The organism is Paenibacillus sp. FSL W8-1187 (genome assembly GCF_037965485.1).
Taxonomy (GTDB): domain Bacteria; phylum Bacillota; class Bacilli; order Paenibacillales; family Paenibacillaceae; genus Paenibacillus_O; species Paenibacillus_O pasadenensis.
Genome location: NZ_CP150181.1, coordinates 5,332,230 through 5,389,900, shown reverse-complemented (window position 1 = coordinate 5,389,900; position 57,671 = coordinate 5,332,230). Strand labels below are relative to the sequence as shown.

General features: G+C 65.9%; 43 protein-coding genes and 2 pseudogenes (2 of these 45 cut by a window edge). 28 read left to right on the top strand and 17 right to left on the bottom strand.

Annotated elements, in window-relative coordinates; all coding sequences use genetic code 11:
* Positions 1-367: pseudogene (locus NYE40_RS23235) on the bottom strand (general stress protein); its annotated part reaches 119 nt to the left of the window's first position; the annotation flags it as partial.
* Positions 368-777: 410 nt separating this feature from the next.
* Here NYE40_RS23235 and NYE40_RS23230 point away from each other — a divergent pair.
* The 4 genes from NYE40_RS23230 to lepB all read left to right on the top strand — a co-directional run bounded on the left by NYE40_RS23230 (position 778) and on the right by lepB (position 3,241).
* On the top strand, positions 778-1,269 hold the full coding sequence (locus NYE40_RS23230; RefSeq protein ID WP_146000437.1) for a hypothetical protein: 492 nt from the start codon (positions 778-780) through the stop codon (positions 1,267-1,269).
* A gap of 80 nt (positions 1,270-1,349) precedes the next feature.
* A complete protein-coding gene (locus NYE40_RS23225; protein WP_101807553.1) occupies positions 1,350-2,120 on the top strand; it encodes a hypothetical protein in 771 nt (256 codons plus the stop codon).
* A 99-nt stretch (positions 2,121-2,219) separates the two neighbouring features.
* Positions 2,220-2,723 carry a hypothetical protein gene (locus NYE40_RS23220; protein ID WP_043111303.1) on the top strand — a complete coding sequence of 168 codons (504 nt, stop codon included), beginning with the start codon at positions 2,220-2,222 and terminating at the stop codon, positions 2,721-2,723.
* Entirely contained in the window at positions 2,720-3,241 is a 522-nt protein-coding gene (gene lepB, locus NYE40_RS23215; protein ID WP_052333206.1) for a signal peptidase I, read from the top strand. The genes NYE40_RS23220 and lepB overlap by 4 nt, the downstream gene beginning before the upstream one ends.
* 119 nt (positions 3,242-3,360) lie before the next feature.
* Here the strand turns inward: lepB and NYE40_RS23210 are convergent, their stop codons facing one another.
* A complete protein-coding gene (locus tag NYE40_RS23210; RefSeq protein WP_228551761.1) occupies positions 3,361-3,987 on the bottom strand; it encodes a response regulator transcription factor in 627 nt (208 codons plus the stop codon).
* A gap of 202 nt (positions 3,988-4,189) precedes the next feature.
* Entirely contained in the window at positions 4,190-5,209 is a 1,020-nt protein-coding gene (locus NYE40_RS23205; protein WP_028598835.1) for an LLM class flavin-dependent oxidoreductase, read from the bottom strand.
* A 199-nt stretch (positions 5,210-5,408) separates the two neighbouring features.
* Here NYE40_RS23205 and NYE40_RS23200 point away from each other — a divergent pair, with 199 nt between their 5' ends.
* From NYE40_RS23200 to NYE40_RS23185, 4 genes are all read left to right on the top strand, one after another.
* On the top strand, positions 5,409-7,169 hold the full coding sequence (locus NYE40_RS23200) for a methyl-accepting chemotaxis protein (RefSeq protein ID WP_084137200.1): 1,761 nt from the start codon (positions 5,409-5,411) through the stop codon (positions 7,167-7,169).
* An 82-nt stretch (positions 7,170-7,251) separates the two neighbouring features.
* Complete coding sequence (locus NYE40_RS23195) at positions 7,252-9,321, top strand: catalase (protein ID WP_101807554.1); 2,070 nt, start codon at positions 7,252-7,254, stop codon at positions 9,319-9,321.
* Positions 9,322-9,525: 204 nt separating this feature from the next.
* The gene (locus NYE40_RS23190) at positions 9,526-10,434 is read left to right on the top strand and encodes a LysR family transcriptional regulator (RefSeq protein WP_028598837.1); all 909 of its coding nucleotides are present in this window, start codon (positions 9,526-9,528) and stop codon (positions 10,432-10,434) included.
* Positions 10,435-10,706: 272 nt separating this feature from the next.
* Positions 10,707-13,745 carry an efflux RND transporter permease subunit gene (locus NYE40_RS23185; RefSeq protein WP_153784525.1) on the top strand — a complete coding sequence of 1,013 codons (3,039 nt, stop codon included), beginning with the start codon at positions 10,707-10,709 and terminating at the stop codon, positions 13,743-13,745.
* 123 nt (positions 13,746-13,868) lie between these two features.
* Here the strand turns inward: NYE40_RS23185 and NYE40_RS23180 are convergent, their stop codons facing one another.
* Together NYE40_RS23180 and pepT are read right to left on the bottom strand one after the other, a co-directional pair.
* Positions 13,869-15,062: a glycosyltransferase family 1 protein gene (locus NYE40_RS23180; RefSeq protein WP_028598839.1), complete on the bottom strand. Its 1,194-nt coding sequence runs from the start codon at positions 15,060-15,062 to the stop codon at positions 13,869-13,871.
* Between the two features lie 756 nt (positions 15,063-15,818).
* A complete protein-coding gene (gene pepT / locus NYE40_RS23175; protein ID WP_028598840.1) occupies positions 15,819-17,051 on the bottom strand; it encodes a peptidase T in 1,233 nt (410 codons plus the stop codon).
* Positions 17,052-17,411: 360 nt separating this feature from the next.
* Here pepT and NYE40_RS23170 point away from each other — a divergent pair.
* The 3 genes and pseudogenes from NYE40_RS23170 to NYE40_RS23160 form a co-directional block, all read left to right on the top strand.
* Positions 17,412-18,206: pseudogene (locus NYE40_RS23170) on the top strand (DUF6492 family protein); the annotation flags it as partial.
* Positions 18,207-18,415: 209 nt separating this feature from the next.
* Positions 18,416-19,762 carry a glycosyltransferase family 4 protein gene (locus NYE40_RS23165; protein ID WP_101807556.1) on the top strand — a complete coding sequence of 449 codons (1,347 nt, stop codon included), beginning with the start codon at positions 18,416-18,418 and terminating at the stop codon, positions 19,760-19,762.
* Entirely contained in the window at positions 19,759-21,387 is a 1,629-nt protein-coding gene (locus tag NYE40_RS23160; RefSeq protein WP_101807557.1) for a sugar phosphate nucleotidyltransferase, read from the top strand. The genes NYE40_RS23165 and NYE40_RS23160 overlap by 4 nt, the downstream gene beginning before the upstream one ends.
* A 625-nt stretch (positions 21,388-22,012) precedes the next feature.
* On the opposite strand, the gene NYE40_RS23155 is transcribed toward NYE40_RS23160, so the two are convergent.
* Entirely contained in the window at positions 22,013-23,974 is a 1,962-nt protein-coding gene (locus NYE40_RS23155) for a sigma 54-interacting transcriptional regulator (RefSeq protein WP_101807558.1), read from the bottom strand.
* Positions 23,975-24,201: 227 nt separating this feature from the next.
* Positions 24,202-25,125 carry a proline dehydrogenase family protein gene (locus NYE40_RS23150; RefSeq protein WP_028598842.1) on the bottom strand — a complete coding sequence of 308 codons (924 nt, stop codon included), beginning with the start codon at positions 25,123-25,125 and terminating at the stop codon, positions 24,202-24,204.
* Positions 25,126-26,233: 1,108 nt separating this feature from the next.
* Between NYE40_RS23150 and pruA the strand changes: the two genes are divergently transcribed.
* From pruA to NYE40_RS23125, 5 genes are all read left to right on the top strand, one after another.
* Complete coding sequence (gene pruA, locus NYE40_RS23145) at positions 26,234-27,781, top strand: L-glutamate gamma-semialdehyde dehydrogenase (protein WP_028598843.1); 1,548 nt, start codon at positions 26,234-26,236, stop codon at positions 27,779-27,781.
* 59 nt (positions 27,782-27,840) lie between these two features.
* Positions 27,841-29,172, top strand: coding sequence for an RNA polymerase factor sigma-54 (gene rpoN / locus NYE40_RS23140; protein ID WP_339279027.1), 1,332 nt, complete (start codon positions 27,841-27,843; stop codon positions 29,170-29,172).
* Between the two features lie 122 nt (positions 29,173-29,294).
* The gene (locus tag NYE40_RS23135; RefSeq protein WP_052333212.1) at positions 29,295-30,440 is read left to right on the top strand and encodes a helix-turn-helix domain-containing protein; all 1,146 of its coding nucleotides are present in this window, start codon (positions 29,295-29,297) and stop codon (positions 30,438-30,440) included.
* A 131-nt stretch (positions 30,441-30,571) separates the two neighbouring features.
* Complete coding sequence (locus NYE40_RS23130) at positions 30,572-31,735, top strand: BMP family ABC transporter substrate-binding protein (RefSeq protein ID WP_228551759.1); 1,164 nt, start codon at positions 30,572-30,574, stop codon at positions 31,733-31,735.
* 27 nt (positions 31,736-31,762) lie between these two features.
* Positions 31,763-32,740: an aromatic ring-hydroxylating dioxygenase subunit alpha gene (locus NYE40_RS23125; protein ID WP_028598846.1), complete on the top strand. Its 978-nt coding sequence runs from the start codon at positions 31,763-31,765 to the stop codon at positions 32,738-32,740.
* Positions 32,741-32,870: 130 nt separating this feature from the next.
* Here the strand turns inward: NYE40_RS23125 and NYE40_RS23120 are convergent, their stop codons facing one another.
* A complete protein-coding gene (locus tag NYE40_RS23120) occupies positions 32,871-33,485 on the bottom strand; it encodes a DedA family protein (protein ID WP_028598847.1) in 615 nt (204 codons plus the stop codon).
* 454 nt (positions 33,486-33,939) lie between these two features.
* Here NYE40_RS23120 and NYE40_RS23115 point away from each other — a divergent pair, with 454 nt between their 5' ends.
* The 3 genes from NYE40_RS23115 (at position 33,940) to NYE40_RS23105 (ending at position 36,833) form a co-directional block, all read left to right on the top strand.
* Positions 33,940-35,271: a hypothetical protein gene (locus NYE40_RS23115; protein WP_127464548.1), complete on the top strand. Its 1,332-nt coding sequence runs from the start codon at positions 33,940-33,942 to the stop codon at positions 35,269-35,271.
* Positions 35,272-35,312: 41 nt separating this feature from the next.
* A complete protein-coding gene (locus NYE40_RS23110) occupies positions 35,313-36,224 on the top strand; it encodes a M23 family metallopeptidase (RefSeq protein ID WP_084137206.1) in 912 nt (303 codons plus the stop codon).
* 69 nt (positions 36,225-36,293) lie between these two features.
* A complete protein-coding gene (locus NYE40_RS23105; protein WP_028598849.1) occupies positions 36,294-36,833 on the top strand; it encodes a hypothetical protein in 540 nt (179 codons plus the stop codon).
* A 190-nt stretch (positions 36,834-37,023) separates the two neighbouring features.
* Here the strand turns inward: NYE40_RS23105 and NYE40_RS23100 are convergent, their stop codons facing one another.
* Positions 37,024-38,484 (bottom strand): catalase, encoded by a 1,461-nt coding sequence (locus NYE40_RS23100; protein ID WP_028598850.1) that lies wholly within the window; start codon positions 38,482-38,484, stop codon positions 37,024-37,026.
* 343 nt (positions 38,485-38,827) lie between these two features.
* On the opposite strand from NYE40_RS23100, the gene NYE40_RS23095 reads away from it, so the two are divergent.
* The 6 genes from NYE40_RS23095 to NYE40_RS23070 all read left to right on the top strand — a co-directional run bounded on the left by NYE40_RS23095 (position 38,828) and on the right by NYE40_RS23070 (position 45,501).
* On the top strand, positions 38,828-40,111 hold the full coding sequence (locus NYE40_RS23095) for an MFS transporter (protein ID WP_052333261.1): 1,284 nt from the start codon (positions 38,828-38,830) through the stop codon (positions 40,109-40,111).
* On the top strand, positions 40,077-40,994 hold the full coding sequence (locus NYE40_RS23090) for a polysaccharide deacetylase family protein (RefSeq protein WP_028598852.1): 918 nt from the start codon (positions 40,077-40,079) through the stop codon (positions 40,992-40,994). Before NYE40_RS23095 ends, NYE40_RS23090 begins: the two co-directional genes overlap by 35 nt.
* 76 nt (positions 40,995-41,070) lie before the next feature.
* A complete protein-coding gene (locus NYE40_RS23085; protein ID WP_028598853.1) occupies positions 41,071-41,427 on the top strand; it encodes a hypothetical protein in 357 nt (118 codons plus the stop codon).
* Between the two features lie 119 nt (positions 41,428-41,546).
* Positions 41,547-43,130: an HD domain-containing phosphohydrolase gene (locus NYE40_RS23080; protein ID WP_084137209.1), complete on the top strand. Its 1,584-nt coding sequence runs from the start codon at positions 41,547-41,549 to the stop codon at positions 43,128-43,130.
* A 388-nt stretch (positions 43,131-43,518) separates the two neighbouring features.
* Complete coding sequence (locus NYE40_RS23075) at positions 43,519-44,367, top strand: hypothetical protein (RefSeq protein WP_101807564.1); 849 nt, start codon at positions 43,519-43,521, stop codon at positions 44,365-44,367.
* Positions 44,368-44,388: 21 nt separating this feature from the next.
* Positions 44,389-45,501 carry a DNA alkylation repair protein gene (locus tag NYE40_RS23070; protein WP_101807565.1) on the top strand — a complete coding sequence of 371 codons (1,113 nt, stop codon included), beginning with the start codon at positions 44,389-44,391 and terminating at the stop codon, positions 45,499-45,501.
* A 115-nt stretch (positions 45,502-45,616) separates the two neighbouring features.
* On the opposite strand, the gene NYE40_RS23065 is transcribed toward NYE40_RS23070, so the two are convergent.
* The 5 genes from NYE40_RS23065 to NYE40_RS23045 form a co-directional block, all read right to left on the bottom strand.
* On the bottom strand, positions 45,617-46,585 hold the full coding sequence (locus NYE40_RS23065; protein WP_101807566.1) for a methylenetetrahydrofolate reductase: 969 nt from the start codon (positions 46,583-46,585) through the stop codon (positions 45,617-45,619).
* A gap of 398 nt (positions 46,586-46,983) precedes the next feature.
* Positions 46,984-48,345 (bottom strand): lytic polysaccharide monooxygenase, encoded by a 1,362-nt coding sequence (locus tag NYE40_RS23060; RefSeq protein WP_084137211.1) that lies wholly within the window; start codon positions 48,343-48,345, stop codon positions 46,984-46,986.
* Between the two features lie 280 nt (positions 48,346-48,625).
* Entirely contained in the window at positions 48,626-49,135 is a 510-nt protein-coding gene (locus NYE40_RS23055) for a DinB family protein (RefSeq protein ID WP_052333215.1), read from the bottom strand.
* Positions 49,136-49,161: 26 nt separating this feature from the next.
* On the bottom strand, positions 49,162-50,655 hold the full coding sequence (locus tag NYE40_RS23050; RefSeq protein ID WP_028598856.1) for an alpha-amylase: 1,494 nt from the start codon (positions 50,653-50,655) through the stop codon (positions 49,162-49,164).
* A 58-nt stretch (positions 50,656-50,713) separates the two neighbouring features.
* Complete coding sequence (locus NYE40_RS23045; protein WP_043111304.1) at positions 50,714-51,253, bottom strand: cupin domain-containing protein; 540 nt, start codon at positions 51,251-51,253, stop codon at positions 50,714-50,716.
* A 199-nt stretch (positions 51,254-51,452) separates the two neighbouring features.
* On the opposite strand from NYE40_RS23045, the gene NYE40_RS23040 reads away from it, so the two are divergent.
* Both NYE40_RS23040 and NYE40_RS23035 read left to right on the top strand, forming a co-directional pair.
* Entirely contained in the window at positions 51,453-52,745 is a 1,293-nt protein-coding gene (locus tag NYE40_RS23040) for a GTPase (protein WP_084137212.1), read from the top strand.
* A gap of 89 nt (positions 52,746-52,834) precedes the next feature.
* Positions 52,835-52,987: a hypothetical protein gene (locus NYE40_RS23035; protein ID WP_153784515.1), complete on the top strand. Its 153-nt coding sequence runs from the start codon at positions 52,835-52,837 to the stop codon at positions 52,985-52,987.
* 123 nt (positions 52,988-53,110) lie between these two features.
* Here the strand turns inward: NYE40_RS23035 and NYE40_RS23030 are convergent, their stop codons facing one another.
* The 3 genes from NYE40_RS23030 to NYE40_RS23020 form a co-directional block, all read right to left on the bottom strand.
* A complete protein-coding gene (locus NYE40_RS23030) occupies positions 53,111-53,470 on the bottom strand; it encodes a hypothetical protein (RefSeq protein WP_052333216.1) in 360 nt (119 codons plus the stop codon).
* Between the two features lie 192 nt (positions 53,471-53,662).
* Complete coding sequence (locus NYE40_RS23025) at positions 53,663-55,231, bottom strand: histidine kinase N-terminal 7TM domain-containing protein (RefSeq protein WP_153784514.1); 1,569 nt, start codon at positions 55,229-55,231, stop codon at positions 53,663-53,665.
* Between the two features lie 301 nt (positions 55,232-55,532).
* The gene (locus NYE40_RS23020; protein ID WP_028598860.1) at positions 55,533-56,360 is read right to left on the bottom strand and encodes an alpha/beta hydrolase; all 828 of its coding nucleotides are present in this window, start codon (positions 56,358-56,360) and stop codon (positions 55,533-55,535) included.
* 101 nt (positions 56,361-56,461) lie between these two features.
* On the opposite strand from NYE40_RS23020, the gene NYE40_RS23015 reads away from it, so the two are divergent.
* On the top strand, positions 56,462-57,671 hold the 5' end (the start) of the coding sequence (locus NYE40_RS23015; protein ID WP_194843472.1) for a helicase C-terminal domain-containing protein. The gene runs 1,571 nt beyond the window's last position; the window shows 1,210 of its 2,781 coding nt (coding positions 1-1,210); the start codon lies at positions 56,462-56,464; the stop codon falls past the right edge of the window.

The following is a 57,671-nucleotide window of genomic DNA, read 5'->3' as shown; positions in this document are numbered from 1 at the left end:
CGTTCTCCGGAATGCCGAGGCCGATCAGCCCGCCGACCAGCCCGCCGGCTCCCGCTCCGACGGCCGCGCCGGTAAGCGCGGCCGCAATCGGGCCGGCCGCGACGATCGGGCCGATGCCCGGGATGGCCAAGGCGCCGAGGCCGACGAGCAAGCCGGTCATGCCGCCCAGCATGCCGCCGCCCGCCGCTCCGGCGGCGACGCCCTCCGGCGCCATCGTGCCCGTCTCCTCCTGAATCGTCGAGACATCGCCCTTGTCGCGGGCCAGGATCGAGATGTCGTCGCTATCCACGCCCCGCTCCTTCAGCAGCTCGATCGCCTCGATCGCCGCCTGCTCCGTGTCGTATACGCCTACGATTTTTTTACTCATGTCCATTGACCTCGCTTTCGTGGAGTCGTCGAGCTTGCTTCCGTACATGCATTTCCTGTCGTGGAAATTATATAACCGGTCGGCCGATTCGATAAACGGAAGGCATCCCAGCGCGGGGCGATGCAGATCTAGGTCCAAAGAATGTCAAAATCCGACTTCTGTCGACAACATTCGAGTGATGTATGGCTCGAAAGGATACCTTGTACGGCACTTTGGGCTACTACACTGGGGTTGGAATGGACGGAACAAGGAGGAAGAGTAGCATCCTTTCGACGAGGCGGGTCTCGCTGTGGTATTCCATCGGACTGATAAAATTGGGGCGAACTGGAACACCGCAAAGTATCCTCGGGGGGGAGGCCTCGGCGCGCGCCGCTCCTCTATACTGAGTACAGACAGCAGGACGAAAGCTCTTGAGACGGAAGGTCGAGGTGAACGGAATGAAACGGAGAGGCTTGGCTGCCGGCACGGCAGCGCTGGCGCTCGCGGCGGCGATCGGTTCGGGAACAGCCTTTGGCCAAGCGGGCATCAAAGCGGCGGTGCAGGAATGGTATTCGGAAGCTTTCGGCCAGAAAGCGGACGAGCTGCGCTGGGGGGCGGAGCGCCAAGCCGCCGAGTCGTTCCGGGAAGCCGCCGACCTGCTCGCTCAGCAGGCCGAGCCAACCTACGGGAAGCAGGTCGAAGAGGCCGCTGAGCGGGCCCGTCAGAGAGCTTTCGACACCTACAGCGAGCATCTGGAGCGCTATCTCCGCGAGCTCGACGAAGCGGATGCCGCGCTTACCGGTCCGGAAGGCGGCATCGGGCGGCAATTCAACGAAGCATCGGCGGCGGCGCGAGCCCAAGCGGATGACGAGCTGGAGCGCAGCCTGGACGAGCTTTTGACGGAGCTGACGCAAGGGGAATAAGCGCTCGAACCGGCGGCAAGCCGGATGCGGGAAGCCTTACATAACTCAACCAAAACCAATTCAAAGGGGATAAATCAATCATGGCTATCAAAATGCTTAAAACGAAAATCGCAGTCGGCGTCGTCGCAACGGGAATCGTAGCCAGCATGGGAACGGCATTCGCAGGCGTGGACATCGCAGGCCAATTCAACAGCTGGTACAACAAGCAGTTCCGCTCGGCAACGACCGAAGTGGCCGTGAAGGCGCTCATCGAGAACGGCAAGAAGCTGGACGCCTACAACACCGAGTACAAGCAGCTGAAAACGGAATCCGTAAACGGCGTCGTGTCGTACCAGAAGCAGCAGTCCGAAGGCTCCATGAAAACCATCAACAGCCAGAAAAACGACTACATCAACCAAGTCAACGCGGCGGCGGACAGCCTGTCCTCCAAAGCGCCTGCAGACTTCGATAAATTCGTGAGCGACGTGAACGCGACGGTCGACACGGCGAAAAACCTCGCCAAGGGCGTAGGCGAGATCGATCTGAAAAGCTCGGTCGAGAGCCAATCCAAAGCAAGCGTAGAGCAAGTCGGCAAAGACGTCGCTGCCTACCAGAAGTCCTCCACGGACAACCTGACGGCGACGATCAAGGACCGCCAGGACAAGCTCAGCAAGCTCATCGAGGAGCAGGCAGCGGCATCCGATGCGGAGATCCGCGCCCATATCGAAGCCAAAATCGCCGAGCTGCGCGCCGAGCTGAGCGCTTATGCGAAGCAGCAGGTCGAAGCCGCGCAGGCGAAAGTAAAAGCCGAAGCCGACACCAAGACGAAAGCCGCGCTTGCAGCGCTGGATGCGGCGGCAGTCATCAAGTAAATCGAGCGCAATCGCAAGGAAGGGAGCAGCATGGCGGGGATGCCCGTCATGCTCTTCGCTTCATGGCTTTACGGCTGAAGAGAAGGAGCGGGAACCGACATGAGGAAGCAGCGGAGCGGCGCGAGGGCCGCGAACGGATGGTGGCGAAGAATGGCGATCGGAGCGGCGGCGATCGCGTCCGCGATGGCGATTACGGCCGGAGCGGCCTACGCCGACGTGGATCTGAAGGGCAGGATCATGGCTTGGGCAGGCTTGCAGGCCGATGCCGCCGTCTCCGAGCTCGATCGCGCCATCCAGGACGAGACCGCTCGGCAAGCAGCGGAGCTGCAGCGCCAGGTCCGCTCGGAGCTGGAGCGCCAAGCGGCTGAGTTCGAGCGATTCTCTGCGGAGCTGCAGACAGCCAAGCGCCAGGAAATCGCCGACTATGCCGAGTCGCTGCTCTCCTCCCGCAGCTTCGACAGCGAGGAGCAGAAGCGGGAGTACGCTTCCCGTCTTGAGGCGGCAACCGCTGCCGCGCTCGCTTCCTTGTCCGGCGTAGACATGCCCGCTGCCGCGCCGACGGTGTCCGGCGACGTATACGCTGGAGACGGCGCGACGCCATGAGCGGCCTGAAGAAGGAGCTGTGGGGCTGGGTCCGCTATATCGCGGGCTTGGCGGCCGCCGTTTTCCTCATCACGAGCATCGCAGGGCTGAACCGCGTCTCCGGGGAGTCGATGCAGCCCTCTCTGGCCGACCGGGACATCCTGCTCGTGAACAAGCTTTCTCGGTATATCGGCGAGCCTGCTTACGGAAAAGTCGCCGTCATCGCCAGCAGCAGCCTCGGCTATCGTCTCGTGAAGCGGGTCATCGGCCTACCGGGCGACATTGTCGAGATTCGGGGCGGCATCGTCTATGTCAACGAGGAAGCCCTCCCGGAGCTGTATTCGACGGGCGATCCGGAAGACATGGCTCCGCAGCCGGTGCGGCCGGAGCATGTCTTCGTGCTCGGGGACAACCGCGAACCCGGCGCGAGCCTGGACAGCCGCAATCCGAAGCTCGGCCAAGTGCCGGTGAGCGAGATCGAGGGCTATGCCTTGATGAGGCTCCTTCCTTGGGGAGGCATAGCAGGTCCGCTGGACTGACCGGAACGGATCCTGCGGAGCCGTCCGCGGATGCCTTCGGGGACGTACGATAAGCGGCAACGGAAAAAGAGCCGGCGGACCCATGTCCGCCGGCTCTGTGCGTTTGCATGCAGGAAGCATCAGCTGCCGATCGCCGACCGGCTCTGATGGTAGTAGAGCGCCGCCTTGGTACGGTCCGGCAGGTCAAGCTTGGAGAGGATCTGGCTGACATGCTTCTTGACCGTGTATTCCGTCACGACCAGCCGCGCGGCGATCTCCTTGTTGGACAAGCCCTCGCTCAGCATCTGCAGCACCTCGCTCTCCTTGGGCGTGAGGCCGGCCGTGATGTCGGCGGGCTGATCCGTCAGCCGCGATTCGAGCAGCTCGACGTCGTAATACTTGCGGCCGCGGGAGATCATGCGGATGGCGTGGATCAGCTCCTCGGGAAGTGCCTCCTTGAGGACGAGGCCCTCGACCTGGAGCTCGAGCGCGCGCTTCAGCTCCGCTGGCGGCATCGACGAGGTCAGATAGACGAACCGGCATGACGATCCGGCTTGCCGGAGCTGTCCGATCACTTCCAGGCCGCTCTGCTGGTTGATGCGGTTGTTCATGATGCAGATGTCCGGGCGCAGGCTGTGGATCAGCGACTGCGCCTCCTTGCGGTCCGAGGCTTCGCCGACAACCTGAATCGAGTCTACCCCGGACAGGATAGACGTGATGCCGCGCCGGACGAGCTGGTAAGGGTCTACGACTATGACTCCGATCATCTGAATCCCCCTCTCTATCGGAACGGTCATGCCGCTATGGGATTTCAATTGGCATGAGCTATTATACAGTTACTTCATTATCCGATCAATCCGAAATATGGGAATATTCCGTTGACGCCATACGCCGCATCGCCAAAAAAGCGAGCCTCTCCAGCCGGAGAGGCTCGCTTTTTGGGTGGAAGCAGGAACGGAAGCCGGCCGCTCAGCCCAGCTCCCGGAACGCTTCGGCCGTCAGGCGGCAAGAATGCAGCCGCGCCGCGTGATCGAAGATCTGGCTGGCGACGATGAACTCGTCCGCCCTGGTCTCTTCCTGGATCTCCGGCAGGCGCCGCTTGACGGTCTCCTTGCTGCCGGCGATGGAATAGCGCAGCGTGCTGGTCAGGATCGCCTGCTCCTGCGGCGAGAGCAGGCCGTCCATCGAGTCGACCGGGGGCTGCAGCTTGCCGGTGCGGCCGCGGACAATGTTCAGGAACTGCTGCTGCTGGGAGGTCGCGAGCCACGCGGCGATCTCGTCCGTGTCGGCGGCGATGACGTTCACGGCGACCATCGCATAGGGCCGCTCCAGATGGCGCGACGGCTTGAAGCTGCTGCGGTAGAGCGCCAGGGCCGGCAGCAGGTAGTCGGGCGCGAAATGGCTGGCGAAGGCGAACGGCAGGCCGAGCTCGCCGGCGAGCTGGGCGCTGAAGCCGCTGGAGCCGAGCAGCCAGATCGGAATGTCGAGCCCTTCTCCCGGAACGGCGCGCACGCCCGGGGCGGCCGTGCCGAGCGTCGGGTCGAAATAGCCGCGCAGCTCGCTCAGCAGCTCGGGGAAGTCCTGCCCGCCGGCAGTCAAGCCGCGGCGCAGGGCGCGGGCGGCCGGCTGATCGGAGCCGGGCGCGCGGCCGAGGCCGAGATCGATGCGGCCCGGATAGAGCGATTCGAGCGTGCCGAACTGCTCGGCGATCGCCAGAGGAGCATGGTTCGGCAGCATGACGCCGCCGGAGCCGACGCGGATGCGCTTCGTGCCGCCGGCGACATGGCCGATGATGAGCGCGGTGGCGGAGCTGGAGACGCCGGGCATGTTGTGATGCTCGGCGAGCCAGTAGCGCGTATAGCCGAGCTCGTCCGCGAGCTGAGCGAGCTCGAGCGTGCGGCGGAACGACTCGGCTGCGTCCGAGCCTTCGGTGACGGGCGCGAGGTCCAGCAGAGAATAGGGAATCGGCGTATGGTCAGAGGGGGTCATGATCGTTCCTCCTTGAACGTAATGGACATTCTTGTATCTATAATACTAAATAAACGGATGAATGCCTAATCGCCGGTCAAGAACTGGGTCCATAGACTCATTTATTCCCCGATCCAATCCGATTATATAGATGATAAGACCTATTTTCGTCTAATGTATTCGTATCGTTACATCCGTAATCAAAGCGAGGGATGGCAGAATGTTGAAGCTTCGTACCGTATTGTCTCTCGGGTTCGCCGGCGTGCTGCTCCTGACGATGGTCGTCGGAGGCGCCGGCTGGTTCCAGGTTGGCTCTGTCAAAGGGACTTACCAGCAATTGATGGAGGAGCGAGTCGGGAATATCGTCCTTATTCAAAATCTGCGCTATCTCGCGGCAAGCGAGGACAAGAACATCCGCGGCTACCTGTTGACGGGCCAAGAGAAGAACTACACGGCCTACAATCAGGATCGGAAAGCTTTTGCGGCCGGGATGGAGCGGCTGCAGGCAGACATGCGGGAGGAGAAGGCGGCGGGTCTCGTCACGGAGCTGCACCGTCTGGAAGGCGAATATGGGAAGGTCGTCGCCGAGCTGACGAAGCTGCGGCAGCGCGGCGACACCGAGGGCTACACCGCCCTGCTGGTGGAGAAGAGCATTCCCTTGTCGGCGCAGCTGTCGGACAAGGCCGCCGAGCTGGAGGCGTTCCAGCAGTCGCTGCTGGACGAGTCGATCGCCGCGTCGCAGGAGCAGGTGGAGCGGACGAGGCTGGTGCTGGCGATCGTCGCCGCCGCCGCGCTGCTCGTCGGCGCTGCCGCCGCGGCCTGGCTGACGCGCCTCATCGTCCGGCCGGTGCGGGCGACGGCGCGGCTCGCGGGCGACATCGCCTCGGGGAACCTCGGCGGCGAGGACATGGAACGGCCGAGGATCGCGGAGCTGGGCGCGATGGCGGAGTCGGTCAACGCGATGAAGGCCAAGCTGTCCCGTCTCATCGAAACGATCGGCGACAATGCGGACGAGCTCGGAGGGGCGGCGCGGCTGCTGGCGAGGAGCTCGTCATCGGCCGAAAAGGATTCGGAGCGGATGGTGGAGACGATGCGTCTCATCTCCGAGTCGGCCGAAGGCCAGCGGCAGCGCATGGGCGAGAATCGGACGGCGCTGGAGGAAAGCTCGGTGAGCTTGAACGGCGTCGCGGAATCGGCGTCGCTGACGGCGGAGTCGTCGGAGCGGGCGATGCAGGCGGCCGAGGAGGGCAAGGCGCGCATGGCCGAGGCGCGGCGCCGGATGGACTCGGTCGGAGCGGCGATCGAGCAGGCCGGCGCGGTAGCCGAGCGCCTCGTGCGGCAAGCGAAGGAGATCGGCCAGGTGACGGATGTGATCACGGCCGTGGCCGAGCAGACGAAGCTGCTGTCGTTCAACGCTTCGATCGAAGCGGCGCGCGCGGGCGAGCATGGCCGAGGCTTCGCGGTCGTCGCCCAGGAGGTGAAGAAGCTGTCCGACGAAACGGCGGCGTCCTCGGTGCGGATCGCGGCGGCGGTGCGCGGCATGGCGCAGCAGGCCGATGAGGCGGCGGAGGCGATGGTGCGCGGGCTGGAGGAGACGAAGGCGGGCTTCCGCGAGCTGGAGCGGACCGGAGCGGCGTTCGATGACGTCAACGAGTCGATCGCGGTCGTCGCCGAGCAGGCGCAGGAGGTGTCGGCGTCGACGGAAGAGCTGTCGGCCTCGATGGAGGAGCTGCTCGCCTCGAGCGACGATCTGCTCGGCCTTGCGACGTCGATCGCGAAGCATACGGTTCACGCCGAGGAGCTGTGCGCGGCCCAGCGGGGCGTCATGCAGGAAGTATCCGCTTCGACGGAGCAGCTGCGGGACATGTCCGACGCGCTGCGCCAGGAGCTGAGCGGCTTCCGCAGAGCGGAGAACGCCGGATCGCCGCCAGGCCGGCGCGACGGAGCTGCGGCGGGCGGCTCCTCGCCGGACGCCGCCTAGAAGCTCGCGCTCTTGATTGGGGACCGTCCCCTCCGGTTAAGGAGGGAGGACATCAACCCATCTGGAGGAGGACGTTTTTTCCATGAGCGAGCAGCCGAAGCGGCACCCGAACGAGACGGCCAAGACGGAGCGACTGAAGGACTTCACCGTCGACAACGACGGGCAGAAGCTGACGACCAATACCGGCCTGCATGTAGCGGAGGACGAGCATTCGCTGAAGGCGGGCGTGCGCGGCCCGACGCTGATGGAGGACTTCCATTTCCGCGAGAAGATGACGCACTTCGACCATGAGCGCATCCCCGAGCGCATCGTGCATGCGCGCGGCGCCGGCGCCCATGGCTACTTCCAGGCGTACGAGCCGCTGACGGAGCTGACGGAGGCGGGCTTCCTGCAGGACCCGTCCAAGCAGACGCCGGTGTTCGTGCGCTTCTCGACCGTCGCCGGCTCGCGCGGGTCGGCCGATACGGTGCGCGACGTGCGCGGCTTCGCCGTCAAGTTCTACACCGAGGAGGGCAATTTCGACCTCGTCGGCAACAATATGCCGGTGTTCTTCATCCAGGACGCGATGAAGTTCCCGGACTTCATCCACGCCGTCAAGCCGGAGCCGCATAACGAGATTCCGCAGGCGCAGTCGGCGCATGACACGTTCTGGGACTTCGTCGTCCACAACACGGAGACGGCCCATATGGTCATGTGGGCGATGTCCGACCGCTCGCTGCCGCGCAGCTACGCGATGATGGAGGGCTTCGGCGTGCATACGTTCCGGCTCGTCAACGCCGAGGGCAAGGCGCGCTTCGTCAAGTTCCACTGGAAGCCGCTGCTCGGCACGCACTCGCTCGTGTGGGACGAGGTGCAGAAGCTCGGCGGCAAGGATCCCGACTTCAACCGCCGCGACCTGCATGACTCGATCGAGGCCGGCCGCTGCCCGGAGTGGGAATTCGGCATCCAGGTGCTGGAGGAGGAGGACGAGTTCAAGTTCGGCTTCGACATCCTCGATCCGACCAAGCTGTGGCCGGAGGAGCTCGTTCCGGTGCGCAAGATCGGCAAGCTGACGCTGAACCGCAATACGGACAACTATTTCGCGGAGACGGAGCAGATCGCGTTCCACCCGGGCCATCTGGTCAAGGGCATCGACTTCTCCAACGACCCGCTGCTGCAGGGGCGGCTGTTCTCCTACACGGACACGCAGCTGTCGCGCCTCGGCGGCCCGAACTTCAACGAGCTGCCGATCAACCGACCGATGTGCCCGGTGCACAACAACCAGCGCGACGGCATGCACCGCATGACGATCAACCGCGGCCCGGCCGCGTACCACAAGAACGGCATCGCCGGCGGCTCGCCGCATCCGAGCGCGGACGGCTACAAGCATCATCAGGAAAAGGTCGAGGGCCATGTCACGCGCGAGCGCAGCGACAGCTTCAAGGACCATTACAGCCAGGCGGCGCTGTTCTGGAACAGCATGTCGGACGTGGAGAAGGGACATATCGTCTCGGCGTTCAGCTTCGAGCTCGGCCATGTCAAGGACAAGGCGCTCCGCCAGGCCGTCGTCGACATGTTCGCGAACGTGAGCGGCGAGCTGGCGGCGGGCATCGCCGCCAACATCGGCGCGGCATCTCCGGCGGAGGCGGACGGCGCAGCGGGCAAAAGCAAGAGCGGCGCTTCGCCGGCGCTCAGCATGATGAACACGGTCAAGACGCCGAAGGGCCGCAAGGTCGCGGTGCTTGTCGCGGGAGGCTTCGACGGCGCGGCGACGGACGCGCTCGTCCGCGAGCTGAGGGCGGCCGGCATCGTGCCGGAGTTCTGCAGCACGCGGCTCGGCCCGATCAAGAGCGGCAGCGGGGCGGACGTCGAGGCGGACCACAGCTTCCTGACGAGCGACTCGGTGCTGTTCGACGCTGTGCTCGTCGCCGGCGGCAAGGCGAGCGTCGAGGCGCTGGCTGCCGAGCCGAAGCTGGCGGACTTCCTGAAGGAGGCATTCCGGCATTTCAAGGCGATCGGCTTCGCCCGGACGGAGGACGCGGAGCGGCTGCTCGCGCTTGCCGGCATCAAGGCGCAGGCCGGCGATCCGGGCCTGCTCGCAGGCGATGGGCTCGGCCAGCCGTTCATCCAGGCGGTCGCCGAGCATCGCCACTGGACGCGTCAGGCGCAGTAGCGGATGGACGGACGGGTGCGGGGGCGGCGGCGAATCCGGTCCGCCGCGCGCATGTCCTTCATGCAGGCATGACCAGGTATGACTTGGTCATGCCTTTCATTTTGCCGGCCGCTCAGCCCGCCCGCCGAAGCCCGGTTCGTTTACGGATGCGGCCGTCTCCCGTTATACTAGCCCTATCCGAACGAGCAAGGAGGACGAGCCAGCATGACGCTGCAGCAGCTGCGCTACATCATCGAGGTGGCGGCGAGAGGGTCGATGAACGAGGCGGCCCGGCGGCTGTTCATCTCGCAGCCGAGCCTGTCCAAGGCGGTGCAGGAGCTCGAGCAGGAGCTTCAGATCACGATCTTCCGCCGTACGAACAAGGGCATCGAGCTGTCCACCGAGGGGACGGAGTTCCTCGCTTACGCGCGCCAGGTCGTCGAGCAGGCGGACCTGCTGGAGAGCCGCTACCGGAGCGCCCGCCAGGCGCCGCAGCATTTTTCCGTCTCGACCCAGCACTATGCGTTCGCCGTGAACGCGTTCGTCCGGCTCGTCGAGCAATACGGGCAGGAGGAGTACGATCTGGCGCTGCGCGAGACCAAGACGCATGAGATCATCGAGGACGTGCGGCTGCTGCGCAGCGAGATCGGCATCCTCTACCGCAACGAGTTCAACGCCCAGGTCATCCAGAAGCTGCTCGCCTCGGCCAGCCTGGAGTTCCACAGCTTGTTCACGGCCGAGCCGCATGTGTTCATCAGCATCCGCAACCCGCTCGCCCGCAAGGCGAGGGTGACGGTCGAGGATCTGGAGCCGTACCCGTACCTGTCGTTCGACCAGGGCGAGTACAACTCGTTCCATTTCGCGGAGGAGATCCTCAGCACGCTGTCCCATCCCAAAAGCATCCGCGTCAGCGATCGGGCGACGCTGTTCAACCTGCTCATCGGCCTCAACGGCTACACGATCTCCACCGGCGTGCTGAGCAAGGACCTCAACGGCAACGAGATCATCCCCGTGCCGCTGGAATGCGACGAGACGATCGAGGTCGGCTGGATCAGCCAGCGGCAGCGCGCGCTTTCCCGGCTGGGGGCCGCCTACGTCGAGGAGCTGGAGCGGGCGGTGCGGCGGGAGGACTGAGCAGGTCCGGGAGGACGATCTCCCGGGCTTTTTTGCATGCGAAAAAAAGGAAGCCCGCGGCCGTTCGTCCGCTCTCGATCCCCATGCTTCCGCGTCCGCCTCCATCCGCAGGCGGAGCCCGATCCCCGACCGAAGTCCGGGCCCTTTGCCCTCCCGCGGATGGGAATGAATACCATCCCCCAGCCGTTTCCAGGCCTCCCCGGGCGCAAGGTACACTTTCTATGGCACTTTAATCAGACAAAGAGCAAGCGATGATGGGGAGGAAGATGGGGATGAGGTCATTCATTCAAGGAGCATTCCGAAACAAGGCGGCGGTGTGGCTATGCGTCGTGCTCGTGCTGGCGATGGGGACGGCGAGCTACCTGAAGCTGCCGATGGAGTTCCTGCCGGAGGCGGACAATCCGGAGGTGACGGTGACGACGATCGGGCCGGGCTACGACGCGGCGTCGATGGAGGCGCTCGTGACGAAGCCGATGCAGGAGGCGACGGCGGGCATCAAGGGCAAGACCGCTTCGTTCGCCTCGTCCGGCGACAGCTACTCGCAGCTCAATCTGAGCTTCGACTCGTCGACGGACATGAAGCAGGCGCGGATGGACGTGGAGCGGGCGATCGCCGCCGTGCCGCTGCCCGAGCGGGTTGCCCCGCCCTATGTGATCCAGCTGAACACGTCGATGATCCCGGTGAGCTGGGTGACGCTGACGTTCGACGATACGGTGGCCGAGGCGAAGCGCGCCGAGGCGGAGAAGGACATTCTCGAGGCGTTCCAAGGCATCGACGGCATCGGCGCGGCGCAGCTGTCGGGCCGTCCGCAGCCGTCGGTGACGGTAGCGCCGGACCCCGATAAGCTGGCCGCCAAGGGCTTGCCGCTGCAGGCGCTGTACGGCGTGCTGCAAGGCCGCACGGGCTCCGCCTCGGTCGGCGAGAGCCAGCTCGGCGGCAGCGCCGTCAACCTGAACGTGGCGTCGACGCTGCGCGACGTCGAGACGCTGCGCAAGCTGCCGGTCGCTCCGGGCGTCGCGCTCGGCGACGTGGCGCAGGTCGAGGCGAAGAGCGAGGCCGGCGGCATCAGCCGGCTCGGCGGCAAGGACGCGCTCGTCCTGACCGTGACCAAGGCGCCGGGCGCCAACGCAGTCGCCGTCGGCGAAGGCGTGGAGAAGGCGGCCGAGCGGCTGAACGAGGAGATTCCCGGCGCGGAGCTCAAGGTGCTCATGAGCACCTCGGAGCAGGTCGTGCATTCCGTGAACAGCATGATGAAAGAGGTGCTGCTCGGGGCGCTGTTCGCGACGCTCGTCATCCTCGTCTTCATGCGCAACATCCGCGCGACGCTCGTCACGATCGTGTCGATCCCGCTGTCGCTCGGCCTGACGCTCTATCTGCTCGACCTGTCGGGCGTGTCGCTCAACATCCTGACGCTCGGCGGCGTCGCCGTCGCGGTCGGACGGCTCGTCGACGACAGCATCGTCGTCATCGAGAACATCTTCCGCCGGCTGCAAAAGGAGCGCTTCTCGATCCCGCTCGTCGTCGACGCGACGCGCGAGGTCTCGACCGCGATCACCGCGTCGACGCTGACGACTGTCGCGGTATTCCTGCCGATGGGCCTGCTGCGCGGCTCGCTGCAGGCGTTCCTGCTTCCTTTCGCGCTGACGGTGACCTACTCGCTGCTCTCGTCGCTGCTCGTCGCGCTGACGGTCATTCCGCTGCTCGGCGCCGGGCTGTTCAAGGGCGTGTCGCTGAAGGAGCATGGGCCGTCCCGCCGCTTCCAGCGCTTCCTCGACTGGAACCTGCGCCGCAAGTGGCTGCCGCTGACGGCCGCCGTCGTGCTGCTCGCCGGCTCGATCGGCGCCTATGTCGCGATGCCCAAGGGCGCGCTCGACACGTCGGACGCCTCCAACCTGACGGTGACGCTGAAGTTCAAGGCGGACGCGACGCAGGAGCGGATGGACGCGGACGGAGAGAAGCTGGAGTCGTATCTCCGCAGCCTTCCTGAGCAGGAATGGGTGTACATGTCCGCCGGAGGCAACGCGGAATCGGCCCAGTACGGCGGAGTCGCGTCGCGGACGCAGATCAGCTATATGCTCGGGCTGAAAAAGGGGACGGACGCGGAGGCTCTGGTCGAGCAGGTGAAGGCGAAGGCCGGAGCGCCCGCCGACGCCGCGCTTGAGGTGCAGACGTCCAGCCTGATCGGCGGGGGCGGCGGCTCCCAGGTGTACGTGGACGTGACGGGACCGGACGCGGCGACGGCGAGCTCGGCCGCGGCGAAGGTCATGGCCGCCATCGAGCCGGTCCGGGACGTGCTCAAGGTCGAGAGCAACGAGCAGGAGCGGAAGACGGTCTACACGCTTGAGGTCGATCCGGCGAAAGCCAAGTCGGCGGAGCTCGCCCAGCAGCTGCAGGGCATGCTGAATCCGGTGCCGATCGGCATGCTGGCCGGGGAGGACGGGCGGCAGACGCCGGTCGTGCTGCAGCCGGCGCTCGCTCCGGCGGATGCCGCGGAGCTGGACGCGCTGACCGTGCTCACGGACGCCGGTCCGCAGCCGGTATCGGCGGTCGCCAAGTGGGTCAAGGAAGAAAAGCCGGCCGTCTATTACCTCAAGGACGGCAAGCCTTACGTCCGCATCGCGGCCGAGGCGGAGCCGAGCCGGCTGTCCGTCGTCGGCGCGGATATCGCCAAGGCGGTGGGCGGCCTGAAGCTGCCTGAAGGCACGCATGCCTATGTCGGCGGCGCCTCCGCGGACATGTCGCAGGACTTCGCCGATCTCGGCATGATCGCGCTCATCTCGATCGGCATCGTCTACCTCATCATGGTGCTGACGTTCAAGACGCTGCGGACGCCGCTGGCGATCCTGTTCACGCTGCCGCTCGCGGCGATCGGGGCGGTGCTCGGCCTGATCGTGACGCAGGTGACGCCGGACTTCACGGCGATGTTCGGCGCGCTCATGCTGATCGGCATCGTCGTCACCAACGCGATCGTGCTGCTCGACCGCGTCAAGCAGAACGAGGAGACGATGCCGATCCGCGAAGCGCTGCTCGAGGCGGCCGGCACGCGCATGCGGCCGATCCTGATGACGGCCGTCGCGACCGTGTGCGCGATGCTTCCGCTCGTGTTCGGCTCGGCGGAGAGCGGCAGCATCGTCTCGCAGAGCCTCGCGATCGTCGTCATCGGCGGCCTGATCGTCGCCACCGTGCTGACGCTCGTCATCGTGCCTTGCATCTACGAGCTGCTGTTCTTCCGCAAGGCGGCCCGCCAGCGCCGCGAGGCCGCAGGCGCCGCGCCGAAGCGCGAGGAAGCCGGCGAGGCTCTCGCTCTGTAGAGGACGGACTCGGGCCTTCGGGCAGATGGAAAAGAAGCCGTTCCCCCGCTTCGGCGCAGGGGAACGGCTTTTTGGCATGCGGGCCCGGGCAGGGGGGCGTAGGCCGAGCCGGGCCGAGCGCGGTCAGCCAGTGCGGTACGAACGGCCCGCATGCTCTGCATGCCGGGAGCGCTCGATCACCTCGCCGTACTGCTCCAGCAGCTCGTCGAAAATCGAGACCCATGAGCGGGTGACGGCATGGCTGCGGCCTTGCTCGCCCATGCGGCGCGCCAGCTCCGGGGCGGCCGTCAGCCGCTCGATGGCAGACGCGAAGGCGGCGGCGTCGCCGGGCGGGCAGAGCAGGCCGGTCGCTTCGTGGCGCACCGACTCCCGGATGCCGCCGGCGTCCGCGCCGATGACGGGCAAGCCGCTCGCCATCGCTTCCAGCGCCACGTTGCCGAACGTCTCCGTGCTCGATGGAAAGACGAACAGATCCGCCGACGCGTACAGCTCGGCCAGCTCCTCGCCTTCGCGATAGCCGGCGAATATGGCGTTGTCCGGCGCTGCGGCCCGCAGCTCCGGCAGAGCGGGGCCGTCGCCGACGATCAGCCAGCGCGCCCTTCCCTCCCGGGAAGCGGGCAGCCTGCGCAGCAGCTCGGCCAGCGTGGCGACATCCTTTTCCGGCGCGATGCGGCCGACGTAGAGCAGGATGCGCTCGTCCGGGGCGATGCCGAAGCGCTCGCGGACGAGCCCCGCGCGGCGCTTGGCGGGATGGAACAGCTCGCTGTCGACGCCGCGCGTCCACAGCCGGAGGCCGCCGACGCCCTGGCGGTAGAGGGCGAGCAGCGTCTCGCGCGACGGCGCGAACGTCGCTCCGCAGCTGCGGTGGAACCAGCGGATGTAGCGCCAGTAGAGCGGGACGGCTTTGGCCATGCCGTAGTAGGCCAGGTAGCGGTCGAAGTGGGTGTGGTAAGAAGCGGCATGGGGCAGGCCGCGTCGCCGGGCGTAGCGGAGGCCGCACAGGCCGATGTTGAACGGCGTCGCCAGATGAAGCAGGTCGGGGCGGAAGCGGTCGAGCTGCTGGCGGATCGACAGCAGGTTGGGCAAGGCGAGGCGGCATTCCGGATAGAGCAGGAACGGGACGCTGGGAGACGGGCGCAGCGACAGCGGCGGCGCTTCCGGGGCGGGAGGCGGCGTTGTCGCTTCTTCAGGCGAGGCGGGGGCGAAGACGAGATGCTCGATGCCGCGGCGCTCCAGATGGGCGGTCAGCCGCCCGAGCGTGCGGGCGACGCCGTTCATCTGCGGGGCGAACGTATCCGTAAACAAGGCGAGGCGCATGGCGATCCCTCCCGGTTCGGTCGTAGCGAAAGCGGCAGATTCGGCGATCCCGTCCCGCGCGCTCTCTCGGCTAGAGCCTACCGGACGACTGTCAGCGCCGGATCAGCGCGGGGTGTAGAGGTTGTAAATGAGGGCGGCTTTGGCGGTGGTGGCGCGCTAGCGGTTCGGCAAGAGCTTGGCTTCGAGGAGCGGGTTCGGCGGGCGATAACTCGAAAAAATCGAGTTACGGGTCGCCAAAGAGGGAGCGGGGTGGGCAATAAGTCGGAAAAATCGAGTTACGGGGCACCGAGGAGGGAGCGGAGTGGGCAATAAGTCGGAAAAATCGAGTTACGGGGCTTGGAGGAGGGGGCTGGGTGGGCAATAAGTCGAAAAAATCGAGTTACGGGTCGCCGAGGAGCGGGTTTGATGCAGTTCGGCAGGCTGAACGCACAAAAACGCCGGCAGGCAAGGAGCGGCGCTCCCTGTCTGCCGGCGTTCATCATCATGCGTCTAACTTTTGCCTAGGCGCCCGTGCCTGCAGCATCCGATCCTGCGTATCCGCAACGCTCGCGCCTGCAACGTCCAAACCTGCGTCCGGCGCCTGCGTATCCGCAACGCGCACAATTTCAACGCCTACGTTTGCAACGTCCGCATCTGCATCCGAGCCTGTGTTTCCACAACGCGCGCGCCATAACGCCTACGCATGCAACGCGCGCGCCATAACGCCTACGCCTGCGGCGCTTAGGCGCCCGCCGCCTCCCAAGCCCGGCGGGCGGGCTAAGCCTGCTCCTCCGCCAGAGCGGCGATGCGCAGGATGACCTCGGCCGCCTTGACCATCGTGTCGGCGGACACATATTCGTAGCGGCCGTGGAAGTTCTCTCCGCCCGCGAACAGGTTCGGCGTCGGCAGCCCCATGTAGCTCAGCTGCGACCCGTCCGTGCCGCCGCGGATCGGCTTGATGTCCGGCTTGACGCCGCAGTCCTCGAGCGCCTGCCGCGCCAGCTCGACGATGTGCATCACCGGCTCGATTTTCTCGCGCATGTTGTAGTACTGGTCCTTCAGCTCGAGCGTGACGCTGCCCGCGCCGTACGTCTGGCGGAACTCCTCGGCGATCGTCGCGAGCAGGCTCTTGCGGTTCTCGAAGCTTTCGCGGTCGAAGTCGCGGATGATGTAGCGCATGCGCGTCCGATCGACCGTGCCCTCGAACGAGATCAAGTGGAAGAAGCCCTCGTAGCCCTCCGTGAACTCCGGCACCTCGCCCGCCGGCAGGCGGCCGTGCAGCGCCATGCCGATCGACTGCGCGTTCAGCATCTTGCCCTTGGCGTAGCCGGGATGCACGTTTTTGCCCTGGATCGTGACGACGGCCTCGGCGGCGTTGAAGCTTTCGTACTCCAGCTCGCCGAGCGGACCGCCGTCCATCGTGTAGGCGAAGTCGGCGCCGAACGCCGCGACGTCGAAGCGATGCGGCCCGCGGCCGATTTCTTCGTCCGGCAGGAAGCCGACGCGAATCCGGCCATGCGGAATTTCCGGATGGGCGGCCAGATAGGCCATCGCGGTCATGATTTCGGCGATGCCCGCCTTGTCGTCCGCGCCGAGCAGCGTCGTGCCGTCGGTCGTAAGCAGCGTCTGGCCCTTGTAGCCGGCCAGCTCGGGGAACTCGCGCGGCGAGAGCGTAATGCCGGGCTCCGCGCTGAGCACGATGTCGCCGCCGTCGTAGCTCTCGATGAGCTGCGGCTTCACGTTCGTGCCGGTGAAGTCGGAGGCGGTGTCCATATGCGCGAGGAAGCCGATCGTCGGCACGGCCTTGGCGCTCGTCGCTGGCAGCGTCGCCATGACGTAGCCGTTGGCGTCGAGCGTGACCTCGGTCAGCCCGATCGCCTCCAGCTCGTCCGCCAGCTGGCGCGCCAGCACGAGCTGGCCCGGGGTCGAGGGGCATGTCTCGCTGCTGTCGTCGCTCCGCGTATCGACGGCCGCATAGGCGACGAAGCGGCGGATCAGTTCCGATTTCAGATCATGCTTGTCCATGAAAAAAATCTCCTTTGCTGTGCTGGGACGGCTCGTGGAGCCGCCGCTTCAGCGGAATCTGTCGCTTGCGCCTGCCGCGCCGCCTCCAGGACGGCTCAGCAGGCTCTTCATGCGTCCACTATAGCAGGTGCGCGGGCACATAATCCAGCGAGGCCGGCGCCAGCGGCATTCCTCCGAGCGCTGGGTCGCGGCGCAGGCCGCCATTTCCCCGAAGCGCCTGTCCGGCCGGCCGCCCGAGCCGCCAAGGCATCGGCCCCTTCATCCTGCTTGCCCAGCCCCGGCCCCCGCGGGCGGCATATGCTGGTGGCAAAGCTTTTGACGACCGTACAGGAGTTGATCGAAACCATGCCGAAGCCGAAGGCGGCGGGAGCCGCAGCGCTCCCCCGCATCGACGTGCTCATCCCCGCGATCGAGAAGGACCTTCCGACGCTGCCCCATGTCATCCGCGCCGCGCGCGCCCAGGTGCGCCATCCGATCGGCGAGATCGTCATCGTCGCCCCCCGCAAGGACGCCATCGTCTCCCTGTGCCGCGAGCACGGATGGAGATTCGTCGACGAGAACACCGTGCTGCCCCTGACGAAAAAAGACATCCATTACCGCTCCGCCCGCTGGGAGCGCTCCGGCTGGCTGTTCCAGCAGCTGCTCAAGCTGAGCGGCGACAAGCTGTGCTCGGCCGATTTTTTCCTCGTCATCGACGCCGACACCGTGCTCATTCGGCCCCACACGTTCCGCTCCGGCGGCCGCACGACGTTCTACACCCGCAGCTGGACGCAGCCGGAGTACCTGCGCATGCACGAGCGGCTCATGGGCCGCAAGGCGGCCGCGCCGCGCTCGCTCGTCACCCACTACATGCTGTTCGAAAAGGCGAAGCTGCGCGACATGAAGCGGGACATCGAGATGCGCCACGGCATGAGCTGGCATCGCGCGATCCTGACCAAGCTGAACCGCTCGCAGCAGTTCGGGTTCAGCGAGTACGAGACGTACGGCAACTATGTGTACAGCCGCAATCCGGCCGCCGTGCGGCTGCGTCCGGCGCTCAACCGCGCCCTGCACGACGGCGTCCGCAGCCTGACGCCGGAGCGGACGCGCCAGCTGGCCGCCAAGCATCGCTCCGTGAGCTTCCACGAGCGCAAAGGCTATGTGCGCAAGGCCGGAGCGTCCGCGCGCCGGATCGAAGCGCCGGCCGGAGCCGGCTCAGCTCGGCGCACGCTCGGCGGAAGCGGACGCGCCGATGACGCGGGCAGAACGGCTTTCCTGCGCGGCGGGGCGGCGAAGCGTCGGCCGCCGGCCTTTGCCGGACCGAGGCTTGCCGCTTGCGCCGCCGTGCGGCGAGGCGGGGGCGGCCGCCGATGAAGCCGCGCGGCAGCGGCCGGGCCGGACACGCCGCGCCAGGGCGGGGCCGCTCGCCGCAAGCCCGCCGCTCCGGCTGGTCCGTCGACTGGCGCGGCCCGCTCGGCCGCGCCGGCGGACTGGGCGGAGCGAGCCGGAGCTATGTGCGCGCGCTGCGCGGGGCCGGCCTGCCGGTGAACGCTTCGGCGGCCATGGGGCAGCCTGCCGCCGGCCGGCTTGCTCCGGGGACCCGCCGGATGCTCGTGTACCATTATCCGCCGCATACGCTCGATCCGGATCGGGCGCGCCGGGCCGGCTACGGACGGGTCGTGCTCAACGCCGTCTGGGAGACGTCGCGCATCCCGTCCCAGTGGCGCAGGACGATCAACCGCTACGATGCGGTGCTCGTGCCGTCGCGGCACAACGTGCAGGCGATGAAGGACAGCGGCGTCAGCGTGCCGGTGTACCGGGTGCCGCACGGGGTGGACACGCGGCGGTTCCGGCCGGGCAGGCCGAAAGCCGCGCTGTCTGGAGCGGAGGGGCGCTTCGTCTTCCTTTCGGTGTTCAGCTTTCAGCATCGTAAAAATCCGGAGGCGCTGCTGCGCGCCTACGCGGAGGAGTTCAGCGAAAAGGACTCCGTGCTGCTCGTCATCAAGACGAGCGGCTGGCGGGAAGCCGGCGGCTCGGCGGGGGCAGAGCGGGCGATCCGCCGCTACGTGGCTTCGCTGCGCCTGTCGCATCGGCCCGCGCCGATCCACATCGTCGCCGGCCATATCGGCGAGCGTCGGCTGCTGGGGCTGTACGCGTCGGCGGACGCCTTCGTGCTGCCGACACGGGGAGAAGGCGTCGGCATGCCGTTCATGGAGGCGCTCGCGAGCGGCGTGCCGGTCATCGCGCCCCGCTGGGGCGGGCAGAGCGACTTCCTGACGGACGGCAATTCGTTCGCCGTTCCTTACAAGCTGCGGAAGCCGGCGGAAAGCATGAAGGGAGCCGGCGCGATCTCGCGCCGGTTCGGCGGCCTGTTCGCGCAGGAGGGGCAGCTGTGGGCCGAGGCCGATCTGGCCGGGCTGAAGCGGCAGCTGCGCGCCGCGAGCCGGGACGTCGCGCTTTGTCGGCGTAAGGGCCGGCAGGGCTGCCAGGACATGAAGAGCTGGAGCTGGGAAGCGGCGGGACGGCAGCTGCGGCAAGCGCTGGAGAGGATCGGGACGCAGCCGCCGCGGGGCGGCGCGGCCGCTTCGCGGGAGAGCGGCGAGGCCGATCCGCCAGGCTTTGTTTCGGCCGCGCTGCGCGGACAGCGCCGGCGGGCGCCGCGCGGGAGCGGGAGCGCTCCGGCAGACGCCAAGGAGAGGAGAACGAGACGGAAGTGAGACTTATCCTATTGTCCGGAGGCTCGGGCAAGCGGCTGTGGCCGCTGTCCAACGAGATTCGGTCGAAGCTGTTCCTGAAGCTGCTGCCCGCACCGGACGGCACCCTCGAGTCGATGATGCAGCGGCTGTGCCGCCAGCTGCGGGAGGAGGGGCTGCTGGAGGGAGCGGTCATCGTGACCCATCGCAGCCAGGCCGAGATTACGCGCGCCCATGCCGGAGCGGACGTGCCGATCGTGGAGGAGCCGGCCAAGCGCGGCACGTTCACGGCGGCGGCGCTCGGCGCCGCCTATCTGGCCGGTCCGGGCCGCGCGCCGGAGGATGAGGCAGTGTGCGTGCTGCCGGTCGACCTGTTCGTGGAGGCGGACTTCCTTGCGCTGCTGCGGCGGCTGCCGGAGGCGCTCGCCCGCGGCGCGGACCTCGGCATGATCGGCACCGAGCCGACGCATCCTTCGGCGCAGTACGGCTACATCGTGCCGATCCGCGAGCCCCGCCCCCGCCGGCCGAAGCGGCGTGCGGCGGCCGGCGGCCGGAAGTTCGGCGGCATGACGGACGCTGGCGCGGGAGCGGGAGCGGGCGAGAGAGCGGCGCGACCGGACGCGGATGCAGGCGCAGACGGAGCGGGAGTTGGCAAGAGCGCAGCGCGGCCGGACGCGGATGCAGGTGCAGACGGAGCGGGAGTTGGCAGGAGCGCAGCGCGGCCGGACGCGGATGCAGGCGGAAACGGCGCGAGAGCGGGCAGGAATGCGGCGCCGCCTGGCGCGGACGCAGGCGCAGACGGAGCGGGCGCGGGCTGGCTGCCGGTCGGGCGCTTCGCGGAGAAGCCCGATCCGCCGGCGGCGACGAGGCTGATCAAGCAGGGCGGGCTGTGGAACAGCGGCGTCTTCGTCTTTCGCCTAGGGTGGCTGCTCGGTCAGCTTCAGGCGAGGGGATATCCGTCCTCGCTGCCGGAGCTGCTGCGGGGCTACGACGAATGGAGCGAGAAAAGCTTCGATCAGGAGCTGGCGGAGAAAGCCTCCCGCAGCCTCGTGCTGCGTTATGCCGGCAGCTGGAAGGATCTCGGCAGCTGGAGCACGTTCCTCAGCCAGCTCGGCGAGGCGCAGCTGGGGCCGGGAGCCGTATCGGCCGGCGCCCGCAACACCCATCTCATCAACGAGCTGGGCTGCCCGATCCACGTCATCGGCATCTCCGACGCGGTCGTGGCTGCGAGTCCCGACGGAATCCTGGTCGCGAGCAAGGAGCACTCCGACCGGATCAAGGAAGCGCTTCGCGAGCTGCCCGGACTGCCGATGCAGGAGGAGAAGCGCTGGGGCAGCTGCCGCACGCTGGAGATCGACCGGCTGAGCGGCGGCGGCCAGGTGCTGACGCGGCGCGTCGCCGTCCATGCGGGCAAGTGTACGAGCTACCATCTGCATGAAGGCAAGGAAGAGGTGTGGACCGTGCTCTCCGGCGAGGGGCGCTTCATGCTCGAGGACGAGATCTACCCGATCGGACCGGGCAGCGTCATGCGGTTTCCTCCCGGCTCGCGCCATGGCGTCAAGGCCGTGACCGAGCTGCAATGCATGCAGGTGGAGATCGGACGGGTGCTCGACGAGCGGGACATCGAGCGGCTGCTGATGAGCTGGTAGAGCTGGCGAGCGCGATGCAGGCAGGCGGTTGCAGTGAAAGTAGGCGAGCGCAATGCGCGAAAGCGGGCACGCTGTCGCGGCAGGCGGACACCTCGACAGGGAGGCTTTGCCGCCGCGAAAGCTTGCGACGAATCAGCTCGTTAGAGGGCTTCAAGCGGCCCCATTGAAAATCTAACGACGGATGAAACGCTTAGAGCGGCAAAAGCCGCCGAAACATGGCCGAAACACGCGCATCGGGACATCTAAGCGCGTGAGGAATCGTTAGCGCCGCGAAAGCAGGCCAAATGAGCTTCTAAGCGTCTGACGCGTCGTAAAGGTTGAAGCCGCGTCAATGAGGCGGCTTTCCCTGACCGCGGCAAGGCAATGGGGGGCTGGAGGCGCGGCTGCCGGCTGCAGCAAGCAGATTCAGCCGCGGCAAAGAAGCTTCTCGATCCGTTTTCGAGCGGCAACCGATCATTCCGGGCTGCTTCTGCGGGGTTCATCGATCCGCTTGAGGGCGAGTTCAGCGGTGGGCCGTCTCCTCGGGCAGCGAATTTTGACCGTCGCCAGCCTGGGGGCGGTCGCCTCGACCGTCCTCGACCAAAAGGCAGCCGCTCGCAGATCGGTTTTTTCTTGCAGCGTCTGCCTATAGGGGCATGCCCAGCTTTTTCATGCGGTTGTACAGCGTCGCTCGCGATATTCCGAGCTGGCGGGCAACCGCTTTTTTGTTGCCGCGCTCAGCCTCGAGCAGCCGGCGAATGCGCTCGCGCTCGTAGTCTTCCGGGCTGTCGGGCCAGCGAGCCGGAGGGAACGGCTGGCTTCCATTGCCGTAGCCGTGGGCAGCCCCGCCAGGAGCAGGTCCGGCGGAGAACGGCCTGCCTAGAGCAGCTCCGTCGACGGAGAGTTCGCTGGAAGCTGCGCTGCCGGGAACAGCCCCGTAGGCAGGCCCGCCGGAAGCGGCGCTGCCCGAGGCTGGCCCCCCGAAGACTTGCTCGCCGAAGGCAGCCCCGCCAGCGGCTTCCGACGTGCCGGCCCAGCCGAGGCGGTCGGGCGTCGCGGCGCTGCGAGCGCTCTTTCCGCCCGTGCCGCTGCTCTGGCGCGCCGCGTTCTGCAGCAGCCGAGGCGGCAGATGCTCCAGCCGGATGACGCCGTCGGTCGCGAGCAGCACGAGCCGCTCGGCCGCGCCGCGCAGCTCGCGGATGTTGCCCGGCCAGTCGTAGGCGGCGAGCCGCTGCACGACCTCATGCGGACAAGCCTCGATGAAGCGGCCGTACAGCAGGGCGAACTCGCTGAGGAACGCGGGCAGCAGCTCGTACACATCCCCGGTGCGCTCGCGCAGCGGCGGGATGTCGAGCGTGACGACGCTCAGCCGGTAGTAAAGATCCTCGCGGAAGCGGCCGTCCGCAATCATCGCCAGCAGATCGCGGTTCGTCGCCGCGAGGATGCGGCAGTCGGCGCGACGCAGCGTCGTGCCTCCGACGGCGTAGAACGTCTTTTCCTGCAGCACCCGCAGCAGCTTCACCTGCAGCTCCAGCGGCATCTCGCCGACCTCGTCGAGCAGCAGCGTGCCGCCCGCCGCCAGGTCGAGCTTGCCCTTGCGGCCGCGCGGATCCGCGCCGGAGAAGGCGCCGCGCTCGTAGCCGAACAGCTCGCTCTCGAACAGCGTCGGCGAGATCGCTCCGCAGTTGATCGCGATGAAAGGCGTCTCCGGCCCCGGTCCGGCATCGTGCATCGCACGGGCGTACAGCTCCTTGCCGACGCCGCTTTCGCCGAGCAGCAGCACGGGCGCCTTGGCGGAGGCGAGCTTGCGCGCCGTCTCGACGGAGGCCCGCACCGCCGGGCTGCCGCCCCGGATCGCCGAGAACGGGTCGGCGCCGCTCGGGTCGAGCCGCTCGACCTTGCGCTCGAGATGCTGCATCTTGGCTGTCATCCGGAACAGCTGCTGGTTCAGGCGGATCTGCGACGTGATGTCCTGCTCGGCCGCCACCGCCCCGATGCGCTCGCCGCCGAGCTCGATCGGACGGGCGTGGATGACGGCGTGCATGTCGGGCCGCGGCTGATGCTGCGCCCCCTGCAGCACCTCGCCGGTCGTCAGCGCGCGCAGCACTTGGAGCCGTTCTTTCTGGAAAAAAGCATCCGCCGGACGCCCCATGATCTCCTCCCGGCGGATGCCGAACATCCGCTCCGCCTCGCCGGTCCAGGCGATTACCTCGCTGTCGGCGTTGATGACCGTGATCGCGCTGTCGACCGTCTCCAGCGTCGCCTCGAAGCCGGCCCTCAGCCGCCGGAACGACTGGCGCAGCTCCTCAAGCGCCGCAGTCGCAGAGACGCAGCCGCAGGGCTGGCCGCCTTCGTCCAGCAGCAGCAGCCAAGGGCAGCCGTCCGGCAGCGGCGGCAGCTCGTCCAGCCGCAGCGATGCGGGGAACGCCGACGCGGGCAGGGCGGCTGCAAGCCGGTCGGGCAGGCTCGCAAGCGCTTCGGGCAGCCAGCTCCAGCTCCCGTCTGTCTCCTGGCGGAACAGGGGACGATCCGGCGGCTGCTCCGGCCATTCCGCGAGCGCATAACTCGTCTGGGGCAGCTCGATCAAGCGGGGGAGGTTCAGCTTCATCGTTGGTTCCTCCTCGTCGATGGGGGTGTCTAATAAGTGTATGAATAGGCAGACAATTATGTCTATAAAATTAGACACATTAGACACGATTCCTGCATGCGAAAAGCCCTTCCGCCGAAAATAGCCGAGCGGAAGGGCTTTGTCGGAAAAAAGAAGCGGCCCCGCCGGGCGGGCCGCTCCTCGGGAGCTGCGGCTTGCGCCGGCCGCTGCGGGGCGGGCGGCATTTTTCAACGGAACATGTTCTGCAGCACCATCATCAGGTTGGCTGGCTTCTCCGCGAGACGGCGCGTGTAGTAGGGGTACCACATCTTGCCGTAAGGGACGTAGCAGCGGACGCGGTAGCCCTCGGAGGCGAGGCGCGCCTGCTCGTTCATGCGCAGTCCGTACAGCATCTGGAACTCGAACTTGTCTTGGCCGATGCGGTTGGCGGAGGCGTACTCGCGCACCCAGCGGATGATCGTGTCGTCATGGGAGGCGATGGCGGTGTAGACGCCTTGGTCGAGGTGCATGCGGATGATCGCCTTGAAGTTGTCGATGACCTCGGACTTCTTCTGATAGGCGACCTCGGCGGGCTCTTTGTAGGCGCCTTTGACGAGCCGCAGGTTGACGCCGCTCTGGATCAGGTCGCGGACGTCGGCCTGCGTGCGGCGCAGGTACGCCTGGATGACGGTACCGACGTTCGTCAGCCCTTCGCCGTGCAGCCTCTTGACCATGTCGATCGTCGCCTGCGTGTAGGGCGAGTCCTCCATGTCGATGCGCACGAAGTTGCCTGAGGCGGCCGCTTCGCGCACGACGGCGCGGATGTTGGCGTAGCAGGCTTCTGGATCGAGCGCCAGCCCCATCTGCGTCGGCTTGAGCGACACGTTGGAGTTGACGCCGGCCTGCTCGATGCCGCGCACGAGGCGGATGTATTCCTCGCGATAGCCCGAGGCTTCGCTCAGCGCCCGGATGCCTTCGCCGAGATGGTCGAGCGTGACCATAATGCCTTTGCGGTTCAGGTCGCCGATGACCTGGAGCGCGCCGTCCAGCTCCTGGCTGGCGATGAATTTGGCGGCGAGCTTGCCGCCGTATTTGAGCGTCAGCTTCTCGACGAGCGAATTGCCGGAAATCGTGAGCAGCGTCTTGCGGTACAGCTCGGAGCCGATGTCCATAGTGATCCTTCCCCTTTATATGCGGATAATGGCGTTCTTAGGGAGTTGTAGTAGCAATATTCATGCCAACGGTATAGGCTATGGCATCCAGGGCGCTGGCGCCACGGCGGTTTCTGGCGGCTTGGCCGGCACGCGCCGCGGCGGCGCGCGGGCTGCTTGGAGGAAGTCAGGGCAGCGCGGCGGAATGCGGATGAGCTGGCTGCGGATGGGGCTGGGCAATGGAACGGGGCAGATGCACAGCCGGAAGAGGCAGTTGCGCGGAAAAGCCGAGTAACTCGGGTCGGATGTGCGTCCGGATGGGGGAGATACGCGGAAAAACCGAGTAACTGGGGTCGGATGTGCATCCGGATGGGGGAGATACGCGGAAAAACCGAGTAACTGGGGTCGGATGTGCATCCGGATGGGGGAGATACGCGGAAAAACCGAGTAACTCGGGTCGGATGTGCGTCCGGATGGGGGAGATACGCGGAAAAACCGAGTAACTGGGGTCGGATGTGCGTCCGGATGGGGGAGATACGCGGAAAAACCGAGTAACTGGGGTCGGATGTGCGTCCGGATGGGGGAGATACGCGGAAAAACCGAGTAACTCGGGTCGGATGTGCGTCCGGATGAGGGAGATACGCGGAAAAACCGAGTAACTCGGGTCGGATGTGCGTTCGGATAGGGGAGATACGCGGAAAAACCGAGTAACTGGGGTCGGATGTGCGTCCGGATGGGGGAGATACGCGGAAAAACCGAGTAACTCGGGTCGTGTGAGGGCATCCGGCGGGCGGCAAGACGAAGAAATCGAGTTACTGGGCATTGAAGTGGGCGCTTGGCGGACATTAAGTCGAAGAAATCGAGTTACTGAGCCCGGATTTCCGAGGCTAACGCCCTCCAGCCGGCTCCGCCTGCTATATCGGAGCCCGGATTTCCGAGGCTAACCTGGCTGTCCAAGGCTGGCGCCTCTGTACGCCAGCCCGGACTTCCGAGGCCAACCTCCTCCAGCCGGCTCCGCCCGCTATATCGGAGCCCGGATTAGTGGCACGATTCTTGCTTATCTTTTACGGCGAAGAGCCCCGGTCAGCAGCGAGGGCCAAGGAGACCTTTCCGAGGAGGATGAATTCGCATGAGAATGGAATATGCCAACGAGCCGTTCACGAATTTCAGCAAGGAAGAGGAAAGCGCCGCCTACGAGGCCGCGCTGGCCGCCGTCCGCGGGCAGCTGGGCCGCACGTACCCGATCGTCATCGGAGGCGAGGCGATCGAGACCGGGCGCACGCTCGACTCGATCAACCCGGCCGACAAGGCCGAGGTCGTCGGCGTCGTCCACCAGGCCGACCGCGAGCTGGCCGAGAAAGCGATCCGCACCGCCTACGAGACGTTCGGCTGGTGGCGCCACACGAGCGCGAAGGAGCGCTCGGGCTACCTGTTCAAGGCCGCTGCCGTCATGCGCCGCCGCAAGCATGAGTTCTCCGCGTGGCTGACGGTCGAGTCCGGCAAAAACCGCGCCGAAGCCGACGCCGATACGGCCGAGGCGATCGACTTCATGGAATTTTACGCCCGCGAGATGCTGCGCCTGAGCGAGCCGCAGCCGCTCACCCGCATCCCGGACGAAGACAACGAGCTGTACTACATCCCGCTCGGCGTCGGCATCGTCATCCCGCCGTGGAACTTCCCGCTCGCCATCATGGCCGGGATGACGACGGCCGCGCTCGTCTCCGGCAACACCGTCGTGCTCAAGCCGGCGAGCCCGACGGCGGTCATTGCCGCCAAGTTCGTCGAGCTGCTGGAGGAGGTCGGCGTGCCGGCCGGCGTCGTGAACTTCCTGCCGGGTCCGGGCTCCGAGGTGGGCGACTTCCTCGTCGAGCATCCGCTGACCCGCTTCATCAGCTTCACCGGCTCGCGCGACGTCGGACTGCGCATCAACGAGCGGGCCGCCAAGACCGCGCCGGGCCAGAAATGGATCAAGCGCGTCATCGCCGAGATGGGCGGCAAGGACTCGATCGTCGTCGACGCCGACGCCGATCTGGAGCTGGCGGCGGATGCGATCGCGGCGTCGGCGTTCGGATTTTCCGGTCAGAAGTGCAGCGCCTGCTCGCGCGCGATCGTCCATGCGGACGTGTACGACGAGGTGCTGGCCAAGGTGGTCGAGCGCACCGCCAAGCTGACGCTGGGCGATCCGGCCGAGCGCGGCACGAACCTCGGACCGGTCGTCGACGACAAGGCGTACGCCAAGATCCAGGAGTATATCGAGATCGGCAAGAACGAAGGCCGTCTCGTGCACGGCGGCGGCACAGGCGACGAGAAGGGCTTCTTCATCGAGCCGACGATCTTCGCCGACATCGCTCCGGAAGCGCGGCTCGCGCAGGAGGAGATTTTCGGGCCGGTCGTCGCCTTCATCAAAGCGTCCACGTTCGACGAAGCGCTCGAGATCGCCAACAACACCGACTACGGCCTGACGGGAGCCGTCATCTCCCGCAACCGCAGCCGCCTGGAGCAGGCTCGCCGCGAATTCTTCGCCGGCAACCTGTACTTCAACCGCAAGTGCACCGGCGCGCTCGTCGGCGTGCATCCGTTCGGCGGCTTCAACATGTCGGGCACCGACTCCAAGGCCGGCGGCCGCGACTACCTGCTGCTGTTCACCCAGGCGAAGCTCGTCTCCGAAAAAATGTAATCCCGCGCCGCGACCCGCGCGCGGTATACTGAATAAAACCGCCCAAGGAGGCCGCCGCCATGCCGGGACCCGTCCTGCAGCCTCAGGCGCTGCTCCGCCAGGAGCAGCGGCAGAAGCTCGCGCTCACGCAGCAGATGCGCCAGTCGCTGGCGCTGCTCGCGCTGCCCGCGGCCGAGCTCGACCGCGCCGTGCGCGAGCTCGCCGCGGACAATCCGCTGCTTGAGATCCGCGAGCCCGCGGCCTCGCGCCGCCTGGGCGGCCGCGGCCACGCCTCGGCCGCCGATCCGCTCGAGCGCGCCGCCGCCGCGCCGCCCACGCTCGAAGCCGAGCTGATCGCGCAGCTGCGGCTGAGCGGCGCCCCCGCGCCTCTCCGCCGCGCCGCCGCCTGGCTCGCCGGCAACCTCGACGAGAGCGGCTGGCTGGCGCTGCCGCTCGCGGAAGCGGCGGAGCGGCTGCGCCTTTCCGCCGCCGAGGCCGAGGCGGCGCTGCGGCTGCTGCAGTCGCTGCAGCCGGCCGGCATCGGCGCGCGGGACCTGCGCGAATGCCTGCTGCTGCAGCTGGACCGGGAGCCGGAGCCGGCTCCCGGGGCGCGCGAGCTCGCCGCGCGCTGGCTGCCCCAGCTGGCGGCCCGCCGCTGGGAGGAGATCGCGGCCGGCACCGGCCTTAGCCGCGCGCAGCTCGAAGAGGCGCGCCGAGCGCTGCTGCGCCTCGACCCGCGGCCCGGCCAGCGGCTGGCGGCCGGAGCAGCCGGCCGGACGCAGGCGGTCGTGCCCGACGCCCTCGTCCGCCAGGGCGCGGCCGGCGAGCTGCTCGTCGAGCTGGCCGCCGCTTGGGAGCCGCGGCTGTCGCTCGCCGATATCGGCTCCGGCCCGCTCGCGGCCGTTGCCCGCGGCCACGAGGCGTACGCCTACGTGGAGAGCTGCCGCCGCGCGGCGCGCGCGCTCATCGGCGGGCTGGAGCAGCGGCGGGAGACGCTCGCGCGGGTCGTGCGCGCCGTCTTTGAGGAGCAGGCCGCGTTCCTGGAGCGCGGCTGGCCGGCGCTGCGGCCGCTTACGCTCGCGGACGTGGCGCTGCGGCTCGGCTTGCACGAGTCGACGGTGAGCCGCGCCGTGTCCGGCAAGCAGGTGCGGACGCCGCTCGGCACCTATCCGCTCAAGGCGTTTTTCAGCGCCGCGCTCGGCCGGGGCGGAGCGGCCGAGGAGGTGTCCGCCGCCGCCGCCAAGCAGCGGCTCGCCGAGCTCGTCGCGGCCGAGTGCCGCGAGCGGCCGCTGTCCGACCAGCAGCTCGCGGAGCGGCTGGCGGAGCTCGGCATCCCGCTGTCGCGGCGCACCGTCGCCAAGTACCGGGCGGAGCTGCGCATACCCAGCTCCTCCTCGCGGCGGGGCGACTGAGCGTGGCGTTCCTACATTCGAGAAGTCCAGGGCCTCCTTGCGGGGCGCCTGGGCTTTTTCGGCTTTTCTTTCTGGACGGGCGTCCTGCCGATTCGCCATAATAAGGAAAAGGAGGTCGGACCATGGACGATCGCGAGCTGCTGCCGCTCAACAACCGCGCCATCTTCGAGCCGCGGGCGGCGGCGCAGAGCTTCCGCCTGCAGCGGCTGCTGCCGCAAGGGCCGGCGGCGGCCTATATCCGCCATTATTGGCTCATCGAATGGAATCTGCCGCCGGGCGCCGTCCACACGCAGGAGGTGCTGGAGCATCCGACGGTCAACGTCGTCCTGCAGCCCGGCCGTTCGGTCGTCAGCGTCGCCGGAGCCGAACGCTCGCAGCAGCGGCTCGAGGGGCGGGACGAGGTGCTCGGCATGCTGTTCCGCCCGGGACTGTTCCGCCGCTGGCTGGACCGCGATCCCGGCGAGCTGGCCGGCCGGCGGCTGCCGGCGGAGCAGGTGCTTGGCCCCGGAGTGCTGGAGCTGGAGCGCGCCGTCTTCGCCGAGCCGGATTCCAGCCGCCGAGCGGCGCTCGTCGATGCGTTCTGGGCCGAGCGGCTGGCAGAGCCCGGAACGCTGCCCTGCTTCCGCACGACGTCCGACCCGACATCCGACCCGCCATCCGACCCCGAGCCCGACCCGACGTCCGACCCGCCATCCGACCCCGAGCCCGACCCGACGTCCGACCCTACGCCGGACCCGACATTCGACCCGGCATCCGACCCTACGCCAGCATCCGCCCCGCCGGCCCCTGTCCCGTCCGGTTCGGTTTCCTTCGCCCCGGCCTCCCTGGGGGCCGCGCCCGAAACGGATCCGTCCAAGATGGCTCCGTCCAGATCGGCCGCGCCCGGAACGGATCACTCGAAGCGGGCTCCGTCCGGCTCGGCCTCGCTAGCGCCCGATCCGTCCGCACAGCTGGCCGATCGCATCGTCACCGGCATCCAGCTCGACCGCAGCCAGCGCAGCGCCCGGGAGGTGGCCGCGCGCTGGGGGCTGTCGCCGCGCAGCCTGCAGCGGCTGTTCCGCGCCTACATCGGCATGACGCCGCAGGCGGTCATCCGACGGTACCGGCTGCACGAGACGATGGGCCTCGCCAGCGGCGACCCGGACTGGGCGTCGCTCGCGCTGGAGCTCGGTTATTTCGACCAGGCCCATCTGATCCGCGACTTCAAGGCGGTCGTCGGCATGACGCCTGGTTCCTATGCGAAGCGAATCACGAGCGAGGAAAGATAACATCGAACAAGCGTGGATCCTCGGATCCGCGCTTTTTTCATCCTTCGGCACCGTATTGTGTAATATATATTGACATCAACCTATCTTCATCTCTATACTCTCCGCAAGAACGGTCAGGGGGAGAGATGCAAGTGGGGAGAAGATGGGGGCATTTCGGAACGGCCGGCATGCTTGCGATCTTGCTGGTGCTGGGAGCGTGCTCGGGCGGAGGCGGAGCGGCGAACGAGGGGGCGGGGCCGACGTCGGTCCCGAGCGCAGGCGAGCCGGCGGGCGCTTCTCCCGCCCCGGCAGGCGGCGGCATCGCCAAGCCGCGCGTCGCGTTCGTCTATCTCGGCGTGCCCGGGGACGGAGGCTGGACGTACGAGCATGACCAGGGGCGACTGATGATGGAAAAGGAGCTGGGCATCGAGGCGACGACCGTCGAGAACGTGCCGGAAGGGGCGGACGCCGAGCGCGTGTTCGAGGAGCTGGCCCAGAACCACGACGTCGTCTTCGGCACGAGCTTCGGCTATATGGACGCGATGGTCAATGTGGCGAAGCGCCATCCCGACGTCAAGTTCATGCACGCGAGCGGCTACAAGACGGCGGACAACCTCGGCACATACCTCGGCAAGGAGTATCAAAGCGCTTATCTGGTCGGCATGGCGGCCGGCAAGATGACGAAGAACGACCATCTCGGCTATGTCGGCGCTTATCCGATCCCTGAGGTCATCTATACGATCAACGCTTTCGCGCTCGGCGCGCAGAGCGTCAATCCGGACATCAAGCTGTCCGTCGTCTGGAGCAATACCTGGTATGACCCGGCGACGGAGCGCCAGGCGGCGGTCAGCCTGCTGGACAAGGGCGTCGACGTGCTGGCGGCCTACCAGGACTCGCCGGCGAGCATCCAGGCGGCCGCCGAGCGCGGCGTCTGGGGCATCGGCAACGATTCCGACATGGGCCGCTACGCGCCCGAGACGTACATTTCCAACCCGGTCTGGCGCTGGGGGCCGTACTACGTGGAGCAGGTGAAGGCGGTCATCGACGGCACCTGGCAGAGCGGAAGCTACTTCGGCTCGATGGCCGACGGCATCACCGACATCGCTCCATTCGGCAAGAACGTGCCGGAGGACGTGAAGGCGCTGGCGGAGGAGAAGAAGCAGGAGATCCTTGCCGGGAGCTTCGACGTGTTCGCTGGTCCGATCCGCGACCAGAGCGGGGCGGAGCGGGTGCCGGAGGGCGGCGCGATGACGGTCGAGGACATTTTGGGCATGACGTGGTTCGTCGAGGGCATCGAGGGAACGATCCCGCAGTAGGCGGAGGGGTGAAAGGAGAGGAAATGAATGAGGCTGGAAGATCCCGTACTGACGGCCTGCTGGCATCCGGCCGCGCTCGCGCGCGACGTGACGGACCGTCCCTATCCGGTCACGGTCCTGGGAGAGAAGCTCGTCCTGTTCCGCAGCGGCAGCGGCGTCCACGCGCTCAAGGACCTGTGCATCCATCGCGGAGTGCCGCTGTCGCTGGGCAAGGTCGACCGGGGCGAGCTCGTCTGCGCTTATCACGGGTGGCGCTATGACGGCGGCGGGGCATGCGTCTGCATCCCATCGCTGCCGCCGCGCCAGCCGATTCCGTCCAAGGCGCGGGCCGAAGCGTACCGCTGCCGGGAAGAAGGCGGCTTCGTCTGGGTGTGCCTCGGCGAGGCCGAGCCGGAGCGGCTGCCGCTGCAGGGCAAGGTCGACCCGGCGCTGATCCCGGTCTGGATGGGCCCTTATCCGGTGCAGGCCGCGGCGCCTCGCGTCGTCGAGAACTTCCTCGACGTCTCGCATCTGATGTTCGTCCACGAAGGCCTGCTCGGAGACAGCCGCCATGCGGAAATCAACGACTACGGCGTGCATCGGCGCGAGGACGCGCTGTTTACGGACGAGATCGTCGTCTACCAGCCCGACCCGGACGGGCGGGGAGTCGGCGTCGAGAGCCGGTATGTCTACGAGATCTTCGGTCCGACCTGCGTCAAGCTCGTCAAGCGCAGCAGCGGTTCCGACGAGGAATTCCACTTGTTCCTGATCGTCCTGCCGGAGACGGCGACCGCCTGCACCGCCTTCATGCTGCAGCTGCGCAACTACTCGCCGAACGTGCCGGAGCAGGTGTTCATCGACTTTCAGAATACGCTGCTCGCTCAGGACAAGGTCATCGTCGAGGCGCAGAAGCCCGAGCTGCTGCCGCTCGATCTGCAGGCCGAGCTGCATCTGCGTTCCGACCGCGTCGCCATCGCCTATCGCCGCATGCTGAGGGAGCAAGGCATGACGATCGGCACGGAGTAAGGAAAAAGCCCCGTTCGCCGGACAAGATCCGGGAACGGGGCTTTGTTGCGCCTGCTTGGCTGCTTCGTGGCTTCATGGCTCGTTGCGGCTTGGAGAGCCGCCCCAGCTCCGCGCGGCTTGCCTGGCGGCCTCAGCGCCCTGCCTTGCGGCGGCTGCGGTAGAACCAGAACGCGCCCGCGAGCACGCCGAGCGCGATCAGCGCGTACGCGATGTTGGAGTAGATGTCCATGTAGCCGACGATCGTTTCCCACGACTCGCCGACGGAAGCGCCGACGGAGACGAGCACGGTATTCCAGATGAGCGAGCCGATCGTCGTCAGCAGCAGGAACAGCGGGAAGCTCATGCCGGACATGCCCGCCGGGATCGAGATGAGGCTGCGCACGAGCGGCACGAGCCGGCAGAGCAGCACGGCCCACGGGCCGTAGCGGTCGAACCAGGCGTCGGCCTTGCGGACGTCCTCGGGCTTGAGGCGCAGGATGTGGCCCCAGCGCGCGACGATCCGCTCCAGGCGCTCCGCGTTCAGCCACGCGCCGATGTAGTACAGGATGACGGCACCGATGACCGAGCCGAGCGTCGCGGCGATGATGACGCCGACGACGGTCATGCTCGTGCGGGCGGTCATGAAGCCGCCGAAGGTCAGGATGACCTCGGACGGAATAGGCGGGAACAGATTTTCAATCGCGATCAGGAATCCAACGCCGAAGTAGCCGAAGCGATCCATGATCTCCGTTATCCAGGCTTCCACAAAACCATCCTCTCGAAGGGCGTCCGCCGGCGGACATAGTTCTTCCCCTATACGATTCAGCCTGTCCCTTGGTTTCAGAAAACAAGCCGCCATGGCACGCTTCGCGAATGAGGAACGCCAGAGAGGCTTTGGTTAGACGTATACGTGATCTGCTATGGCGGCGACAACTAGGCCATTCGTCGAATTATGACATTCCTTGTAAAAAGTATAGATCTATAGGAGTATTGCTTTTTTTTGATTTAAATTGTAACTTATGGTTGCGAAAAGACGTTGAGAGGAAAGCTCATCCCTATTCTTCCACGGCACGATAAAGAATAGCCGAATCGAAAAGGAGGGACAAGTAAATCGAGTAAGGGAGGTTCTTGCGACTTTCTGTCAGGACAGATTAAAAACAGAAACATGCGCTCTGTGGTCGTTCCATCCGTTGCGAGCGCAGGAAAAGGAGATTCAGATCATGAAAAAATCGACGATAACAATCGTTTTGACAAGTGCGCTTATCCTTGTCGGTGCTGCAACTTCCCATATCATACAAGCATCAGCACCAAATGGGCCTGATCCATATCAGCTGGAAGCTGTTCCTTATGAAGGACAGATCAGTAAAGTCATGAGGGGAGAGAGCGGCTCTTCTCTTCTGGTTGACTCCATTGGTAGTAACGAGTATTCGAAAATGATGAGCATTCTTTACCCTAACGGGATTGTAGATGCGCAAGGCCAGGAAGTACCGGGGATAGACAATTTAGTCGAAGTGCGTGAACGATTTATTGAGGAGCATATGAGAGCACTTTCTCTGGTTGGTTCGACTCCAATCGAAATCGAGAAGACGCCGTTTACGATTTCTATCGCGGATGAATCGAATGGCGAATACAAAAGTTTGTTTTATAAAGCGAGTATCGGCAAGGACACCTTTGTATTCCCATCTGAATGGGGAAATCAGCCTTTTGATTTTGTCTCCGACAGTGAAAAGAATATCTATATCATCTATACGGATGCGGGGATTTGGAAGATTGATCCGATTGCTCTGAGCGCAAAAAAAATCACAGCAGACACATATTCGGGCAAAGACCGGCAACAAATCGGCCAAGAATTGACGAAGCTTCATCCGGATGCATACCTGCTCTGGGTCAGTAGTGTTATGATTAGCCCCGATGGCAAGCAAGTCGTTTATCGGACGAATCGTGACAGCACAAGGCTTGATGAGACATCAATATGGGCAATTGATCTTGATTCAGGAAAAGAGAGCCAACTAGTTCCGCCTTCTGTGAACAATGATATCCTAGGGTTCATCTCAGATCGCGATGTTGTGGTAGGGGCTCTCGCCGACACTCGTGCAATAGATGTGTATGACAAGTCGATTATTGCGCTCGATGTTCCGAAAGTGCCGAATCTGCGCATAAGTGCGGTTCAGGATGGGAAAATCGTCATATCCAGTCATGAAGAGGGCAGTTCGACTTCGACTGCGACGGTGAGTAGTGTCGATCTATCAAAGGGAATCCTCACTGAAATTTCTGAAATTTCTGGATATCTTGATGGAGAACCCCGATTTTCGCCATCGGGAACCCAAGTTGCGATCGGTTATGGAGACGATCCTTCGGTCGGGGTTGAAGATGTCATGATGGTTGAATTGTCGACGAAAACACAAAAGCTGCTCTCCAGTTCGTTGCAGAACAAGCGGTCTGTCAAAGGGAATATCATTCGTTTCCAATGGCTTAATGATGAAACAGCAGTTGTAGAAACGCAAACAGGAAGCAGCTTTTCAAGCGCTGTGGTCAATTCGACAGAAAAATGAGCCGATACTGAAAACAATTTGTTAGAAGAAGGTGTTGAGAAATGAGATACAAGAAATTAACGATAATGATGCTCTCTTTTGTTTTAGTTACTTTTATTTTCCCGGCTGGTGTTTTTGCTGCGGATTATAGCATCGTTTTCGGAAATACGCCGCCGTCTATCGTGAATTTCAACTCTCCTCTTTCAAATTCTTCATCTGCAGGCTTTGCGGCAGTGAACAGCAAATGGAATCAACCTCGGTCGAGTGGGACAAATCCCCATAACGGAGCGGATCTTCAAGCTGCATTAAATACGAATGTTTATGCTCCATATGACGGGTGGGCAACCGGAATTACTGTTACTGGTTCGTATGATATTGATTTCCTAGTCGATGCAAATAATAATAATGTTAAAGATGATGGGGATTATCATGTTCGATTTTATCATATGAATAGCAGGGAGACAGATGGGAAGAAAAGTCAAGGGGCTTTAATAGGAAAATCCGGCAATCAAGGAGATGTCCCTCCACATCTTCATTTTGGAGTTTGTTCGACATCGGGTGGATTGAAATGGCTGAGAAATGAAGTGAACTACAGGCACTTGTCTTCATCCAATTGGAGCTCAGGGAAAGACCTTGACGCTTATTCTGTGGTGGCCTGGAACAGCAACATCGCTTCTTTTACTGCATATATTAGGAATGATGGTACTAAAGAATCCTTCTCAGAAGTGAGAATTTATTATCGTACATCAGCGGGATCTTGGACGGATGGTGGAGTCATGAACAAGTCGGGAGATGTTTATAGTTACAACTTTACTGGTAAGGTGTCCTCTGGAACATCAGTACAGTGGATGTTTAGGATGCTTCGATCCGGAGTATCTCAGGCGGCATTCGGTCCGGCTAAATTTTATCAGCCAGACAACAATCCGAATGCAAGCTCATATGCATATAGCTACTTTACTAACACGGTGACATGAGTGTCATAGTACCCACGCCGATCTTGGCGAGGGTACTATGAAGTGTTTTACAGAAAAGGAGGACCTGCCATGAACCGTTTCCCCAAAGCGCCGCTGCCGATGCTCGTTACCGGAATGATTCTGACAGCCTTGACGGGCTGTACGAACGAAGCCCCCGCTGAAATGCCGCCCCCTAGCCCCCGAGTAAGCTCCGTCTCGACACCGACGGCAACGGTGTCACCCACCGAAATCCCGACGCTGTCGCCAACGCCTTCTGCGCCAGTCGGCGAGATCAGAACCTTCACGTTTGGCCGGCTGAAACTGGAGGTCACCCAAGTCATCGAGACTCGGACAAAACAGAGCAGTGATGGGGGTGTTCCTTGGGAGTACCAGCAAGTTGTTTATGGTGCGGGTGCTCGTGTTCGCGTTTTAGACACTGGCATGAGCGATGCGAGTATAACGGAAGATGGCAAGTCTCATCCCCAATTTGGGATATCCTTTGAACCGGATGGACGACAGGAAATCGACGAGAAGCTGGAGTCGTTTGAAATCACGCCCGATATGCGAGGAATTTTCAGCTTGGAGTCAAGTGTTTTTGTACTGGGATTTGAAGCCTACCAAGCAAGCTGATTCAAGAAGAAAGCCCCTTTGCAGGGGCTCTTCTTCGTTTCATCCCACCCGTTTCAGCCAAACAAGCCGCCCCCTGAGGGGCTCCGCGAACGGAGCCCCTCAGGGGGCGGCGGTATGGAAACGCCGGGCGGCCGGGGGGCGGCCGCCTCGGACGGGACCGTCGAAGCGAGGCGGCGGGCCTGCCTCCGCCTTACCCCAGATGCTGCAGGTAAGGCGTCAGGTCGACGCCCAGCGCGCCCGCCAGCCGCTTGCCGAGGTCGGCGTCGGCGCGGTAGAAGTTGCAGACGGCGCGCAGCTGCGTGCTGGACTCCGCCTGCGCGAGGTCGCCCGACAGGTTGCGGATGACCGCGTCCTGCTCGGCGGCGGAGTAGCGGCGCCATACTTGGCCCGCCTGCCCGAAGTCGTTCGTCTTGGCGATCTTCTGGCGTCCGGCCTGCGCGCCGGCGGCGAGCGGCGCCGGCGGCTCCGCGTATGCCGGATCCTCCTGGGGAGCGTCTTTGTGGCGGGATGGCTCGTAGTTGACGGAGCCGCCGGGCTTGCCGTGCTGCATGGTGCCGTCGCGCTGGTTGTTGCTCACCTGGGCGAACGGGCAGTTGATCGGCAGCTGCAGGTAGTTCGTGCCGACGCGGTACCGCTGCGTATCGGAGTAGGAGAACAGGCGGCCCTGCAGCAGCTTATCCTCGGAAGGCTCGATGCCCGGCACGACGACGCCCGGGTTGAAGCCGACCTGCTCCGTCTCGGCGAAGACGTTGTCCGGGTTGCGGTTCAGCGTCATCGTCCCGACATGCACGTACGGGATGTCCTCTTCGAACCAGTCCTTCGTCGGATCGAGCGGATCGAAGTCGAACGAGTCGAGGTCCGCCGGATCGAGGATCTGCACGAACAGGTCCCATTCGGGGAAGTCGCCGCGCTTGATCGCCTCCTGCAGGTCGCGCGTCGCGTGGTTGAAGTCATGCGCCTGGATCGCGCTCGCCTCGTCGCCGGACAGGTTGCGGACGCCCTGCTTGGGCACCCAGCGCAGCTTCGTGTAGACGCGGTTGCCGTGCTCGTTCACCCACTTGAACGCATGCACGCCGGAGCCGCGCATCTCGCGATAATTGGCCGGGATGCCTTCGTCGGAGAACAGATGCAGCAGCATGTTCGTCGACTCCGGCGTCAGCGACATGAAGTCCCAGTAGCGGTCGGGATGCTGGATGTTCGTGCTCGGATCGGGCTTGAGCGAGTGGACCATGTCCGGGAATTTCATCGCGTCGCGGATGAAGAACACCGGCAGGTTGTTGCCGACGAAGTCGTAGTTGCCCTCGGTCGTGTAGAACTTGACGGCGAAGCCGCGCGGATCGCGGAGCGTCTCCGGGGAGTGCTGGCCGTGGATGACCGTGCTGAAGCGGACGAATACCGGCGTCTCGGTGCCGGCGTCCTGCAGGAAAGCCGCCTTCGTCCAGCGCTTCATGCTGGCGGCCGTGCGGAATACGCCGTGCGCGCCGGCTCCGCGGGCGTGGACGACCCGCTCCGGAATCCGCTCCCGGTCGAAGTGCGCCAGCTTCTCCAGCAGCTGGTAGTCCTCGAGCAGCGTCGGGCCGTTCGGGCCGGCCGTCCTGGAGTTCTGGTTGTCCCCGATCGGGACCCCCTGGTTCGTCGTCAGTCGATTCATGAATGAGTTCCCCTTTCTCCCCGGTTCCCCGGCTTCAATGAGATTTGTTTTCAACTTTACATGTTTCTCATCTTATAGTCAATATCTATTTATAATAATTATAAATTAGAACTGAAGAAGGAATTGACCCCACGCCGCGGAAATCATAAGGACCACCAACGACAGCGCCTGCGGATTGCGAATTCCATGCCGGGCGCGCCGATTCCCGAAACGGCCGTCCGCCCGGCCCGAAGGGGAGAGCGGAATGCAGACGGAAACGCAGCCGCAGCCCGGCCGCCGGCCGGAAGCGGGACAAGCGAGGCTGGGGCGAGGCATCAACTCCAGCTGGACGTACGGACTCGGCATGCTGGCGATGATGGTGCCGAGCCAGGCGTTTTTATCGTTCTACAGCTACTACTATGTCGACAAGCTCGGACTCGGCATCGGGCTGGCGACGCTCGCCCGCACGATCTACCTCGTCTGGGACGCGGTCAACCAGCCGCTGCTCGGCTACTGGTCCGACCGCACGCGCAGCCGCTGGGGCCGCCGCAAGCCGTGGCTGTACGGCGCGCTGCCGGCGTTCGCCGCCGTTTTCATCGGGCTGTTCTCCGTGCCGGACGGCGTCGCCGCGACCGCCGCCGAGGGCGGCCTGGCGCTGTTCTACTGGTTCCTCGCCGCGCTCGTCCTGTTCGAGACGGCCTCCTCCGTCATCTGGGTCAACTACGGCGCGCTGCTGCCCGAGCTGTTCGCCGGCGCGGCGGCGCGGGCCAAGGCGTCCGCCGTCCAGCAGGGCTTTCAGATGCTCGCGATCCTGATCGGGACGGCGGCGACGCCGCTGCTGTTCCAGCGGCTCGGCTTCGGCGGCATGTCCTTCGTCTACGCCGCCGTCTTTCTCGTCTGCATGCTCGCCTTCCTCCGCCATCTGCGCGAGCCGCCGCAGTCCCGCAGCCAGCCTCCGCTGCCATTCCTCCAAGCGTTCCGCGTCACGCTGTCCAACCGCAGCTTCTGGATCTTCCATCTCGCGAACTCGTTCGCCCAGACGGTGAACGGGCTGCTCAGCTCCATGATTCCGTTCTATGCCAAGTATGCGCTCGGTATTCCCGAAAGCCAGGTGTCGCTGCTGCTCGCCTCGGTGTTCGTGCCGGTCATTCCGCTCGTCGCCGTCTGGTATGTCATCGCCCGCCGGCTCGGCGGCCTGCGCAGCTGGCGGCTCGCGCTCGCGGCCTACGGCGTCAGCGCCGTGCCGCTCTGGTTCGCGCAGGGGCTCGGCGGCGGCATCGCCGCGGGCGTCTGCATCGGCTTCGGCCTCGCCGGCTTCCTCGTGACGCCGGCCGTGCTCAGCGGCCGCATCATCGACCTCGACGCCGAGCGCACGGGACGCCGCCGCGAGGGCGTCTACACCGCCGTCGGCGGCTTCATCACCCGCTCGAGCGGCTTGCTGTCCGCGGTCGCGTTCTGGGTCGTCGGCCTGCTGCTCGGCTACCGGAGCGGCGCCGATCCCGGGCCGCATCCGGAGCTGGCCTTTCGCGTGCTGATCAGTCTCGTGCCGGTCGGTCTGCTTGCCGTATCCGTCGCCATATCCTTGTTGTACCGGGAAGAAGAGGAGGGACCGCATGACAAGCCGCAAGAGGCTCATCCTGAATTGTGACGACTTCGGCCAGTGCCGCGCCGCCAACGAGGCAATCATCGCCCTGCTCGAAGAGGGGCTCGCCAGCTCGGCGACGATCATGGCTCCCGCTCCGGCGTTCCGCGAGGCGGCCCAGTGGGCGCGCCGGCAAGGAGATCGCGTCAGCATCGGCGCCCATCTGACGTTCACGAGCGAGTTCCCCGGCTGGCGCTGGGGCTCGCTCACGGGAGCGGCCTCGCTGCAGGACGCGGAGGGATTTCTCCATCCGGACGTGGAGTCGTTCGAGCGCCGGGCGGAAGCCCGCGACGTGAAGCGGGAGATGGAGGCGCAGTTCCGCGCCGTCCGTGACGCCGGCGTGCGGATCACGCATGCCGACAACCATATGGGCAGCCTGTACGGGCTTGCGACCGGACGCAGCCATCTGCAGCTGACGCTGCGCGAATGCTCGGCCCGCCGCCTGCCGTTCCGCCTGTTCCGCCGCATCTGGGAGCAGGACGCCTTCCTCGCGTCGATCGCCGGCGCGGAGAAGACGCTCGGCAAGGTCGTGCTGCTCGCCGACCTGCTCGGGGTGCCGCTCCCGGATTATCTCGTCAGCCATCCGTACCATGTGGAGCCGGGGGAGACGTACGCCTCGTTCAAGGCGATTCTGTGCGCCAAGCTTTACGAGCTGCCGGAGGGCATCACGGAGACGTACGTGCATCCAGCCGTGCCCGACCGCGACATGGAGCGCATCGTGCCCTCGTGGGAGAAGCGGGTGTGGGAGTTCCGGCTGCTGCAGGACGACGACTTCCTCTATGCGCTGCGGGACGCCGGCATCGCGCTCGCCACGTACCGCGACGTCGCCCGCGAGCAGAAGCGCTCCCGCCTCGGCGCGCTCATGGGCATCGGCAAGCTGCTCGGGTGAAGCGCGGCGGCGCGAGGCCGGCGCTTTTCGCCATCGCGGCTCGTCTTTTCATGGAAAAGGAGAAGGAGGCAGGGCCGTGGGGAATCCATCGCGTCTCTCGGACGCGCCGGGCTTGGAGAGGACGCCCGATAACGACGGCTCCCGGAAGGGAAGAGCGGCTCGCCTCATCGTGCTGGCGCTGCTGCTCGGCCTAGGCGCGGCCTTCGGCACGCTGCTGTCGCCGCAGCTGGCGATCCGCGCCGACCTGCTGCTGCGGGTCCAGCCGGAGGCGGCGCTGCTGGCGGACATCGACCGGACCGACATCGTCTATCGAGGCATGCGCTACTACGGCATCGACCGCGGCCGGGACCGGCAGACGGGCAACAGCTTGGGCGGATTTTATGTGAAAAAGGTCGGACCGCTTCATTTCGTTCAGGCATCCGGAGCCCCTTGATGCCCCAGCGGAGCTAAATTTAGGCATTTTCATGACAAAAAAGGATTTTATTCGACAAAAACTAACAACAAACGGAATGAAGGGCGATAAAGAAGGAAAAGACTCGAAATCGAGGTCCTATGCCTATTTATAACCAATTCCTATATCGGCTGATCGGCAATTACCTGATCGGCTCGGCGCTCGCCGTCGTCGGCGTCGGAGGCGCGATCATCAGCCTGAGCCTCGAGCTGCAGCCGGGCCAGCCGCTCGTCGTCGTCGTCATCCTGCTGTTGTCCATCGCTTGCATGCTGCTGTGCGAGGGAGCGGCCTTCCTGCGCCATGTGGCGCCGGTCCGGGCGCTGTACCGGATGGCCGAGCCGGACGCATCTGCGATACGCCAAGCCTATTTCCGCGTCCATCGCTTGCCCGCTCTGGCGGTGAGCCGCATCATGGGGCCGCATCTGCTCGGGTTCACGCTGCCGGCCCTGCTGCTGACGCTGGCCTGCCGGCCGCTCGGCTGGCTCGCCGTGCCGAACGGTTACCTCGTCATCGCGGCGCTCTCGTCGGCGCTCATCGCCTCGCTGCATGCGATGGTGGAATATTTCCTGACCGCCCAGGCGATCCGCCCGCTGCTGCTCGACATCAAGAGCTTCGCGGAGCCCGGAGCCGAGGAGCTGAGCCTGCGGGGCAAGGTGCTCGTCCCGATCCCGATCAAGTTCCAGGCGAGCATATTCGTCATCGGGGCGCTGCCGGTCATGATCTTCGTCCTGTCGACCCAAGTCCGCCTGTCCGTACGGGGCGAGTCCAGCGTCAGCTACTGGGCGTGGAGCGCGCTCGTGCTGCTCATAAGTCTCGGATTCGCCTCCTTCGCCGCCTGGCTGCTCGGCAAGAGCGTGCGCCAGCCGATCGAGGAGCTCTACACGATGATGCGGCTCGTGCGCAAGGGCAACCTGTCCGTCCGCGTGCCGGATCTGTACTCGGACGAGTTCTCGCGGCTCGTCGACGGATTCAATCATATGGTGCAGGGGCTCGGCGAGCGGGAGCGCATGAACGAGCAGCTGCTGCAAAGCTACTTCTCGACGCTCGCCGCGGCGCTGGACGCCCGCGATCCGTACACGGCCGGCCATTCCGAGCGGGTGGCCTCCTACGCGCTCATGATCGGCCGGGCCGAGGGCCTGTGCGGCGACCAGCTCGACGTGCTGAACAAGACGGCGCTGCTGCACGACATCGGCAAGATCGGCGTCCGCGACAGCGTGCTGCTCAAGGACGGCAACCTGACCGACGACGAGTTCGCTCAGATCAAGCTGCACACGGTCATGGGCGAGAACATCCTGCGCCAGGTGGAGCCGCAGGAAGCGATGGCGGCCTTCCTGCCGGGCGTGCGCTCCCATCACGAGCGCTACGACGGCACGGGCTACCCCGACGGCCTGCGCGGCGACGAGATCCCGCTCATGGGCCGGATCATCGCCGTCGCCGACGCCTATGACGCGATGACGTCGGACCGGCCGTACCGCAAGGGCATGCCGACCGCCAAGGCGCTGGAAATTCTGGAGGAGGGCCGCGGCACGCAGTGGGACCCGAAGTTCGCGCGCACGTTCATCCTGGCGATGGGGGGCTTGGAGCAGCCGGGGCAGGTGACGCTGCTGCCGCGACGTCCCGACGGCGCGAAGAACGAGGCCGAGCCGCCGCAAGCAGCGGACGGCGAGCGCAGCAAGAGTTCGTAGCCGCTCTTAGGGAGAAGGGAGCGGCGGGAGATGCGCTCCGCTCAGGCGGCTCGCGGGGCGCGAGTCCGGGCCTCTGCCTCTGCCGCGAAGCGCGGGCGATGCGGCCGGCCGCCGGCTGCTCGTCCATGGCATGCAAGTCCGGCCTAGCCGGGCAGCAGCATAGGCAGACAAGCAAGGGCTGTCCCGGCGCCGTCATCCTGAGGATGACGGCGCCGGGACAGCCCTTTTTGGCCTTCGCAGCCGAAAGTCGCGGAGGCCTGCTCCGGTCAGGCGACGGCTGGGAGGCTTCTCCCTCTTATACGACAGGCGCTGGACTTGCTGACAGGCAGTTGTCAGCAATGAGGGGTATAATAACAGAATTCGAGTCAGCGGAGGGTGGGGGGCGGAGATGCAGAGGACGGATAATTGCGATTCCCTGCCGCAGGAGGAGCCGGCGCAGGGCCGAGTCCCGGACAGCCTGAAGCTGCTGCGCTGGCCGGAGCGCTTCGAGGCGGCTGCGGCCTACATGGCCGCCCTGCCCGACAGGGAGCGGTACAGCCGCGAGGAGCTGCTGGCGGAGCCGCTGCTGCTGAGCCGCGAAGGGGCGCTCTCCATCTACTACGCCCCGCATAACGAGCTCGCCGCGCCGGATGCCCGACTCATCATCGCAGGCTTGACGCCGGGCTGGCGGCAGATGGAGATCTCGCTCCGCGCCATGCGCGCCTGCCTGGCGGCGGGAGCGCCCCCTGCCGAAGCCTGCCGGCAAGCTCGGCGGGAGGCTCGCTTCGCCGGCCCGATGCGGACCGATCTGCTCGGAATGTTGGGACGGCTCGGCTTGCCCGAAGCGCTCGATGCCGCTCTCGGCCGGCACGACGATTGGTCGCTGCTCGACCACCCCCTCGTCCACACGACCTCGGTGCTGCCGTGCCCGGTGTTCAGGGACGGGGCGAACTACAGCGGCCATCAGCCGCCGCTTCGGCGCAGCCCGCTGCTTTGGCAGACGGCCATGGGCCATCTGGAGGACGAGCTCTCGCGGCTGAAGCGGCCGGCGCTGCTGCTGCCGCTCGGCAAGGCTGCGGAGGACGCCGCATCCGAGCTGGTCCGCCGCGGCCTGCTGCCGGAGGAGCGGCTGCTGCGCGGATTCCCGCATCCGTCGGGGGCGAACGGACATCGGTTCGTTCAGTTCGAGCGGGCTTATCCGGAGCTGAAAGCCAAGCTGGACCGCTTCTTCGCCCACGAGAGCGGCGGTCCGGCATGAACCATCGAGGAGGAACGGAACATGCTGCCGCTAAGAGATCTGTATAACGAACGGATGCTGCTGGACGTCGGGGAGGCGCTGCGGGAGCTGCATCCGGCGTTCGACCCGCAAGGCTTCGCGGCGTCGGCGATGGAGGAGCCGTGGGAAAAAGCCTCGTTCAAGGAGCGGACCCGCCTCGCCGCGCTGGCGCTCGGCCGCTTCCTGCCGCCGTCGTTCCCGGAGGCGGCCGCGCTCGTCTGCGAGGCGGCGGAACGCTTCCGCGGACTGGAGTACATCCTCTTTCCCGACTTTGTCGAGCTGTTCGGCCTGGAGCACCGGGAGACGGCAATGGACGCGCTGGCCCGGCTGACCCGCCGCTCCACCTCGGAGTTCGCCGTGCGGGCCTTCCTGCTCGCCGACCCGGCCTGGGCGATGGAGCGCCTCGGCCGCTGGTCGCGCGATCCGGACGAGCATGTGCGCCGCCTCGCGACCGAAGGCTCCCGCCCGCGCCTGCCGTGGGGGCAGCGGCTGCCGATGTTCGTCCGCGACCCGGGGCCGACGCTCGCCTTGCTGGAGCCGCTGCTCGCCGACGAGAGCGAGTACGTCCGCCGCAGCGTCGCCAACCATCTCAACGACATCGCCAAGGACCATCCGGAGCGGGTGCTGGAGCTGGCGGAGCGGCATCTCGGACGGGATGCCGCCTCCGATTGGACGCTGCGCCACGCGAGCCGCACGCTGCTCAAGCAGGGGCATCCGCAGGCGTTGCGCCGCTTCGGCTTCGCGCCGGCCGCGCAGGTGTCGGCGCATGGGCTGCAGGTGCTCACGCCCGTCGTGCCGTTTGGCGGACGGCTGGAGTTCGCGTTCGAGATCCGAAACGAGGGCGAGCCGGTGCAGCTGCGGCTGGAATACGAGATCGGCTTCGTCAAGGCCAGCGGACGCCGCGCCGGCAAGCGCTTCAAGCTGTCCGAGCGGGTGTACCCGCACGGCTCGACGCCCGTCGTCCGCTCCCATGCGATCAAGCCGATTACGACGCGAAAGTATTACCCGGGATTGCAAAGTATTACGTTGTTGATCAACGGCGAGCCCCAGGGAGAGCTCGGCTTCGAGCTGACGATGGAGCCGGCCGCAGCGGGCGGCGAGGGAGCCGAAGGCTGACGGGCGGGCCGCTGCGGCCGGCTCGAGTCAGGCCGCCGGCTCCTTCTTTACCGGAGCCGGAGCCGGAGGAAGCGACAAAAAAGCGCGCCGGGGCGGCGCGCTGCGATGCAGGAATCTAATTGTGGGATGGGATGGACGGAGCGAGCTCCGCGCCGATTCGGCTCATGTCCTCGCGTATGTCGCGCAGCAGCTGGATCGACGCCTCGATTTCGACCTTCCGGGTGGAGACGCTCTCCACGCTGCAGCCGATCGGGATGCCCTTCTCGAGGCCGAAGCGGTACAGCTCGCGGAAGACTTGTCGGGACAGCTGCACCGACTTGTCGAGGATGTCGACGGAATGGATCAGCTCGTTCTCCAGCCATTTCGGAATGCTGATGCCGAGCCACTTCATGAACTCGAGCGTCTTGGCGGAGCCGCATGGAGCGAGGTTGAACAGGATCGGCGCCATCTCGGCTCCGCTCTCGCGGCTGGAGTAGTAGTAGTCCGACAGGAAGCTCTTGGACGCCTCCACGTCGAAGGTCGCCTGCGAGACGAAGAAGCCGCAGCCGGCCTCCTGCTTGGCGCGCGCCCGCTCGTGCTCGTCGCCCTTGCTGCGGTGGCGCTCCGGGATGACGACGCCGCCGGGCAGCAGCCGCTCGTTGAGGATCCCGCTCATGCGGTACGCCTCGGGCAGCCGGATCTGCACCTGCTGGCGGCTGGAGGAGGCGCCGACGAAGACCGAGTAGCGCTGCTCGTCGCGTCCCCGCAGGATCCAGCTGGCGAGCTTGTCGGGCCCTTCGCAGGCGACGCAGTGGTAGACGATCGCCGGCACGCCGAGCTCCTGCTTGAGATACTGCTCGTAGTATTCGGTCGGATCCAGCGCCTTGAGAAACGGAAACGGCCGGTTCTCGTCGGTCCGCTCGGCCTCGTCCTGCACGTCGTACAGCACGAGGCCGTCGATGCCGGCTCCTCTCAGCCGCTCGATCTGCTTGTCCGCGATCTCGCGGATCTTTTCCGGCGGATGGCTGCTTTTCGGCGGCGTCATGCCATAGGTCAGAATGCCGCTTTCCTTGCGGAGCAGCTTGTCTTTCAGGGTCGAGCTCATAAGGGCCTCCTCGGGTGATAGTCCATCTTGCACGCTGACGCGCTGACGCGCCCCGCAGCTTTTCTCCTAGTTTACCACTTTGAATTCATTCGCTGTAGCGGTTTCGGCAAAAACGGCTATAGCGATCTGCGGGAGCTGGCTATCATCGGCGGTTATAGGCGGGGACCGGCCCGGGATCGGGACCGGGCGCGCCCGGGAAGGCCCCGTCTACGGCCGGATCGCAGAAATTCTCATTCGGAACGCAAAAATTCCCAACGGGAACACGAGAATCCCTGACGGGAACGCGAAAATCCCCATCCGGAACGCGAAAATCCCCATCCGGAAGGATGGGGATCTGCTGCGGACGGAAGGCAGGGGAGCCGCCGTCCGTCCTGCGGCCGGCTTTCAGCCGGCCTTCGTCACTGCAAGAGCCATAGAGCCGGAGTCGTGGCCGGCTCCCAGCCGGTCAGCGACGTGTGCGCCTGACGGCAGGAGTACGTCTTGCCGCCGTACGTTACGAGATCGCCGATCTTGTAGGCGATGCCGGGAGCCCAGGCTTGCGCGCCCGGATTCGGGTTCGTCGTGCCGACGGCCGTCTTGCCGGTCACCGTGGCGGCGGCGCTGACGTTGCCGGCCGCGTCGACGGCGCGGACCGTGAACGTGTAGCTCGTGTCGGCGCTGAGGCCCGTCACGGTGTAATCCGTCGCGGAGCCGGACAGCGTGGCGATGAGCGTGGAGCCGTTGTAGACGCGGTAAGCCGTTACGCCGACATTGTCGGTGGAAGCCGTCCACATGATGGAGATGCTGCTCGAGGTCGTCGTGTGGACGTGGATGCCGCCCGGCACGCTAGGCGCTGTCGTGTCCGGCGTGGAGCCGGTGGACGTGGACACCGTCAGGGCGTTGCTGGCGGCGCTCGTGTTGCCTGCCGCATCGACGGCCTGCACCGTGAAGGTGTAGCTCGTGCCGGCCGTCAGGCCGGTCGCCGTATAGCTCGTGCCGGATACGGTCGCAAGCAGCGTCGAGCCGCGGAACACTTTGTAGCCCGTGACGCCGACGTTGTCGGAGGAGGAGGTCCAGGACAGGGCGACGCTGCTCGTCGTGATCGTACCTGCCGCCAGGCCCGTCGGAGCGGTAGGAGCGGTCGTGTCGACCGGAGGGTTCGTGCCGCCGCCAATGTTCACGTCGATGGCGTTGTAGAACGCGTTGCCCGTGTCGGCGATTTCCCAGACGCCGAGGATGACATAGTAGCCGGTGCGGTCGGAAGGCACGCTGCACGTATGCGTGACGGTCGCTTCCGGCTGCTTGCCGTTGTCCTTGATGTTGCAGAACAGCTCCAGATCGGAGCGGGCGATCGTCTTGTTCGGATCCCAGCCCTTTTTGGTGATGTAGTATTTCCACTCGGAAGTGGCATGGCGGGCCGTCAGCTTCCAGGTGAACGTGTTGGAGCCGCTGTTGATGTTGACCTTGGACCAGCGGGTCGAGCTCTGCTCGTTCAGCTGCGGGAACGCGCTGCCGGCGCCGGTGATCTGGCCGTCGGCCGGTCCGCCGGTCGGGAAGTTGCCCTTGGCTTCCAGGCTCTGAGGCTCGTACACGATGTTGCCGCAGTTCGTGTTCGTGCCGGTGGAGCACAGCTTGGCGCGGCCGGCGGGCGAATCGATGTAGCCGTGCGCGGATGCGCTTCCAGCGAATACCTTGCTACAGACGATGGCCAGCGCCATCAGGGCGAAGGCGGCGAGCACCTTCAGGACGAGCGAGCGGCTTTCGGTCAAGCGTAACGTCATTATTCATGCCTCCTGGTTCGAAATGGAATGATGATGCCAACGTGAATCTTCAGCCTGAGCGATCGATTGCGGTCAGCGATGCGGCCGGACAAGCCTCCTTTGCGGAAGAGTAGGGAAGCGGGACCGAGCGTGTGCCTCCCTTTGATCCCAATGTAAGGGAAATACCGGTAAAACAATAGGGGGAATTTTCCTGGCGGCAGGGGGAGAATAGTATGTAAACGGAACGAAACGGACAAAAAAACACGACATCGGAAAAGATGTCGTGTTCATTCAAACGGATCTACCGGTCTTGCAGACGGCGCAGCGTGTCGCGGATCTGCTCCAGATGGCGCGCCTCGTGCAGCGGCACGAGCTCGACCCACTGCGCCGCGCTCATCGGGCCGAACAGCGGATGCTCGAAGCCGCGCGTCTCCATGCGCTCCGTCCCGTAATCGGCGGCAATCGCCTCCAGCAGCCGACGGCGGACGTCTGCGAGCGCCTGCTCCGCCTCTGCGCCCGTATGGATGCGCCCGGCGGGCTGCACATGGGCCGGCGCGCCCACGAGCCGGGAGCGGTCCTTCACCAGCTCCAGCGGCGCGCGGCGCAGATCGCTGCGCTCCGGCCCGGCCAGCGCGGCCGACAGCCCTTGGGCGACCGCGCCTTCGAGCGCGGCCAGATGCTCCAAGTTCTCCAGCACCGACCAGCCCCCGCCCGGACGCGGCGCCTCCAGCGTCTCCAGCGGCAAGCCGCGCACCTCCTCCAGCAGCTCCGACCTCGTCATTTCCAATCGGTTCAGCACCAGCTCGCTCATCTCTCTCTTCCTCTCTGCGCCGAGGGTCAGCCCTCGGACGGCTCTTGATGGGGAGGCTCGACATCGAATTCCGGAAGCGCCCAAACGGACACGCTGCCGCCCTGCACCGGGAACTCGGCGAAGCCGTCCTCACCGATGACGACGCGCTCGGCGCGGGTATTGGTCAGATCGACCCATACCTCGTTCGCGCGCTCCTCGCCGACGAACATGCGCTTCGCGCAGTCATCGGCGTTGCAGACGACGACCGCGCAGCCGGAGCGCTCGATGTCCGGCACGCCGCGGCGCACCCAGCCGATGACGTTCGGATCGTCGAGGTAGTCGTCCTGATCTCCGTAGGCGCGGTGGCAGCGGGCCCACAGGAGCGGGTCAATCGCCGCTTTTTTGCCCTCGATCGGCTCCTCGCCTCCAATGCCGTAATAATCGCCGTAGAAGACGACCGGATAGCCGTCGAGGCGCAGCAGGATGAGGGCGTAGGCGCTCTGCTTGAACCAGTCGGCGACCCAGGACTCCAGCGCCTCGCCCGGCTGGGTGTCGTGGTTGTCGACGAGCGTGACCGCATGCTGGGGCCGCTCGCGCACGAGCGCGCCGTCGAAGATCGTCCGCAGGTCGAAGTCGCGTCCGCCCTCCGAGGCTTCCTTGAGGCGGTAATGGAGCGGCGCGTCGAACAGGTCGAGCTCATGGTCGGCGGCGTCCAGATAGGCGAGGCAGTCCTCCGTGATGCTGTTCCAGAACTCGCCGACGATGTAGAACGGGCCGTCGGCCGCTTCCTTCGCCGCGCGGCAGAAGTCGCGGACGAACGTGTGATCGATATGCTTGATCGCATCGAGGCGGAAGCCGTCGACGCCGGTCTCGCGTACGAGCCACTTGCCCCAGGAGATCATTTCCTCGCGCACCTCGGGGTTGTTGTAGTCGATGTTGGCGAACATCAGGTAGTCGTAGTTGCCGAACTGGTCGTCGACGTTCTCGTTCCACTGCTTGTTCTCGCCCAAGATGCGGTAGACGCCCGTCTCGTCCCGCTTGGCGTCGAAGTCGGTGCCGTTGAAGTGAGTGTAATTCCACTTGAACGCGGAATGGGCGTCCCCCCGCCCGGGGAAGGTGAACTTCGTCCAGCCCTCGATGCTGCGCGGGTCGGAAATTTCCTCCTGGCGGTTCTCGCCGTCGACCTCGACTACCTTGAACCTCTCCTTCTCGTCCGCGCCGGCCTTATGATTCATGACCAGATCGGCGTAGACGGCGATGCCCTGCTCGCGGCAGGCGGCGATCGCCTCCAGCAGCTCGTCCTTGGTGCCGTACTTCGTGCGCTGCGCGCCTTTTTGGTCGAACTCGCCCAGATCGTAGACGTCGTAGACGCTGTAGCCGTTGTCCTCGGGGGAGGTGGCTTTGGTCGCAGGCGGAATCCAGACGGCGTCGATGCCGGCGTCCTTCAGCTCCCCGGCCCGCTCCTTGAGGCGCTGCCAGTGCTTGCCGTCTGCCGGCACATGCCACTCGAAAAATTGCATCATCGTATGATTGCGTTCCATCTGGATCGGATCACCCTTCGAACTTTTTACCGATCCATTACCCCGCACCGCGGATGCGTCAATCAGGACGGCCGCATGGGCCGGCCCGCCACAGCTCCGTCAGCGGTCCGCCGCGGCCAAACACCGGGTCGCTCTGCGGGATCGGCACGAGCCGGATCTCCTCCAGGTCGCGTTGCCGCTCGTCCGGCTTGCCTGTCCTCATGTTGTAGTCCATGCCTCCGGGATACCCGCCCGCGATGAGGAAGTCCGCCGTCGCGGACAGGCGTCTGTGCCCGGTGCCGGCCGGCAGCACGAGCACGTCGCCCGCCCGCGCCTCGATGCTGCGTCCGCCGTCGCCGCCGAGCTGGAGACGGGCGCTGCCGCGCACGACGCCGAGCGCCTCGTGGGCATCGCTATGGTAATGGTGATAGGGGTAGACGCCGTTCTCCCAGGTGTTGCCCCAGCCGGCGGCCTCGAAAAGAGCCGTCATCCGAGCCGGCTCGTTGACCGCTCCCGGATAATAAAGCACCGGCAGGAACGGATGGTTGGGCATCGTTCCGTCGTCCTTGAACCGGAAAGTCTGCACGCCGCCGGGGGCGGCTTTGTCGCGTTTCGTCATCGTCTGCCGCCTCGCTTTTCGAATCGGTTGTCTCTTTAGATTACCCCTTCTCACCCTGTCCGCAACCCCGCCCGGAGCTTCGCTAGCTGCGGCGAGGCCCGATTGAGGGCGATCCGCGCGATTCAGGTCCCCCTGCCGGGAGGTAAGAGAAGGCAATACGACTATTCCAAGTGAAGCAGGCGAAAGGGAGGCGGCGGAAATGAAGGAGCGGGACGAAGGCGTGCAGGAGCAGACAGGAGGCTTGGCGCCGGCAGAGGCAGAGGCGGTCAGGGAAGAGGCGGCGGCCGCTTACGCGTCCTCCTTCGAGGCGGAGCCGGCCTCCATCGAGTCCGGAAAGGCGGACGGCGGGGCCTTTGCCGAAGGATACAGGCCGGTTGCCGTCCGAAGCAAGGGGGCTTCTCTGGGTCAGGAGCCGGATTCCGGTCCGTCATCCGTATCCAGAGAAGGCCGGATCGAAGCGCTGCTGCCGTCCGGCTCCGCCTGGGAGCGCGAGTGGCGGCGGGCGGCCGAGGCCCAGTACGACCAGCATATGGGCGAGATCGGCCGGGAGCTCGATCAGGATATTCTGATCGCCCTCGTCGGCGACGTCAACGCCGGCAAATCGTCGACGCTCAACCGCATCGTCGGCGAGCCGGTCGCCGGCGTCGGCGCGGAGCCGGGAGAGACGGCGGCGATCAAGCCGTATTTGTTCAAGGACCGGATCTTCTTCGTCGACACGCCGGGGCTGAACGACGTGCGGCTGGAGAACTCGCAGCTGACGATGGACTATTACCGCAAGGCGGACATCATCCTGTTCTTCCTCAATGCGGCCGGCACGGTGTACTCCGAGGCGGAGAAGCGCAGCTTCGAGGCGATCCGCGACGCCAACGCCAACATCGTCGTCGTGCTCAACAAGATCGACGCCGCCGACGAGGTGGAGCGGATCGTCGAGCGCGTCCGGGCGGAGACGGGCGGCCGCTTCGACATCGTGCCGGTCTCCTCGCGGACGGGAGAGAACATCGACCGGCTGCGGGCGACGATTTTGGAGCTGCTGCGAAAAAAGTCCAAGGATCTGCTTTTCGCCCGGAACCTCAAGGAAAAGTCGGCGACGGCCAATAAGTGGATCCTCGGAGCGGCCGCCTCCGCCGGAGCGATCGGCGCCGCGCCGATTCCCGGCGCGGACATCGTGCCGATCACGGCCGTGCAGATCGGCCTGCTGACGCGGCTCGCCGTGCTGTACGGACGGCCGATCAGCAAGGAGACGGCGCGCGAGCTCGTGCTGGCGACCGTCGTCGGCAACATCGGCAAGAGCGTGTTCCGGCAGGTGGTCAAGCTGTTCCCGGGCGCAGGCTCGATCGCCGGGGCGTCCGTCGCGGGAGCGATGACGCTCGCGCTCGGCTACGCGGTCAAGTATGCGTACGAGCATGACATGGAGATCAGCACGGCGACGGTGACGAAGCTGTACGGCATGTTCCGCAAGCAGCAGGGAGCGGCCGGGACGGCCGGGACCTGAGCCGGCCTGCGCCGCGGCGGGTTCAAAAGGCGGCGCGTCGGGGAAAGCTTGAAGCAGCGGAGGCGGAAAGGCGAAGGGAGGGGAAGGTCATGTCGAAGCCGAACGAGGAGAAGGACAAAGCGATCCGCGAGCAGGAGGAGCCCGAAGGCGGGCGCGAGGTGCCGGCGGAAATCGTCGAGCAGCAGGACGACCCGGAGCCGGAGGGCGGCAAGGCCAGCGGCCAGCCGGGACTGGGCGGATAGGAGCAGGCAAAAGGAAAGAGGCCGGGCGCGGCGCCGATGATCGGCATCGCGCCCGGCCTCTTTGCCCTGCGTTGGGGGGAGCCGACGCATCCGGCGGGCCAGGGGAGGGGCGGATGCGGGGCTTCAGCCGCCGAGCCGCTGTCCTTTGTGGCGGGAGGAGGAGTCGCCGCGCAGCAGGGAGACGAGCCGGGCGCGCTCCTTTTTGAGCTGCCAGGCGGCGTTCCACAGGCTGCTGCGGATGGAGCCGCTCTCCTCCTCGCGCAGCTGCAGGTAGATGCCCTCCATTTGACGGGAGATCTCCTCGAGATCCAGCTGCAGCTGGAGGCGCCGCTCCTCCTGCTCCTCGAGCTCGCGCAGGGCGTCGCCGTGGCGCAGCTCCTGAAGGATCGACTCCCGCCAAGCCTCGTCGCCGATCGAGGAAGCATAATTGAGCAGATCCAGCCAATCGTTCGTCCATCTGGCTTGCCTGGCGTTGCGGTCCATCCCTACCACTCCCGTCCTGTTTTTAATTCCTTATATACCCACTATTATACTAGGATATAAAAAACCTGCAATGCCTTCCGCTTTGAATCTTATTCGGAAGCGAAGGCTCGCATGACGGATGAACGGCTTTCAGACGCGAGCGCGTCTTGCCGCGGCGAGCGGACCCGCCGCTGCGCCGCCCGCAGCGGGCGATTACACCGCGCCGGCGGATACGACGCGGTTGCGGCCCTGCTCCTTGGCCTGGTAGAGCGCCTGATCGGCGCGCCGGTACATCTCCAGATAGTCCGGAATCCGTCCGGCAGGCGAGGCCGCGGCGCCGAAGCTCGCGCGGATGCCGATCTCGCGGCCGTCGGGCAGCGCGAGCCGCGCCTCCTCGGCGGCGGCTCGCAGCTGCTCGGCGAAGCGGATCGCTCCCTCCTCGTCCCAGCCCGGCAGCAGCAGGACGAATTCCTCGCCTCCGTAGCGGGCGAACAGCATCTCCGGCTCGAGCCGCTCCCGGACGATCGAGGCGGCGCCTTGCAGGGCGATGTCCCCGGCCTCGTGGCCGTACGTGTCGTTGATGCCCTTGAAGTGGTCGAGGTCGAACAGCAGCAGCGAGCAGGGCCGCTTGGCGCGGACGCAGCCGGCCAGCGCCTCGGCCGACAGGGAGAGGAAGGCGCCGCGGTTGAGGATGCCGGTCAGCGAGTCGAGCGAGGCCAGGCGGTGCAGCTCCTCCTGCAGCCGCCGGCGCTCGGTCGTGTCGCGCAGCACGAGCAGATGGCCGCCGATGCGTCCGGCTCCGCGCTGCACGGGAGCGGAGTACACTTCGAAGTGCAGCGCGGAGGCGCCTTCGCCGCGCGAGAACGGAATCGCTTCTCCGGCCGTCGCCAGCGCCGCATGGAACGCCGCGGACGCCTCCGCAGGCAGCTCCAGATCGTGGAGGCTGCGGCCGACGGCGGCCTTTTCCAGCTCGGGCAGATGCAGTCGGGCCGAACGGTTCGTATCGAGCAGCCGCCAATCGGCATCCATGACGAGCACGCCCTCGCCCATGCTCTCCATGACGCTGTCCCGCGCGAGCGGCACGATCGTGATGAGGTCCGCGCGCAGGAACGCCCAGGCGTACAAGGCGCTCGTCAGGCAGAGCACGATCGGCACGGGATCGACGCCATGCGGGCTCAAGCCGAGCAGATAAGCGAGGGAAGAGGCGACCGGCACGGCGATGCCGACGGCGACGGCCGCCAGCTGCGGCTTGAAGCCGCGGGAGGGCTGGGCGAGCCGGATCAGCACGAGCACGAGGCTGAGCATGAGCGTGCCCGACGTGAAGCTGCCATGCACGATGTACCATTGCCCCATGTCGAATTCGAGGCTGCGCACGCCCCCGACCTCCTCGAAGCGCATCGCCCGATAGAACAGGGAATGGTAGGAGCTCGTCGCGACGAGCAGAAAGCTGACGGCCGGGATGACGAACAGCAGCCGCTTGCCCCAGCGCGGCAGCAGGTCGGGCTTGCCGATCAGCTCCAGCGCCATCAGCAGCGTGAGCGGAGCGGCGAACGGCATGCCCGCGTATTGGACGGCGGTCCAGAACAGGACGCCGGAGAGCGTATCGGAAGCCTTTTCGAAGGCGGCGCCGAACGTGTAGAGGACGAAGGAGCCGCAGAGCAGCAAGTAGATGAGCCGCAGCGACACCATGCCGCGGATGAACAAGGCGTAGATCGCGATCAGGAGGTTGAGCACGCCGCTCAGCCCGGACAGCACGATATAGACGGCGGTGAACGCAGGCATCGCATGACATCCTTGTCGTAATTTGGTCGTATCTTCAGGGTAGCATAGCGAATCGGGATTAGAAATGGAAAGTTGCGGCGGTCTGTGTCGAGCGGTTGAACGGGCGCAGAACGCGAAAAGGCGTCCCCTGGGGGGGACGCCTTGAACAGGGATGGCGGCCGGGCTGGACCAGGGAGCGCCGGGAGTACCGGCAGTCTGGCGGTCAGCCCAGGCAGTTCGGCGGCCAGCCCCAGGAGGACCGGCACCGGCAGGCTGGCGGCCAGCCCCGCGAGCACCGGCAGTCCGGCGCTCCGGCCGCCGCCTACAGGCGCGGCACGGCCGCGTCCGGCTTCGCGAAGGCGAGCAGCGTCTCGTTGAACCTGGCCGGCTCGTCGAACAGCATCGCATGCCCGCTTTCCTCGAACCGATGCAGCTCGGCATGGGGCACGAGCTCATGCGCGCGCTCGGCCAGCTCCGGCGGACAGATCTTGTCCTTCATGCCCTGCAGCAGCGCGGTCGGCACGGTGATCGCCGGCAGATCCTGGCGCAGGTCCTCGTCGCGCAGCGATTCCATCGCCCGCACCGTGCCGTGCGCGGACGACTCGAGGCAGATCGAGCCCATCCACTGGGCGAACGGCGGCGAGGGCGTCTTGGCCGCGAACAGCTTGCCGAACGCCTCGACCATCGCCGGACGGTCCTTGTGCGCATCGTCGAGCATCTTGTCGACCTGCTGCGCGGGCGTGCCGTCCGCGAAGCCGCTCGTCTGCGTGAAGCGCGGCACGGCGGCGCCGGCGAGCATCAGGCGGGCGGCGCCATGCTCATGATGGCGGTGCATGTAGCGCGCGGCGATCGCGCCGCCCATCGAGAAGCCGACGAGCGTGAACCGCTCGAGGCCGAGCGCGTCGACGACCGCCCGCACGTCGTCGGCCATGCGGTCGTAGCCGTAGCCCTCCCACGGCGCGTCGGACTTGCCGAAGCCGCGGAAGTCGATGCCGACGAACCGCAGCCCGTGGCGCGGCAGCAGCATCGCCTGGTACTCGAACATGCGCGAGCTGGCCGGCCAGCCGTGCAGGAAGACGACCGGGTCCCCCTGTCCGACGTCCTCGACGTTCAGCTTGACGCCCGGCTCGACTTCAATCCTTTTTCCCATTTCTCTCATCCTCCTCGGTCTGGTCCGCTTCGATCCACGGCCTTGTCCTCCCCTCTTACCCCTGTCCCCCTTCGTCGACGCGCCGGGAGCGGCATGCTACAATGAAAGGCAAACGAATGTTCGGAGGCGGCGGGATGGAAGAGCGGGAAAAGGAAGGAGGGGCGGAGCTGGCCGAGGGCCGGCTGCGCATCGCCGTGCGGGCGCTGGCGGAGTACGCCTGCCGCAGCGGCAGCATCGAGTACGGCTTCCGCAGCTCGGCCGCGCTCGCCGAAGGGACCCGCATCCACAAGGAGGTCCAGGCGGCGTACGGCGAGCAGGACGAGCGGGAGCTGTTCCTGCGGGAGGAGCTGGAGCATGCGGGCGTGTCCTGGACGGTCGAGGGGCGCTGCGACGGCCTGCTGCGGGAGGGCGGCACGGAGACGATCGACGAGATCAAGTCCGTCTCGCGGCCGCTGGCGGACATTCCGGGAGACGGCTGGCCGGTCCACTGGGCGCAGGCGACGGGCTATGCCGCGATCTATGCGGAGCGGGAGGACCGGGCGGAGATGCGCGTGCAGCTCACCTATGTGCAAAAGGACACCGGAGCCGCGGTCCGCTTCGCGCGCGTCTGCTCGCGCGCCGAGCTGCGGGCCTCGCTGCTCGGGCTGCTGGAGGCGTACGCGCCGTACGCCCGCATGCTGGCGGAGCACCGCCGGCGGCGGGACGCCAGCCTCGCGGCGCTGGACTTTCCGTTCGGCGCCTTCCGGCCGGGGCAGCGCAAGCTGTCCGCCGCCGTCTACCGCACGCTCGAGACGCGCGGCGGGCTGTTCGCCAAGGCGCCGACGGGCATCGGCAAGACGATGAGCGTGCTCTGGCCGGCGGTGCGGGCGCTCGGCGAGCCCGCGGACGGCGCGGGCGGGGGCAAAGGCGGCGGCGCGGGCGTCTCGCGCCTGTTCTACCTGACGGCGCGCACGACGACCCGCGCGGCCGCCGAGGACGCGCTGCGGCGCATGGAGGCGCAAGGGCTCGTGCTGCATGCGGTGACGCTCACCGCCAAGGAGAAGATCTGCCCGCAGGAGGAAGTGCGCTGCGACGGGGCGGAATGCCCTTTTGCGGACGGCTACTTCGACCGGATCAACGGCGCGGTGCTCGACCTGCTCGGCAGCGAGACGCTCGTCACGCGCGAGACGGTGGAGCGGTACGCGCTCAAGCATCGCGTCTGCCCGTTCGAGTTCTCGCTCGACGCCGCCTACGCGGCGGACGCGGTCATCGGCGACTACAACTACGTGTTCGATCCCAAAGTGTCGCTCAAGCGGCTGCTGGCGGAGCAGG

Excerpts from the sequence above, each read along its gene's own strand:
- NYE40_RS23225 (WP_101807553.1), top strand. The coding sequence starts at position 1,350 with ATGGCTATCAAAATGCTTAAAACGAAAATCGCAGTCGGCGTCGTCGCA.
- NYE40_RS23220 (WP_043111303.1), top strand. The coding sequence starts at position 2,220 with ATGAGGAAGCAGCGGAGCGGCGCGAGGGCCGCGAACGGATGGTGGCGA.
- lepB (WP_052333206.1), top strand. The coding sequence starts at position 2,720 with ATGAGCGGCCTGAAGAAGGAGCTGTGGGGCTGGGTCCGCTATATCGCG.
- NYE40_RS23210 (WP_228551761.1), bottom strand. The coding sequence starts at position 3,987 with ATGATCGGAGTCATAGTCGTAGACCCTTACCAGCTCGTCCGGCGCGGC.
- NYE40_RS23205 (WP_028598835.1), bottom strand. The coding sequence starts at position 5,209 with ATGACCCCCTCTGACCATACGCCGATTCCCTATTCTCTGCTGGACCTC.
- NYE40_RS23200 (WP_084137200.1), top strand. The coding sequence starts at position 5,409 with ATGTTGAAGCTTCGTACCGTATTGTCTCTCGGGTTCGCCGGCGTGCTG.
- NYE40_RS23195 (WP_101807554.1), top strand. The coding sequence starts at position 7,252 with ATGAGCGAGCAGCCGAAGCGGCACCCGAACGAGACGGCCAAGACGGAG.
- NYE40_RS23190 (WP_028598837.1), top strand. The coding sequence starts at position 9,526 with ATGACGCTGCAGCAGCTGCGCTACATCATCGAGGTGGCGGCGAGAGGG.
- NYE40_RS23185 (WP_153784525.1), top strand. The coding sequence starts at position 10,707 with ATGAGGTCATTCATTCAAGGAGCATTCCGAAACAAGGCGGCGGTGTGG.
- NYE40_RS23180 (WP_028598839.1), bottom strand. The coding sequence starts at position 15,062 with ATGCGCCTCGCCTTGTTTACGGATACGTTCGCCCCGCAGATGAACGGC.
- NYE40_RS23165 (WP_101807556.1), top strand. The coding sequence starts at position 18,416 with ATGAAGCCGCGCGGCAGCGGCCGGGCCGGACACGCCGCGCCAGGGCGG.
- NYE40_RS23155 (WP_101807558.1), bottom strand. The coding sequence starts at position 23,974 with ATGAAGCTGAACCTCCCCCGCTTGATCGAGCTGCCCCAGACGAGTTAT.
- NYE40_RS23150 (WP_028598842.1), bottom strand. The coding sequence starts at position 25,125 with ATGGACATCGGCTCCGAGCTGTACCGCAAGACGCTGCTCACGATTTCC.
- pruA (WP_028598843.1), top strand. The coding sequence starts at position 26,234 with ATGAGAATGGAATATGCCAACGAGCCGTTCACGAATTTCAGCAAGGAA.
- rpoN (WP_339279027.1), top strand. The coding sequence starts at position 27,841 with ATGCCGGGACCCGTCCTGCAGCCTCAGGCGCTGCTCCGCCAGGAGCAG.
- NYE40_RS23135 (WP_052333212.1), top strand. The coding sequence starts at position 29,295 with ATGGACGATCGCGAGCTGCTGCCGCTCAACAACCGCGCCATCTTCGAG.
- NYE40_RS23125 (WP_028598846.1), top strand. The coding sequence starts at position 31,763 with ATGAGGCTGGAAGATCCCGTACTGACGGCCTGCTGGCATCCGGCCGCG.
- NYE40_RS23115 (WP_127464548.1), top strand. The coding sequence starts at position 33,940 with ATGAAAAAATCGACGATAACAATCGTTTTGACAAGTGCGCTTATCCTT.
- NYE40_RS23110 (WP_084137206.1), top strand. The coding sequence starts at position 35,313 with ATGAGATACAAGAAATTAACGATAATGATGCTCTCTTTTGTTTTAGTT.
- NYE40_RS23105 (WP_028598849.1), top strand. The coding sequence starts at position 36,294 with ATGAACCGTTTCCCCAAAGCGCCGCTGCCGATGCTCGTTACCGGAATG.
- NYE40_RS23100 (WP_028598850.1), bottom strand. The coding sequence starts at position 38,484 with ATGAATCGACTGACGACGAACCAGGGGGTCCCGATCGGGGACAACCAG.
- NYE40_RS23095 (WP_052333261.1), top strand. The coding sequence starts at position 38,828 with ATGCTGGCGATGATGGTGCCGAGCCAGGCGTTTTTATCGTTCTACAGC.
- NYE40_RS23090 (WP_028598852.1), top strand. The coding sequence starts at position 40,077 with ATGACAAGCCGCAAGAGGCTCATCCTGAATTGTGACGACTTCGGCCAG.
- NYE40_RS23080 (WP_084137209.1), top strand. The coding sequence starts at position 41,547 with ATGCCTATTTATAACCAATTCCTATATCGGCTGATCGGCAATTACCTG.
- NYE40_RS23075 (WP_101807564.1), top strand. The coding sequence starts at position 43,519 with ATGCAGAGGACGGATAATTGCGATTCCCTGCCGCAGGAGGAGCCGGCG.
- NYE40_RS23070 (WP_101807565.1), top strand. The coding sequence starts at position 44,389 with ATGCTGCCGCTAAGAGATCTGTATAACGAACGGATGCTGCTGGACGTC.
- NYE40_RS23065 (WP_101807566.1), bottom strand. The coding sequence starts at position 46,585 with ATGAGCTCGACCCTGAAAGACAAGCTGCTCCGCAAGGAAAGCGGCATT.
- NYE40_RS23060 (WP_084137211.1), bottom strand. The coding sequence starts at position 48,345 with ATGACGTTACGCTTGACCGAAAGCCGCTCGCTCGTCCTGAAGGTGCTC.
- NYE40_RS23055 (WP_052333215.1), bottom strand. The coding sequence starts at position 49,135 with ATGAGCGAGCTGGTGCTGAACCGATTGGAAATGACGAGGTCGGAGCTG.
- NYE40_RS23050 (WP_028598856.1), bottom strand. The coding sequence starts at position 50,655 with ATGGAACGCAATCATACGATGATGCAATTTTTCGAGTGGCATGTGCCG.
- NYE40_RS23045 (WP_043111304.1), bottom strand. The coding sequence starts at position 51,253 with ATGACGAAACGCGACAAAGCCGCCCCCGGCGGCGTGCAGACTTTCCGG.
- NYE40_RS23040 (WP_084137212.1), top strand. The coding sequence starts at position 51,453 with ATGAAGGAGCGGGACGAAGGCGTGCAGGAGCAGACAGGAGGCTTGGCG.
- NYE40_RS23035 (WP_153784515.1), top strand. The coding sequence starts at position 52,835 with ATGTCGAAGCCGAACGAGGAGAAGGACAAAGCGATCCGCGAGCAGGAG.
- NYE40_RS23030 (WP_052333216.1), bottom strand. The coding sequence starts at position 53,470 with ATGGACCGCAACGCCAGGCAAGCCAGATGGACGAACGATTGGCTGGAT.
- NYE40_RS23025 (WP_153784514.1), bottom strand. The coding sequence starts at position 55,231 with ATGCCTGCGTTCACCGCCGTCTATATCGTGCTGTCCGGGCTGAGCGGC.
- NYE40_RS23020 (WP_028598860.1), bottom strand. The coding sequence starts at position 56,360 with ATGGGAAAAAGGATTGAAGTCGAGCCGGGCGTCAAGCTGAACGTCGAG.